This window comes from Azospirillum sp. A23, assembly GCF_042938965.1.
In the GTDB taxonomy this organism is placed as follows: Bacteria; Pseudomonadota; Alphaproteobacteria; order Azospirillales; family Azospirillaceae; genus Azospirillum; species Azospirillum melinis.
Genome location: NZ_CP170667.1, coordinates 1290992 through 1348371, shown reverse-complemented (window position 1 = coordinate 1348371; position 57380 = coordinate 1290992). Strand labels below are relative to the sequence as shown.

Genomic DNA, 57380 nt, shown 5'->3' with positions numbered 1-57380 from the left:
TGTCAGGGAGCCGGCCGGCGCGCTCCGGCAGCATGATGGCGGGAAGACGGGAGTGCATTCGGGTCCATGTCGCAGAACATTCTTTTGAGCCTGACGGCGCTGGTGGCCCTGGTGCCTGCCGCCCTCTACCCCTACCGGCGCATCGCGGGGCAGGGCGTGGAGGGGCGCGGCTGGGCTTTCTGGGGCGCGTTGTTGCTTGCCGCCGCCGGACCCGGCATGTGGGCGATTCTCCAGGTTGCCGGCCAATGGCAGACCGGATTCTCGACGGCGCTGTGGGTAACGACGGCCGCCTGCATGGCGCTGTTCATCGGATTGAGCCTGTTCCATGCCACCGCCTGGAGGCTGGCGCCGCTGCTGCTGCCCTATCTGCTGGTGGTCTGCCTGCTGGCGACCCTGACCGAGGATGCGCCGGCGCCGATCCTGCGCGGCAATGCGCCGGGCGTGTGGATCGACCTGCACATCGCCGTGTCGGTTTTCACCTATGCCCTGCTGACGCTCAGCGCCGTGTCGTCCTTCGCCGCGGTGATCCAGACCCGGGCACTGAAGTCCAAGCGACCGACCCCGCTCAGCCGCTTCCTGCCGCCGGTGGCGGAGAGCGAGCGGCTGCAACTGCGCCTGCTGATCGCGTCCGAAGTGGTGCTGGGTGCCGGGCTCGCCACCGGCATGGCCGTGCTCTATTTCGAGCAGGGGCTGCTGTTCCGCACCGACCATAAGAGCCTGCTGTCGCTCGCGACCTTCATCGTGATTGGAATCCTGCTGCTTGCCGAATACCGGACCGGGGTGCGTGGACGGACGGCGGCGCGCACCATGCTGATCGTCTACCTGCTGGCGACGCTTGCCTATCCCGGCGTCAAGTTCGTCTCGAACGTGCTGATCGGGCAGTGGACCTGGAGCTGAGCCGGAAATCGGCGCAAGCCGGTGCAAGATCATGGGTTTAGGACGGGGCTTGAGCGCGGCGGCCGGGCTTCGCCCTTGCGCACGACTGTCGCCACGTGATAACTTGCCCAAATTGACGGCACTTTGTTGATTTGCCCATCAATCGGGCAGGTGAGAATGACCATACAAATCGGACCCATCACGCTCGCCGGACCGGTGATCCTGGCGCCCATGTCGGGTGTCTCCGACCTGCCGTTCCGCCGTCTGGTGAAGCGCGCGGGCTGCGGCCTCGTCGTGTCTGAGATGATCGCCAGCCAGGCGATGATCCGCGAGAACCGGCAGACTCTGCGCATGGTGGAAACCGAGCCGGAAGAGTTTCCGATGGCGGTCCAGCTCGCCGGTTGCGAGCCCGAGGTGATGGCCGAGGCGGCGAAGCTGAACGAGGACCGCGGCGCCGCGGTCGTCGACATCAATTTCGGCTGCCCGGTCAAGAAGGTGGTGAACGGCCATGCCGGCTCCTCCCTGATGCGGGACGAGGCACTGGCCGGCCGCATCCTGGAGGCGGTGGTGAAGGCCGTCGGCATTCCGGTGACGCTGAAGATGCGGCTGGGCTGGGACGAGACCAACCGGAACGCCCCCAATCTCGCCCGCATCGCCGAGCAGTGCGGCATCAGGATGGTGACGGTCCATGGCCGCACCCGCATGCAGTTCTACACCGGCACCGCAGACTGGACCTACGTCCGCCATGTGAAGGAGGCGGTGAAGATCCCCATCGTCGTCAACGGCGATATCGCCAGCTTCGAGGCGGTGGACCGTGCGCTCGCCGAATCCGGCGCCGACGGCGTGATGATCGGGCGCGGCAGCTACGGGCGCCCCTGGTTCCCGTCTCAGGTCATGCAGTATCTGCGCACCGGCGAGAAGCTGCCCGACCCGACGCTGCCCGAGCAGATGGACACGCTGCTGGAGCATTTCGACAGCATGCTGAGCCATTACGGCACGGACGGCGGCATCAAGGTCGCCCGCAAGCATGTCTCCTGGTACTCGACCGGCCTGCGCGGCTCCAACGAGTTCCGGCAGGAGGTCAACCAGCTGGATGACCCGAACGCGGTGCGCGACCGCATCCGTGCCTTCTATGAACCGGCAATCGAAAGGATGGCCGCCTGATGGATCCCGTACCGATGACCGCTCCGGGCCAGCGTGGCCGCAACCGGTCGGGTGCCGCCAGAGCGCCGCGGCTGGACTCGCTGGTGGTGCTGAACAGCCTGCCCGATCCGGTGCTGGTGGTGGACGGCAACGGCGACATCCGTTTCGTCAATCTGGAAGGGCAGGAGTTCTTCGACCTGTCCGCCAACGCCATGGAAGGCATGCCGCTGCCCGACCTGCTGCCGCCGGACAGCCCGGTGATGGGCCTGATCGAACAGGTGCGCCGGGGCAGCCGCCGGGTGTCGCAGGACGGTGTCATCATCGACACACCCCGCATCGGCCCGCACCATGTGACGGTGCAGGTGGCGACCATGGGCGACCCGCCCGACCATGTGGTGCTGACCATCCATGAGCGGTCCCTCGCCCGCAAGATCGACCATTCGCTGACTCACCGCCACGCTGCGCGCTCCGTCACCGCCATGGCGGCGATGCTGGCGCACGAGGTGAAGAACCCGCTGTCCGGTATTCGCGGCGCCGCCCAGCTGCTGGAGGAGAATGCCAGCGACCAGGATCGGGTGCTGACCCGCCTGATCTGCGACGAGGCCGACCGCATCGTCGCACTGGTCAACCGGATGGAGGTGTTCTCCGACGAACGGCCGCTGGAGCGCGCCGCGGTGAACATCCACACCGTTCTGGAACATGTGCGGAAAGTGGCCCAGAGCGGCTTTGCCCGAAAAATACGCTTTGTCGAGCGGTACGACCCGTCACTGCCTCCTGTTTACGGCAATCGCGACCAACTTGTGCAGGTTTTCCTGAATCTGGTTAAAAATGCGGCGGAGGCTGCACCGGAATCGGGCGGCGAGATCACGCTGACGACCTCCTACCAGCACGGTGTGCGCATGGCGCTGCCCGGCGGGGACGTGCGCCGGCACCTGCCCCTGCTGGTGACGGTTCAGGATAACGGCGACGGCATTCCGGAAGACCTGCAGTCCAACCTGTTCGATCCGTTCGTGACCAGCAAAGTGAACGGGACTGGCCTTGGTCTTGCATTGGTGGCGAAACTGATAGGCGACCATGGCGGAACCATCGAGTTCGACAGCCAGCCTCGCCGGACCGTCTTCAAGGTGTCGCTGCCGATGTACGATGATTCGAAATACGATCAACCGAAGCTTTCCGGGGACTCGAAGATTTCTGACGCTGGCTTGCAGTCCAAGGGCGGCCGGGGGACTCGTTGATGAGCGCAGCGACCATTCTCATCGCGGATGACGACCGCGCCATCCGCACCGTCCTGACGCAGGCCCTGGCCCGGTTGGGGCACGAGGTCCGCACCACCGGCAACGCCGCGACGCTGTGGCGCTGGGTGGCGGACGGGCAGGGGGATCTGGTCATCACCGACGTGGTGATGCCGGACGAAAACGGCCTGGACCTGATCCCGCGCATCAAGAAGCTGCGGCCCGAAATGCGCGTCATCGTGATGAGCGCGCAGAACACGCTGATCACTGCGGTGAAGGCGGCGGAGCGTGGGGCCTTCGAATATCTGCCCAAGCCGTTCGACCTGAAGGAACTGGTTTCCGTCGTCGAACGCGCGCTGAACACCAACACCCCGCCGGCCGCAATGCCGGGGGGCGACATGGAGGGCGAGGAACAGCTGCCGCTGATCGGCCGCTCGCCCGCCATGCAGGAAATCTACCGGGTGCTGGCCCGCCTGATGGGCACCGACCTGACGGTGATGATCACCGGCGAGTCCGGGACCGGCAAGGAACTGGTGGCCCGCGCGCTGCACGATTACGGCAAGCGGCGCAACGGCGCCTTCGTCGCCATCAACATGGCCGCCATCCCGCGCGAACTGATCGAATCCGAACTGTTCGGCCACGAGAAGGGCGCTTTCACCGGTGCCACCAACCGGTCGACCGGCCGGTTCGAGCAGGCGCAGGGCGGCACGCTGTTCCTGGACGAGATCGGCGACATGCCGCTCGACGCCCAAACCCGGCTCCTGCGCGTGTTGCAGGAAGGCGAATACACCACCGTCGGCGGGCGCACCGCAATCAAGACCGACGTGCGCATCATCGCAGCGACCCACCGCGACCTGCGCACCCTGATCCGCCAGGGCCTGTTCCGCGAGGATCTGTTTTACCGCCTCTGCGTGGTGCCGATCCGCCTGCCGCCGCTGCGGGAGCGGACGGAAGACATCCCGCTGCTGGTCCGCCATTTCCTGAATCTCGGCATCAGCCAGGGACTTCCGGCCAAGAGCATCGACCAAGCGGCGATGGACCGGCTGAAGCGCTATCGCTGGCCCGGCAACGTCCGTGAACTGGAAAACCTCGTCCGCCGTCTGGCTGCGCTCTATTCGCAGGAGGTCATCGGGCTGGACGTGGTCGAGGCGGAACTCGCCGACGCCACCCCGGCCGCCCAACCGGTCGAGGAACCGCAGAGCGAGGGCCTGTCCTCGGCCGTCGAGCGCCACCTGAAGGACTATTTCGCCGCCCACAAGGACGGCATGCCGTCCAACGGCCTGTATGACCGGGTGCTGCGTGAAATCGAACGGCCGCTGATTTCGCTCAGCCTGTCGGCGACCCGCGGCAACCAGATCAAGGCGGCACAGCTGCTCGGTCTGAACCGCAACACGTTGCGCAAGAAGATCCGCGACCTCGATATCCAGGTGATGCGCGGCATCAAATAGGTCGCATCCGGCAGTGCGTGTGGGAGGCCCGCCATAGCGGCCGATCCGTGCCAAAATTGTGACACAGCCCGGTCAAGGGCGGCGGGCAAACCGCCGCCCATTGGCCACTTAACGCCTTCTGCACCTCGTCTGACACCTTCCGGCGTAGACTGTGCTGTCCGAAAGGCAGATTCGTTGAGGCTTGGCAGGGCCGCAACAGAGGTGTATCTTTCCGGCAACAGATTAGCGCCGGATCATGCCACCGAATTCCGACATTGCAGCAGCCGGCCAAAGGCCGGTCTGGCAGAAGATTCTCCAATGGTCCAGGCGGGTCGGCCTGGGCAAGCGGCTGGCCTTTGCCCTGTCGCTGGCGGCCTTGGCCGCCGGGTTCGCCACCTATGCGGCGATGACGGAAAGTGCGCCGTTCGGTCAGGCCAACCCGCGGACCGTCACGCTTCTGCTGACGCTCGACCTTGCGATCCTGCTGACGCTGGGCGTGCTGATCGCCCGGCGCATCGTCGCCATCCTGATCGGGCGGCGGCGCGGGCTGGCGGGGTCGCGGCTGCACACCCGTCTGGTTCTGGTGTTCAGCGTGCTGGCGGTGGCGCCGGCCATCATCATGACCGTCTTTTCCACCCTGTTCTTCTACGTCGGGGTGCAGAGCTGGTTCAGCGACCGCGTCCGCACGGCGGTGAATGAATCCCTGGTCGTCGCCAGCGCTTATCTGCACGAACACCAGCAGAACATCCGCGCCGACGCCCTGGCGATGGCCAACGACCTGTCGCAGGAGGCGCGCTTCTCCAGCGACCCCGAGCGGTTCGAGCAGGTCGTCGCCACCCAGGCGATGCTGCGCGCGCTGTCGGAGGCGATCGTCTTCAACGGCACCACCGGCGCCATTGTCGCGCGGGCCGGCTACACCTTCACCCTGGAATTCGAACCGATCCCGGAAGACAAGATCCAGCAGGCCCGCACCGGCGAGGTCGCGCTGATCGTCAAGGAATCCGACGACCGCGTCCGCGCCCTGGTCAGTCTGGACCGGGTGTCCGACACCTTCCTCTATGTCGGCCGCATGGTGGAGCCGCGGGTGCTCCAGCACATGGCCTCGGCCGAGGGAGCGGTGAAGGAATACACCGCGTTGGAGAACCAGCGCGGCAGCCTGCAGGTCACCTTCACGCTGATCTTCCTGGTGGTGGCGATGCTGCTGCTGTTGGCGGCGGTGTGGGCCGGGCTGAATTTCGCCACCCGGCTGGTCCGCCCGATCAGCGCCTTGATCGGCGCCGCCGAGCGGGTGCGCGCCGGCGACCTGACCGTCCGCGTGTCGGAACCGCCGGGCGAGGACGAGTTCGTCCTGCTGTCGCGCGCGTTCAACCGCATGACCACCGAGATCGAGGGGCAGCGGCGGGAGCTGCTGTCGACCAACCGGCTGCTCGACGAGCGCCGCCGCTTCACCGAGACGGTGCTGTCCGGCGTGTCGGCCGGCGTGCTGGGTGTCGATGCCGACGGCGTCATCAACCTGCCGAACCTGTCCGCCGCCCGCCTGCTGGGCGAGGAGGATCCGGAGCGGATGATCGGCATGTCGCTGGTCGAGCTGCTGCCGGATATCGGCGACCTGCTGGAAAACGCGCCGAAGAAGCCCGGCCGCGTGGTGCAGGACCAGATCCAGATCCGGCGTCCGGGCAAGACGACGCTGACCCTGCTGGTTCGCATCGCAGCGGAGATGCGCGACGGCACCGTGCGCGGCTATGTCGTCACTTTCGACGACATCACCGAACTGGTGTCGGCGCAGCGCAAGGCGGCCTGGGCCGACGTGGCGCGCCGCATCGCGCACGAGATCAAGAACCCGCTGACGCCGATTCAGCTGTCGGCCGAACGGCTGCGCCGCAAATATCTGAAGGAGATCTCCAGCGACACGGAGGTCTTCACCATGTGCACCGACACCATCGTCCGACAGGTCGACGACATCCGCCGCATGGTGGACGAATTCTCCGCCTTCGCGCGGATGCCGCAGCCGGTGATGAAGCCGGTCAACATCAACGATCTGGTCCGGCAGGCTGTGTTCCTGCAATCGAGCGCCCATTCCGGCAAGATCCGTTTCGACACGCGGCTGCCGTCCGGGCCGTTGACGGTGGCCTGCGACAGCCGGCAGATCTCCCAGGCGCTGACCAACCTGCTCCAGAACGCCGCCGACGCCATCGAGGGGCGCACGCCGCCGGCCGACGGCGCGGATCTGCCGCCTGGAGAGGTGGCTATTGCAGTCGAGGATGACGGCGAGAAGGTCGTCGTCACCGTACAGGACAACGGCAAGGGCCTGCCCGGCGGCGAGCAGCGCGACCGGCTGACCGAACCCTATGTGACGACGCGGGCCAAGGGCACCGGGCTGGGGCTCGCCATCGTCAAGAAGATCATGGAGGACCATGGCGGCGTGCTGACCCTCGAGGACCGCGAAGGCGGACCCGGGGCGCGCGTGACCCTGGTCATTCCACACCCGGTTACGGTCGCGAACGACGCGGGCGGCCGTGACGACAGGCCGGCGGAGACCGGCGGAGAGATGAGGCACGAAGCCCATGGCGCATGACATTCTGATCGTCGATGACGAAGCCGATATCCGGATGCTGATTGCCGGCATCCTGAACGACGAAGGCATCAAGACGCGCGAAGCCGCCGACGCCGATCAGGCCTTCGCCCAGGTGGCGGCGCGCCGGCCGAGCCTCGTCGTGCTCGACATCTGGCTCCAGGGCAGCCGGCTGGACGGTCTGCAAATCCTGGAACAGCTGATGCGGGATCATGCCAACCTGCCGGTCATCATGATCTCCGGCCACGGCAACATCGAAACCGCAGTCCAGGCGATCAAGGTTGGCGCCTACGACTTCATCGAGAAGCCGTTCAAGGCCGACCGCCTGCTGCTGATGGTGGATCGTGCCATCGAGGCCGCGCGGCTGAAGCGCGAGAATCAGGAGCTGAAGCTGCGCGCCGGCGGCGATGCGGAGCTGATCGGCAAGTCTTCGGCGGTCAATCAGGTTCGCCAGTCCATCGACAAGGTGGCGCCCACCGGCAGCCGCGTCCTGATTTCCGGCCCGCCCGGTGCCGGCAAGGAGGTGGTCGCCCGGCTGATCCATGCCCGCTCCCGCCGGGCCGGCGGTCCCTTCGTCGGGCTGAACTGCGCCACCATGCGGCCGGAACGGCTGGAGATGGAGCTGTTCGGCACCGAAGCCGGCGTCGATGGTCCCGGCCGTAAGATCGGCACCTTCGAACAGGCCCATGGCGGCACGCTGCTGCTGGACGAGGTCGCCGACATGCCGCTGGAGACCCAGGGCAAGATCGTCCGCGCCCTTCAGGAGCAGGTGTTCGAGCGCGTCGGCGGCGGACAGCGGGTCGAGGTGGACGTGCGCGTCATCGCCACCTCCAACCGCGACCTTCAGGCGGAGATCGAGCAGGGGCGCTTCCGCCAGGATCTGTTCTACCGCCTGTCGGTGGTGCCGATCCGCGTGCCGTCGCTGGCCGAGCGGCGTGAGGACATCCCGGTGCTGGCCCGCCATTTCATGCAGCGGTCCGCCGAAGCGTCCGGCCTGCCGACCCGCGAGTTCGGCGAGGACGCCATGGCCGCCCTCCAGGCCTATGACTGGCCGGGCAACGTGCGCCAGTTGCGCAATGTCGTGGACTGGCTGCTGATCATGGCCCATGGCGACCCCAAGGAGCCGATCCGCGCCGACACCCTGCCGCCGGAGATCGGCGCCATCACGCCGACGGTCCTGAAATGGGACAAGGGCGGCGAGATCATGGGCCTGCCTCTGCGCGAAGCCCGCGAGGTGTTCGAGCGCGAATATCTGCTGGCCCAGGTCACCCGCTTCGGCGGCAACATCTCCCGCACCGCGTCCTTTGTCGGCATGGAACGCTCCGCCCTTCACCGCAAGCTGAAGTCGCTGGGCGTCCATGGCAGCGAGAAGGGGAAGATGTTCCTCGAGTGATCGGTGCAATCGCTCGACCGCAATCACTTCTCAGTCCGTCCCTCATTCCCGCGAAGGCGGGAATCCAGCGTTTGCACGGAAGTGGCTGTGGGTCAGCCTGGATCCCCGCCTTCGCGGGGATGACCTCCGCGTGAGGGAGTCGGCTTCGTGCCGATCATGTTCACGCCTGCCGGAGTATCTCCTTGTCCTCCCCCATCACCCTGCCGCGCGCCGTCATCTATGACTGGGACAACACCCTGGTCAGCAACTGGGACACGGTTCGCGAGGCGCTGAACCATGCGCTGGTGTCCTTCGGCCTTGCCCCCTGGAGTGCCGAGGAGGCGCGCGAGCGGATCAAGGCATCGCTGCGCGACAGCTTCCCGCGCATTTTCGGCGAGCGCTGGACCGAGGCGCGCGACCTGTTCTACGCCTATTTCGCCGCCCACCATCTGGACGGGCTGACGCCGTTGCCGGGTGCCGAGACGCTGCTGCGCCATTTCCACGAGCGGGGTGTCTATCAGGCCGTCGTCTCCAACAAGAACGGCAAGTTCCTGAGGGCGGAGGCCGACGCGCTGGGCTGGACCCGGTATTTTGGCAAGCTGGTCGGCGCCCAGGATGCCGAGTTCGACAAGCCGCACATCGCCCCCGTGCGGATGGCGCTGGAGCCGGCGGGGATCGCGACGGTTGAGGATGTCTGGTTTCTCGGCGATGCCGACATCGATATGGAATGCGCCCATGGCGCCGGTCTCGTTCCGGTGCTAATAGGGCTGGGCGAGGGGAGTGGCTTCGACCGCTTCCCGCCCGCCCATCGCCACACCGACTGTACGGCGCTTCACCGCGTCCTGTATGGCTTGGTGGACGGCAATGGTGATACCATATCCCTGCAAACGGCTGTCGAGACGGTACCAACGCGGACCACACCTACACCGTGAAACGGGGAGCGGACCGCCTAGCAAAGGGGTCCCAAGAACATTGAAGAAGGGGGCATGAAAAATGTCTGAAAAAAGCCAGAACGTGCAGGACGTGTTTCTCAATCACGTCCGAAAGAACAAGACTCCCGTAACCGTCTTTCTCGTGAACGGCGTGAAACTCCAGGGCATTATTACTTGGTTCGACAACTTCTCGGTACTTCTGCGGCGCGACGCGCATTCCCAGCTCGTCTACAAGCACGCAATCTCGACGGTCATGCCGGCCCATCCCATTCAACTTTTCGAGCCGCCCAAGGAAGGTGAAAGCGTCTGATCCCTTGACCAATGGTAACGGCGCGGCCCCTGAAGGCGCCGCGCGGGCCATCGTGGTCCACCCCGTCCTCCGCAGTGAGGCGGACGGGGACATGCGCCCTCCCGAATCGCGGCTTGAGGAGGCGATCGGTCTTGCCCAGGCCATTCAGCTGGATGTCGTCCATGCCGAATGCGCCAAGGTGAACCGCCCGCAACCGTCGACCCTGCTCGGCTCCGGCACGGTTGAGCATCTGGCACAGGTGGTGGAAGAGGCCGAGGCTTCGCTCGTCATCCTCGACCACGCCCTGTCGCCGGTCCAGCAGCGCAACCTCGAACGGTCGCTGAAGGCGAAGGTCATCGACCGCACCGGCTTGATCCTGGAGATCTTCGGCGCCCGCGCCCGGACGCGCGAAGGCATGCTCCAGGTCGAGTTGGCGTCCCTGACCTACCAGAAATCCCGTCTGGTGCGGTCCTGGACGCACTTGGAACGGCAGCGCGGCGGCTTCGGCTTCCTCGGCGGTCCCGGTGAATCGCAGCTTGAGCTTGACCGCCGCCTGATCGGCGACCGGATCATCAAGATCAAGAAGGAACTGGAGGAGGTGCGGCGGACCCGCGGCCTTCACCGCAAGGCACGTGCGAAGGTGCCTTATCCCGTGGTGGCTCTGGTCGGCTACACCAACGCCGGCAAATCGACGCTGTTCAACCGGCTGGCGAATGCCGACGTCTTCGCCCAGAACCTGCTGTTCGCCACGCTCGATCCCACCATGCGGCAGGTGACCCTGCCGTCTGGGCGCAAGGTGATTTTGTCGGACACTGTCGGCTTCATCTCCGACCTGCCGCACGGCCTCGTCGCCGCCTTCCGCGCCACGCTGGAGGAGGTGGACGCCGCCGACATCATCCTGCATGTCCGCGACATCGCCCACATCGACAGCGACGCCCAGAAGGCCGATGTCCATGAGGTGCTGTCCGACATGGGCATCGACCCGGAGGCGGACGACCGGGTGATCGAGGTGCTGAACAAGATCGACGCGCTGGACGAGGAAAGCCGCGCGGCGATCCTGGCCCAGACCGGTCGCAATCCGCGTGCGGTGGCGGTCTCCGCTCTGTCCGGCGAGGGGATCGACAACCTCGACCGCCTGCTGGACCAGCGGATGAACGTCAACCGCCAGGTCGTCGACCTCTCAGTCGGTCTTGACGACGGTGCTGCGCTCGCCTGGCTCTACGCCAGAGGCGAGGTGCTGGACCGGCGCGACGACGAGGAACATGCGCATCTGCATGTCTCCATCGACCCCGTCGATCTCGCCCGGTTCGAAAAGCGGTTCCAGTCCGACAATCAGGCCGAACCGCAACCTTAGGCGGTGCAGCTGAGGGTCATGGCTAAACGGAAAGGGGTGTGGACAGGACTATGACCTGTTGCACCCCACTCCGGTCTTAAGACGAATGCGGCGTGGTTATTTGCCCGTTGGGGTCCGATGATGGGAAAGGAGCGGTCGCGCTCCCCCTTGAGGAGGACTGCCAATGCGGTTGCAAACCGATCCGTCGTGCTTCTCGATTACGGCATTTCTCGCCGATCAGGTAGCTCTCGTCGCCCGTCAGGAGAATTTGCCGCCGGGTGCGGCCCTGCTGCGCCTACAGGAGCTTTCGCGCACGCCGGAAGGCCGTGCCACCCTGATGCATCTGATCGAGGCCGCCGGCGAGCGGGAACCGAACGCCGATGAGGCCGCGAAGATTTCGGCGATCTGCCGTGAACTGACCGCCTGGGGCTATGGCGGCTTCACCGGTGGCCCCCGCCATGAGTCTCGTCACGATCAGCGCGCCGCGGCATGACGGTGATTTGACACATGCTTGAGGGATGACGGCGCCTGCGATGGCAGGTCATAATGAGCCGTTCGCCATCGCCGCGGTCCCGAATTGCTCCGTTTCCCTTCCCGAACCATCCTGACCGGTGCCGGCCGTCTGATGCCGGCGCTGCCGCTGTTGCTGGCATTCGTCCAGCCACTGGCGGCGGCGGAGCCACTGCGACCGGGAATGCCGCTGCCGCCCGGCTATGTGGAAGAACCGGAAACCCCACCCGAAGACCCGCTTCCTCCGCCGCCGAAGCCGCTGTCGGTGGCGCCCGACGAACCGCAGGTCGTCGCCCCCGATGCTGCGGGTCTGCTGAAGGAATGCAAGCAGCAGACCTTCACTGACTGCTTCCGCCTGTGGCAACCCCCGCCGCCTCCACCGCCGCCGCCGGAGCCTGAAAAGGACACCGCTGCAGCGCCTCCGCCTCCACCACCACCCGATCCCAAGGCGCCACGCCAACCGGCGCAGGGCGGTCCTGTGCCGCCGCCGCCACCCGATGCGGCCAAGGAAGCCGCCGCGGCAGCAGCCGACCGCGCCACCTTCGATGCGCTGTCGAAAGCGCTGAAGGACAGTGGGCTGGACGGCAAGGTTCTGCTGACCGACCCGAAGGGCGGCGATCCCCTGTTGAAGCTGGACAGCGTGCCTGGCAGCAAGCCGGCGGCGAAGCGCTGACCCTCTCTGAACTCAAGCCGCAAAAGGGCCAACCGACCATGACGGGTTTCCCGCTTCCCGACATCGACCGCGTCGCGGATCTGATCCGCTCCGTCGCCCGGACGGAGATCATGCCCTATTTCCAGAAGCTCGACGCCGCCGGTATCCGGCAGAAGACCGGCCCGACCGATCTCGTCACGCTTGCCGACGAGGCGGCGGAGCGGGCCTTGACCCCGGCGCTGTCGACGCTGCTGCCGGGCAGCCGCGTCGTCGGGGAGGAGGCCGCATCGGAGGACGAGCGCGTGCTCGACCGCATCCATGGCGACGATCCGGTCTGGATCATCGACCCGGTGGACGGCACGATCAACTTCGCCCAGGGACGGCCGATGTTCGCGGTGATCGTCGCGCTTGCCTGCAAGGGGGAGACGGTCGCCGGCTGGATCCACGATCCGGTCGACGGTCGGATGGCGACGGCGGTGAAGGGGCAGGGGGCCTGGCTCGACGGTCGCCTCGTCCATGTCGCACCGGCCGTGCCGTTGCCGCAGATGGTCGGAGCGCTGTCCACGCGCTTTTGCAGCGCAGAGATGGGGCGCCAACTGGAAGAGCGCAGCGTCGGGCTGGCGGACCGCGTGTGTCTGTCGAGCGCCGCCCAGGAGTATCTGCGCCTGCTGGAGGGGCGGGCGCATTACTCGCTCTATCACCGGCTGATGCCGTGGGACCATGCGGCCGGCGTCCTGCTGCATGCCGAGGCCGGCGGCTATTCGGCGCTGATCGACGGGACACCCTACCGGCCGGGGCTGCTGAACGGCAGCCTTCTGCTGGCGCCCGACCGCGAAAGCTGGCAGGCGCTGCACGGACAGCTGTTCGGCTGAGGGCGTGTTGGGTGCAGGAGGGCGACAGCCCTCCCGCGCCCCTTCAATGCGCCAGCAGCGCCGGCAGGGCCAGCCCGTCCAGCACCGTGCGGGTCGCCCCGCCCAGCACCAGTTCACGCAGGCGGGAGTGGCCGTAGGCGCCCATCACCAGCAGGTCGGCGCCCTGGTCGGTGCAGCAGGACAGGATCATGTCGCCGACCTCGCCGCCGGATGCGATGACCGACTGCGGACGGGCGGCGATGCCGTGGCGGTGCAGCCAATCGACCAGGGTGGCGGCTTCTCTGCTCTGTTGCCCGAGCGGTTCCACGGTCAGCACGGTGACGGACTCCGCCGCCTCCAGGAAGGGCATGGCGGCACGGACCGCGCGCGTGGATTCGCGTGTGTTCTTCCAGGCGATCAGCACATGGCGGCCGATGGGCGCCGCAGCCGGTTGTTTCGGCGGCAGGACCAGGACCGGTGTGGCGGTCTCCAGCGGCAAACGGTCGGGGATGTGGTGCAGCGACACCCGTTCACCAGCCCGCACTGCCGCGGATTGCGCGACGACGATCAGGTCGGCATAAGCGGCGCGCTCGGCCAGCAGATCGACATGGTCGCCCTCTTCGATGGTCCAGTCGTAGGGCAACCCGTCGAGCGACTTGCGGACCTCCTGCTCGATCCGCTCGGCATTCTCGTGGGCGATTGCAGTCGCCTCCGCCATGAAGCCATAGGAGGCGGCGCGGCCGGTGGCGCCCGCCGGCATCGACACCGGGGTGGCGATGTAGAGCGCCTGGATATGGGCGGAGAAACGCTTGGCCAAGGCCGCGGCCACCGCCAGACGGCTGGCGTGGGCGTCGTCGTTGGCCATGTGCAGCAGGATGGTCTTGATCGGCATGCCCTCGCGTCTCCCAACATTATGATCGGTCCACCATCAGCCGGCGGAGCGGTTTCCCTCTAGGTAACGCTCCGCCGGGGTCGATGGCAATGTCGGTGGATGGCAGGGACCGTGGGAGACCGTTACTTCACCACCACCGCATACTGGTCGACCGGCGCCACCGCCTTGATCAGACCGCGGGCCTTCAGGAACTCGGCGAAGCGGGTGTAGCGCTCGGCATCCAGCGCGGCTGGGCTGTGGGAGAAGCGCGGCAGCGTGTCGGCCCAGGCGCGGCGGTTCAGCTCGTCGTTCAGTTCGGGCCGGCCCTTGACGAAGGCAGCCTGCGATTCTTCCGGATGGTTCAGGATATAGAGCGTCGCCCGTTCCACCGCCGCCAGGAAGCGCTTGAAGCGCGGATCGTTCGCCTTGTCCTTGCGGGCGACCAGAATCAGTTCGTCATAGGGCGGAACGCCCTCTTCCTCGGGATAGAAGGCGCGGCCGGGGTGCTTCTCGATCTCCATCTGGTTCAGTTCGAAGTTGCGGAAGGCGCCGACCACCGCATCGACCTGGCCCGACAGCAGCGATGGCGAGAGGGAGAAGTTGACGTTCACCAGCTCGACGTCCTTCAGGCTCAGCCCCTGCTTCTCCAGCATGGCGCCCAGCAGCGCGTCCTCGAAGCCGGCGATGGAATAGCCGACCTTGCGGCCCTTCAGATCCTTCAGCGTCTTCACCGGCCCGTCGCGCAGCACGACGACGGAGTTCAGCGGCGTGGACACCAGCGTGCCGATGCGGACCAGCGGCAGTTCCTCCGCCACCTGCAGGATCAGCTGCGGCTGGTAGGAGACGGCGATGTCGGCGCCGCCGGCCGCCACCAGCTTCGGCGGATCGTTGGGGTCGGCCGGGGCGGTCAGGGTGACCTCAAGCCCGGCATCCTTGAAGAAGCCCTTCTCCTGCGCCACCACCAGCGGGGCGTGGTCGGGGTTGATGAACCAGTCCAGCATCACGGACAGCTTGTCCTGGGCCAGCGCGGGAAGCGAGGTCATCAGGCCGGCGGCGATCAGGCCGGCGGTGAAAAGATGCTTCATCGGGTGTCTCTCCCCCTTCAAGGGTTGGCGTCTTCGGCAGGTTGGGTATCGGGTTGCCAGGGCAGGGCGCGGCGGGCCAGCGCATCGACGGCGGCGTACAGCGTCACCGCGAACAGCCCCAGCACAAGCACGGCGGCGAACAGAAGGTCGATCTGCATGCGGGCATTGGCGTGCAGCATCAGGTAGCCAAGGCCGGAAGACGACCCCACCCATTCGCCGATCACCGCCCCGATGGGCGCCACCGCGGCGGCCACGCGCACGCCGGACCAGAAGGCGGGCAGGGCGGCCGGCAGGCGGATGCTCCACAGGATCGCGGCGGGCGAGGCGCCCATGGTGCGGGCAAGGTCGAGCCAGCCGGGATCGGTGCGCCGCAGCCCGTCGAACAGCGCGGTCGTCACCGGGAAATAGATGACCAGCACCGCCATGGCGATCTTGGACGCCATGCCATAGCCGAGCCACAGCACCAGCAGCGGCGCCAGTGCGAAGACGGGGATGGCCTGACTGACCAGAAGCAGCGGCATCAGCCAGCGCCGCGCCGTGCGGAACCGCGCGAGCAGCAAAGCGCTGACCCCGCCCAGCGCCACGCCGGCCACCAGCCCGATCAGGATTTCGGCCAGCGTGGTCAGGCCATGGGCCAACAGCAGTGGGGCCTGCCGCTGCATGGCGTCCGCCACCGCCAGCGGACCGGGCAGCAGGTAGCGCGGCAGCCCGGTGGCCCATACCAGCGCCTGCCAGCCGGCGACCAGCACCAGCAGGGTGATCGCGCCGCGCAGCAGCGCCTTCATTCCGCCAGCCTCCGCAACAGTTCGGCCTGATGCGCCAGCAGGTCCGGATCGTCGACCCGGCGCGGCACCGGGCCGGAGGGCTCCAGCGCCGGTCCCATGACGGCCGGCCGGCCGGTCATCACATGCAGTCGGTCGCCGATGCGCAGCGCCTCCAGCGGGTCGTGGGTGACCATCAGGACGGTGCGGCCGGCCAGCGTCTCCGCCGCCGTCTTCTGCAAGCGCAGCCGGGTGATGGCGTCGAGCGCGGAGAAGGGCTCGTCCATCAGGACCAGCGGCTTGTCCTCCATCAGGGTGCGGGCCAGCGCCACGCGCTGCTTCTGTCCGCCGGACAGAGCGGCGGGACGGTCGCGCTCGCGCCCCGCCAAGCCGACGCGGTCCAGCAGCGCGCGGGCCTGCTCCACCCGCGCCGGATCGGGACGGCGGTGGCGCAGCCGGTCGCCGAGCAGGACATTGTCGAGGACGGTCAGCCAGGGCAGCAGCAGGTCCTGCTGCGCCATGTAGGCGATCCGGCCGGCCAGCGGCTGCCGGTCGCCGGTGACCACCTCGGTCGGCGGCTCCGGCTCGGCCAAACCGGCGAGGATGCGCAGGAGCGTGGTCTTGCCGACGCCGCTCGGCCCCAGCAGGCAGGTGGTCCGCCCGGCCGGCAGTTCCAGCGTCAGGTCGGAGAACAGCAGCGTGCCGCCATAGGTCAGCCGCGCACGCGAGATGGTCACCGAAAGCGGCGTCATCGCAGGCACGCGGGCATGCATCGTGGAGTGGCGGAGATGGAGAGGGTGCGGTCCCGCATCACTGATCCCTACGCCGGCATGAACCGGATCAGGTTCCAGGGGTCGTCCCGCAACAGGACCTCTCAGCCGCCCATCGGCTCCCCCCAGTGAAGGCGGCGACTATAGGCGCGGACGATCCGTGACCGCAAGCATTGCCGGATGCCGCTTCCGGCATGCGGAAGCGGGCGGCTTGACCGCACCGCCGCGGCGCCTAGTTTCTGACGGGCATCGAGGAGTGCCCGTCCTGACCACGCCCTTCCGCACACCGCTGTTCATCGGCGGGGAAATCTACCGCGGCTCCACCTATGGACCGAAGCATCCGCTGGCGATTCCACGCGTGTCGACCGCCATCGACCTCAGCCGCGCCATGGGCTGGCTGCCGGACGAGGTCTATCTCGACACCCATGTCGCGAGCGAACGCGAACTGGCGCGCTTCCACACATCCGACTACATCGCCGCGCTGAAGCGGGCGGAGGCCGAGCAACGGGTCGACGAGGCGACCGCCACCCGCCACAATTTGGGCAAGCTGGAAAATCCCGTCTTCGCCGAAATGTACCGGCGGCCGGCCCACAGCAGCGGATCGGCGTTGCAGGCGGCCAGGATTCTCGGCGACCGGCCCGCCGGTCTGGTCTATGCGCCAGCGGCCGGGACGCATCATGCGCGGCGCGACCGGGCCAGCGGCTTCTGCTATTTCAACGCGCCGGTTCTCGGCATTCTGGAACTGATCGACCATGGGCTGGAGCGGGTCCTCTATGTCGATCTCGACGCCCATCATGGCGATGGGGTGGAGGAGGCCTTCGCCGACGACGACCGGGTACTGACCCTGTCCATCCATGAGGATGGGCGTTGGCCCTACACCGGCAAGGCGGAGGACCGCGCCGGCGGCATGGCCCGCAACCTGCCGGTCCCGCCGGGCTTCAACGACAGCGAGATGGAGCATGTGATGGAGGCGGCGGTCCTGCCGCTGGCCCGTGCCTTTCGTCCGCAGGCGATGGTGATCCAGACCGGCGCCGATGCCTTGGCCGAGGATCCGTTGAGCCGGCTGGAGCTGTCCAACCGCGCGCTGTGGGATGCCGTGGCGGCGCTGCTTCCGCTGGCGCCGCGGGTGCTGGTGGTCGGAGGCGGCGGCTATAACCCCTGGTCGGTTGGGCGTTGCTGGGCCGGGATCTGGGCGGTGATGAACGGCATCGATCCCGCCGTGCGGCCGACGGCGGAGGCGGAGGCGGTGCTGCGTGCCCTGACCTGGAACCGCGCCGCCGGCCGCAATCCGCCGGACCATTGGTTCACCACGCTGGGCGACGAGCGGCGTCCCGGGCCGGTGCGGGACGCGGTGAAGCGGGTGGCGGAGACTGCCATGTCCTGAAGGATGGCGCTGTCCTGACCCGCAGCCGACCGACTCATTCCGACGAATTCCGAACCAACCTGTGACGATTCGTTGACGGGGTCGGATTGTTCGTTGATTCTCTCTTCCACTGTGCCGGTGCAGCTTCCGCGTCGGGTGATGCGGGCTTCGGCGGGATTTGCGGGCAGGATTTGCGGTAGGAGGACGGGCGGGCGGATGTCGAACACGACGCTGTTCCTGATCGCCATCGTCATCATCATGCTGGCTGCCGTCCCGGTCGCCATGATGCTGAAGGATTTCCTGCCGAACATCATGGAAAAGAGCAGCGGCCTGGATCAGGTCGAGAACCGCATCTATGTCCTGCATGCCGAGGCGCAGGAGCTGCAAAACCGGGTGAACCATCTGGTCCAGCGCCGGAACAGCCAGTCTTCCGACCGCAACCGGCTGGAAAGCGATATCCGCAAGGTGGAAAAGCAGGTCCGGGACCTCTCGGACCAGCCGCCGATGTTCGTGCATGAGGTCGGCGACCCGCAGGCCGGACTGATGAAATTCGTCGCGACGGTGACGCAGGAGAAGGCGTCTGCCGCTGCCCGCGCCGCCGGTGAGCGGGCGCAGGTCAATCCCATCTGGCGGTGCACGAACGTGGCCGAGGTCTGGGCGTCCAGCTTCGATGAGGCCAAGCAGATGTGCGATGTGGCCTTCCCGTTCAAAATGGGTTTCCAGAAGACGTTCATGCGCGGCGATGCGCGGGCCGGGGGCAAGGCCGCCGGCAAGGGCGTGCCGACGCCGCCCGCCACCGCCCGGGCGAAGGCGGGTGCCGCCACATGATGATCAACTTCATCATCGTCCTGGCCATCGTCGCCATCGGTGCCTGGCTCGGCAACATCCTGATGAGTGTCGAGCAGCGGGTGTCGCAGGCGCGCCAGCGCGTCCGCGGCGTCCGCAACAACCTCGACAAGCTGGATGCCACCATCCACCGCCTGCATCGGGAGGAGGAGACCCTCCATGCCGAGATCGACGAACTGACCCGGGAGATGGTGGAACTGCGCAAGAAGCAGACGGAGGTGCAGCAACGCCTGACCGAAGCGCAGTCGAAGCGTCGTCCGCAGATCCTGATCCTGACCGACCGGCGCAATCCCGGCGACAAGGAATGGCTGGTCACCGTGGTGAACCAGCAGATCGGCGAGATCGATGCCGCCCACCCTCTGGCCGTCGAATGGGCACGGGGGCGCCAGTATCTCGTCTGGGCGGAGTCGGACCGCGAGGCCGGCGAACGTGCCAACCGCCGCTTCAGCGCCCGGCCCGGCTATCAGGTGCGGTCGGTGGCCCCGGTGAAGGAAGATCTCTACAGCGCCAGCCCGGCCCAAAGCGCAGCGTAGAAGAGCGCCCCGTAGATATCGAAAAGCCCCTCTTCCGCCGGGGAAGAAGGGCTTTTCGTGAAGGTCCGTCTCAGCGCTTTCCCAGGCTTCAGCGCGCCTTGGCGGTGGCCGGGGTCTGGCGGAAGGCGTCGTGCAGGTAGGGCGACAGCGACTGGCGCATGTTGCGCAGCCATTCGTGGATGATGATCAGCGAACGGGAGGCGACCGGCGGGGTCATGCCCAGCTTCACCAGATCCTCGCGGGTCATCGTCGCCACCTGATCCAGCCGGTGGCCGGTCAGGCGCGCCCAGGCCGGGGCGGTGCAGGGCTGCATGGAGATGACCTGCAGGCCCTCGCGCTCCACCATCTCCGCCTTGCGGCGGGCATACTGGCTGTCCTCCAGCTGGGAGAACGGGCCGGAGAAGCCGTTTTCCACCAGGACGCGCTTGGCCTTCGGGGCGATGGTCGCCACCCGCTCCAGCGTCGTCATGCCGGTGGACAGCGAGGCGAGGTCGACGGTCACCGGCACCATGAAGGTCAGCCGTTCGCCTTCGCCGACGTAATAGTCGAAGCCCGACACTTCGGCCCAGTTGAAGAACCACTGCGAGATGTTGCCGCCGAAGTCGTACAGGCGGCCGCCGCGCTGCAATTCCGGCCCGATCAGGTCCCAGAACTCGTAGAAGCCGTCACCCGAGCCCATCATGTTCATGAAGTCCTGGGTGATGCGGCGGTGTTCGACCACGTCCGGGCCGAACAGGCGGGCGAGACGCTCGTTCACCTCGTACTCGACGACCTTCAGCTGCAGGCCTTCCAGCATGGCGGTCGCCATCAGGTGATGGGACAGCAGCGTCTTGCCGACGCCGCCGCGGTCATTGAGGACGAAGATCGTGCCCAGCATGCGATCGCCTTTCCAGTATGCGTTTGTTGAGTCGTCTTGGGTCATCGTGGCAGGCATCGGTGGGAATACAGGAGAGCCGGTGCCCCGCGCAACCGCCGTGGACGTCCGATGGGAAGCCGGCTGCGGTTCCGGCCTGGTCATTGCGGGTTCGGGAGGCGTTTCATCCTCCCCGGTTCCGGTGTCGTCCTCTGCCGGCCGATCTTCGGCAACGGCGGTCGCCGGTGCGAGCAGGTCCAGGGCAGGGGAGGCGGGTTGTGAAGATTCCTCCACGGCTTCCGGGGCCGGTTCGCTCTCTTCGGGCGCGGGCTCTTGCATCAGCGGCTCTTCCGCGACGGCGTTCGCCTGGGCATCCTCGCCATCAAGCTCGCCATCAAGCCCGGTCGTCTCGGTCAGCAGTTCCACATCGGAGTCGGCAGCCTCCGTCACGGGTTTGACAACGGAGTCGCGCCCGTCGTCCTTCTCGCCGTCCTTCTCGGGGCCGCCCTCATTCGCATCTTCGGCCTCTTCCTTCAGGCCGGCGGACAGGGCTGCTTCATGGACGGCTGCCAGGGTCTCGGCAGGAAGGACAGCGGCGCCATGGTCACCGGCGACCTCGCTTCGCCCTTCGTTTCCGACGAGGAAGAAGGCGGAGCGCAGGGTAACGGGCGAGATCGGCTGGTTGTCGCGGGCAGTCACCCCCAGTTTGGCCAGCAGATCGGAGATCTCGGCCCAGGACAGGCCGCGCTCGCGCATCAGCCCGATATCGGCATAGCTTTCGCGCACCGCCTGCATGGCGCTGCGGTTGCCAGCCGGGCGATCGGCAAGGAGCCGTTCAAGTTCCGAGCGGTCGATCGACACCGTATGGGATTCCGGCAAGATGAAATGGCGACGGGGAAGCGCCTGGATGTTGGATCGCAAGGAATCCATTCCCCTGGGGCCGAAAAAATAGTACAAGCGGCCATCACGCGCAAACGGTTTCCAAACGACATCAACGGCGCTAAACAGTGTTGCCCGATCTGGAACCCATCCGTGACGCCGGGCAACTTCGCCGACGCTCCGGCAAATGGCGCCATGACGTTGGCTTTTGGAACCGCCTGTCGGTTGCGCGGGTTGCCATAAGGGTGGACACGGCCGTTTTCGACGGGTCGGACGTCTTCATCGGGCTGGGCTTGGAACCGGGGTAAGGCCAGGATGCCTCACGATTTTGGTTCGTCACGCGACCGGCGATCCGCACCCGTGCCGGGGGCGGGCATCGGCTTTCACGAGTTGCGGCAGGCGTGCGAAATCTCCGCATTGCGCGAGGATCTGGAGCGTCTGGCCCACGAGGCCGGCGCCCTGCGTGATGGTGTGGAGCAGGCCGTGGAGACGGTGCGCGACCGTTTTGCCGCACTGACCGCCGAGGAAATGGCCGACCCGATGGTGCTGGCGCCGTTGCTGCAATTGGCGGTCACCACCCTGCTGGAAATTCGCGAGCAGGCCCGGCAGTTGAACACCCAGACCGGCCCGCTGTCGGATGACGAGCGTCCGTCCTGGCTGGGAGCCGCCGACGCTCCCCGCCTGCGACAGCCTGCCGCAATGGCCTGGGGAGTGCCGGATGATCAAGGCATGTCCGACGGCTGGGGCGGCGACGATGCGCGGGAGCGGAGCGACGAACCGCTTCAGGCCGACAGCGCGCCGCCACGTCCGGCCGATTTGTCGGCCCGACCGTCCCAGCCGGCTCTGGCCCCGCCGGCTTCGCAGGCTTCTCCATCTCCCGGCCCCCTGGCACCCGCCCTGTCGCAGGTTGCGGCGGTAAATCCATCCAGTCCAGCCCCTCGGTCGTCGGCTCCGGCACCTGCCCGAACCGCCGAAGGGCAGGCGTCATGGCTTGCCAGCGAACCGGCGCCACCACCGCCGCCATCCCGCGCGGCAACGGTTCGGGCTACTGCCAGCGCTGGCCCAAGACCCAAGGGTGGTATCGACTGGCTGGGGCCGGCCGGACGCTGACATCGGCAAAAACAGCATTTGGACAGGCGTCAAAAACGCTGCGACTCGCGGCGCCCGCACCCCTTTTGCGCCCGACGCAAAAGGTCAGATTCTGAACGATTGAGCTTGCAAATTCGGGGGAGTTCTAGTACAAACGGCGTATCGGTAAATGAAATTTTACCAAGATTCGCCGCATACCGCGCAACAGTTGCAACGTCCGAGGTCGGTCGCATGCTCCGGATCGACGCCATCGCCAAGCAGCATCTGCCCCATCGCACCCGTACGCCAGGGCAGCCGTTGCGCGTCATTCTGGTGGAGCATGATCCCGGCATCGCCGACGCCCTGTCGGTGGTGATGGCGGATCTGGGGCACACCGTCTGCGGCATTGCCCGGACAGAGTGTGAGGCGGTCGATCTGGCGCTGCGTGAACGTCCGGATCTGGCAATGACCGATGCGCATCTCGGCGGTGGAGACGGCATCGCGGTGGCGCGCCGTCTGAACCTGGACCACGGACTGCGGTCCATCTTCCTGTCGGGCAACAGCGACCATGGCACCATGGCGCGCATCACCGAAACCTATCCGCTGGGCGTTGTGCACAGGCCCTTTTCGCATGCACAGCTGAAGATCGCCCTGGATCTGGCGGCGCGTCGCCTGCGCTGATCCCAGCGCCGATTGACGGGTTTCCAGCACTAAGCCGAAGGATTCGGTTTTCCCGCGCCTGTTCCTCTGCTATATTTGTTCATGGAGTGTTCTTGTTTGGAGCGGCAGGGCGAGTGCGCCGGTCCGAACATCACCGGAGCATTTCCGACGGCGGTTGACCGGCGTCGGTCCCTCGTGCTTCGTTGCGCGGGACCGGGGGGATGGTCGCCATTGAACAGCCGGCCCTGCGAATGGGAACCCTCGGCATCTGGGTGCCTCCGCCGGGCATCCTGACGGGTCGGCATGGATGCTGGGACACTCGCGCTTAGGAGCAACGAGCGATGAATGTTTGGACGTTTACGGGACGCCTGGGCGCGGACGGCGAATTGCGCACGACCCAGAGCGGCGAGAAGGTGCTGGGTTTCCGCGTCGCCAACGATGTCGGTTTTGGCGAGCGCAAGACGACTCAATGGGTCGATTGCTCGATCTGGGGCCGTCGCGCCGAGTCGCTCGCTCAGCACCTGACCAAGGGCAAGAGTGTCGTCGTTTCGGGCGAAGTGACCCTGCGCGAGTATGAGAAGCGTGACGGCACCCGCGGCGCCGGCCTGTCGGTGCGCGTGGCCGAAATCGACTTCACCGGCGGCGCCCGTGAAGAGGGTGGCGGCGGCAGCTTCGGCGGCGGCGGTGGCGGCTACGAATCGCGTGGCGGCGGAAGCAGCGGCGGCTATGGTGGTGGCAGCGGTGGTGGTGGCAACTACGGCGGCGGCTCTTCGGGCGGCAACCGTGGCGGCGGTGGCGCTCCGCCCCGTCACGAGGATCTCGACGACGAGATCCCGTTCTGACGCAATCTGCCGAAGTGGTGCGTTCCATCGGCCGGATGCCAGTCATCCGGCCGATTTCTTTTTCAGCGTCCGGTAAATCAGCCCGCCAGCATCGCGCGCAGGCGCGGGGCCATATGGTCCAGAAAGGCTCGGACACGGCGTGGCGCACGGTCGCGGCCGGTATAGACGGCGTGGATTTCCTCGGTATCGACCAGCGTGTCGTCCAGCACCGCGACCAGCCGTCCCTCACGCAAATCGTCGCGGACGTGGTATTCGGCCAGCCGCGCCAGCCCCAGTCCCAGCAGCGCCATATGGCGAACCGTCTCGCCATTGTTGGCCAGGATGCGGGTCGGCACCTCGCGATCCACCAGCCGTCCGCCGGACTTCAGCGGCCAGACCGCGGCGGCACGGCGGAAATTGAAGCCCAGACAGTCATGGGCCTCCAGATCCGCGGCGGTCATCGGAACGCCTTTGCGGTCCAGATAAGCGGGGGAGGCGACGATCCTCCGCCTGACGACGCCCAACCGCTGGGCCAGCAGCGCCGAATCGCTCAAGGGCCCGGCGCGGAAGGCGACATCGACACGGGCGGCATAGAGGTCCACCACCTCGTCGGTCATCGTCACGTCCATCGTGATGCCGGGATGGTCACGCAGGAACTCAGGCAGCAGCGGCAGCAGGCAATGCTGGCCGAACGGCACCGAGGCGTTGGCGCGGATCAGGCCGGTCGGCGCGCGGGCGCCGCCGGCAATCTCCGCATCCAGCGCGTCCAACTCTCCCAGCAGCGCCTGTGCCCGTTCCCTATACAGTTCTCCCTCGGCGGTCAGGCGCAGCTTCCTGGTGGAGCGTTCGACCAGCCGCACTCCCAGCCGTTCCTCCAGCCGACCGACCAGCTTCGCCGTGGATGACGGTGTCATACCGACATCGCGCCCGGCGGCGCTGAAGCTGCCCTGTGCAGCAACCCGCAGGAAAACCCGCATTTCCCAGGCGCGCGGATCGCTCATTCCGGCATCTCCGTCCTCACCTTTTCCCTGAATGACAAAATCATGCGAACTGGGCTGGTATTCCCGTTCCTGACCTTATGGCGCACATCGTCTTCCCAGCACAGTCCTTCTTGGAATGGAGACCTTGGAAATGCCACTTGCACTGCTGTCGCTGGCGATCAGCGCCTATGCGATCGGGACGACGGAGTTCGTGATCGTCGGCCTGCTCCCAACCGTGGCGAGCGATCTGGACGTCAGCCTGCCGCTGGCCGGCATGGTGGTCAGCGTCTATGCGCTGGGCGTCACGTTCGGCGCGCCGATTCTGACCGCGCTGACCGGCCGGGTGCCGCGCAAGCCGCTGCTGCTCGGACTGATGGGCGTGTTCGTCGCCGGCAACCTGCTGGCCGGCATCAGCCCCAATTACGAGACGCTGCTGGTGGCGCGGGTGCTGAGCGCCTTCGCCCACGGCGTCTTCTTCTCGGTCGGTTCGACCATCGCCGCCGATCTGGTGCCGGAGGACCGGCGCGCCTCGGCCATCGCCATGATGTTCTCCGGCCTGACCATCGCCATCGTCACCGGCGTGCCGCTGGGCACCTGGATCGGCCAGACCTTCGGCTGGCGCGCCACCTTCCTGGCGGTGTCGGCGCTTGGCGTCATCGGCGGGCTGGGTGTCGCGGCGCTGGTGCCGGCAAGGCTCAGCCGGCCGCCGGCCGCCGGGCTGGGCACGCAGCTTGGTGTCCTGGCGAAGCCGCGGCTTCTGCTGGCCTTCGCCATCACCGCGCTCGGCTATGGCGGCACCTTCGTCGCCTTCACCTTCCTGGCGCCGATCCTTGAGACGATCACCGGCTTCTCGAACTCGACCGTCAGCCTCGTGCTGGTTCTGTACGGTGCCGCCATCGCGGTCGGCAATGTCGTCGGCGGCCGGCTCGCCAACCGCCGGCCGGCTCGGGCGCTGGCCTGGCTGTTCGCCTTGCAGGCTCTGGTTCTGATCGTCTTCACCTTCACCGCGGACGCCAAGGTTCCGGCGCTGATCACGCTGGCCGGCATGGGGGCGCTGGCCTTCGCCAATGTCCCGGGCCTTCAGCTTTATGTCGTCCAGCTGGCGCAGCGTCACGCGCCGGAAGCGGTCGATGTGGCGTCGGCGCTGAACATCGCCGCCTTCAACCTGGGCATCGCGGCGGGCGCCTTCTTCGGTGGGCAGGTTGTTTCCTCCCCGCTCGGTCTCGGCGCCACGCCGTGGGTCGGTGGCCTGTTCGTTCTGGGCGGTCTCGTCCTGACGCTGGCGAGCGGTGCGCTCGACAGGCGGGAGACCGACCGCCGGACGACTGTTCCGGCGGCCTGCTGAACCGGCCTGTCAAACCGGGTCCGCCTCCAACGTCAGCGTGTCGAGCAGGAAGCTGCCGTCTTCGGTGATGTCGAAATGGGTGCGGACCTCCGCCGCCGCACTGCGCTGGAGCGAGCGGATGGCCTGGGCATGGAGGTCCGGGGTGCGGGTGCGGGCGGTCCACACCGGGAACTCCATGCGCAGGCGACGCGGCGTCAGGGACCGGACAGCGAAGCCCGCCCGTGCCAATGCCGCCATCCATTCAGCCGCCGTATAGTTGCGGACATGCGACGGGTCGCGCAGCACCTCGACCACCTGCAGGTGGGTGTCCAGCACGGCGGCGGCCGGTGCGATGCAGTCGATGAAGACCGCAATCCCGCCCGGTGCCAGCACCCGCCGCGCTTCCCGCAGTCCGGCCTCGAAATCACGCCAATGATGGGCGGTGAAGCGGCAGAGCACGACGTCGAACCGGCCATCCTCGAACGGCAGCCGTTCGGCAGGCGCCTGCCGGGTGGCGATGTTGGACAGGCCGCGCTCCGCGGCGGTGCGGGCGACCACCTCCAGCATCTCCGGCGTCAGGTCGACGGCCACGACCTCCGCCACATGGGGAGCAGCGCGGTAGCTGACATGGCCGCCGCCGCAGCCCAGATCCAAAACCCGTGCGTTCGACCGGCCACGCAGGACCAGTTCGATCTGGTCCAGGTCGGCACCGCCGGCATGGACAGCACTGGACACATAGGCATCGGCGCGCGGGCCGTAATTCTCGGCGACGACGCCATGGTGAGTCCGGGTCATGGAGGGCTTCCTTGCAGTTGGCTGGCTGATGTGGCGAGCGTCGCGCCTTTCATAACCGGGTACAAGGCAGGTGGTTATCCTGGTATAAGCACTGCCACCATGATCCGCACACCCGCCTCCACCGGTCAGGCCCCCGTCGATCCAACGGCCGACCGCCGCCGCCTGCTAGCCTCCTTCCTGCGGCGCCACCGTGAACGGATCGCTCCGGCAGAGGCCGGTGTTCGAACCGGCTCCGCCCGCCGGAGAACGCCCGGCCTGAGGCGGGAGGAACTGGCGCAGCTCTGTGGCATCAGTCCGACCTGGTACACGTGGCTGGAGCAGGGCCGCGACGTTTCGGTTTCTCCCGCGGCATTGGCGCGCCTGTCGAATGCGCTGCACCTGACCCCGGCTGAGCGGGCCTATCTGTTCGAACTGACCCGCAAGCGCGACCCGGACATGCCGGCAGCGGGGCAGGCGGACAGCCCCCCGCCGTCGCTGCTGGCGGCGCTGGCGGCGATGACCGCGCCAGCCTATCTCCTCGACCGCTGCTGGAGCGCCGTCGGCTGGAATCCCCGGGCGGAGCGGCTTTTTTCCGGCTGGCTGGCTGGCGCCGAAACCAATCTGCTGCGCTATGTCTTCCTCGACCCGTCGGCCCGCGATTTCATCCAGGATTGGGAGAATCGAGGCCGCCGGCTGCTGGCGGAGTTTCGTGCCGAAACGGCCCGGCACCCGGACGACCCGACACTTCGGCAATTGGTCGACGAACTGCGGCAGGCCAGCCCGCTTTTCGCCCGGTTGTGGGAGGACCAGAGTGTTCTGGAGCGCGAAGGCGGCCTGCGCCGATTCAATCATCCGCTGGATGGCGCTCTGATGTTGGAGCAGGTGACCCTGCGTCCGGGTGACCGGTCCGCTTTCACTTTGGTCATGCTGGTCGAGCCTTCTGCGAACGAGGTCGCGGAGACCCAAGAGTAAGGCTGCCGATCCGACTGCCCTTTGCCGTTTGGCACCTGATCACCGGCAGCCGGGGAGCACGGTTCGTAATTTTCCATCGCAAGCCATTGCAGAAAAATGCAACTGCGTGTTTTTCATACCCTGTGGTTGTGATACTTTGAGGCTGTTTTCGTTCAGCTTGAGCGATCCTAAAAGCGTCATCCGAATAACACGCGTCGAGCTGAAAACGAACGCAACAAAAATCAGGGGAAGGCCTATGGCGCGCTTTATTGCGGGTGGTTCAACCGGGGTTAACACCGACAATATCTATATCGCCGATCTTCTGTATGCGCAGATATCCGGTGCAAACAGCACCTATATTTCGGCAAGCTACGGTGGCGGTGCAGTTACCGAGTTTTATGGAAATTTTGCATACAATTCGACGGGCACCAATGTGGTGGGCGGAACGATTTCCGCCATACGCTCGCTGTCGAATGGCAGGCCGACCTACACCGTCGAAAACCTGTCGGTTCCCGCGACCACCTTCCTCGCGTGGCTGTCCAGTGGCGAAAGCAGCAGCGCACGGTCCTCGATCCTGTCAGGTTCGGACACGATGTTCGGGTCGGATTTCAACGATACGATTCGGGGGTATACCGGAAACGATACGATTCTGGGTGGCGGCGGATCGGACCTTCTGGATGGCGGCTACGGGAACAACGTTATCGACGGTGGTGACGGCATCGATACCGTCCAACGTGATAGGAGCACGTATTGGAATACCGTTTTCAGCTATGGCGGGTCCGTCTATGTCTATGACTCGAACGGTTACGACCAGCTGATCGGGGTCGAATACATCCGCTTCGAGGATCGTACGGTTGCAACCTCAAGCGTTGCTGCACTGGATCCGCTATCTTATCTGGCAGCGAATCCTGATCTGGCCGCCGCGTTCGGCGGAAACACCGCGCCGGTGTTGAGCCATTATCTGAGCGCCGGCATCCGCGAACGCCGGTCGACGACCTTCGATGCCGCGAGCTATCTTGCGGCTAATCCCGATCTGGCCGCCGCGTTCGGTGCGAACACTGTTGCCGCCACCCAGCATTATATCAATGCCGGACGTGTGGAAGGACGCAGCACCAGCTTCAATGCAATGAGCTACATCGCCGCCAATCCCGATCTCATCCAGGCATTAGGAACGAACACGACCGCTGCAGCGCTTCACTATGCCACCGCAGGACGGCTTGAAGGCAGGTCGACCACGTTCAATGCCTCCGCTTATCTTGCGCGGTATTCGGACCTTCGCGGGATGTACGGCACCAGCGAACTGGGGGCTGCGACGCATTATGTGACATCCGGGTATCGCGAGGGACGGTCTGCCGCCCCGCTGACGACATCCACCAGCCGTTCCGCGCAGTTCCTGGCATCCGAACAGGCTTCGGCTTCACTCGCCACCGCTCTTTAACGAAAGAATGGCTCGGGACACCCGAAAGGCAAGTGCTCCCAAGTCATCTGCCTCCGGTCTCGACGCCCCGGTACAGTGCCGATCTCGGAAGGGGTCGGCACTGGCCCGGCTGACAAAAACGCGAAAACCCGCCGAAGGGCGGGTTGGAGGTTTGCTGTATCAGCAATTGGAAAATTGGCTGGGGCGGCAGGATTCGAACCTGCGGATGGCGGTACCAAAAACCGCTGCCTTACCACTTGGCGACGCCCCAACCGGCGCGGCGATCTCTCGTATCGCCGGAAGGAGCGGCACCATAATCGGAAGACCGGCCGAACGCAACAGGCTGTTTTCAGAAAATTTTTGCTATCGATCAGCCCTCCGCGAGGCTGCTCAGCGGCCCTCCCGGCGCCATGCCATCAGCAACCCACCCAGCACCAGGGCCAGCACCGCACCAACCGGCAGCAGCGGTACGTCGGTCACGCCGGTCACCGTATAGTCACCGTTTGCGCGCAGGCCGATCCAGCCGGATCCGGTCTGGCTGCGGTCAGGCTGGGTGCGGCGCACATCGATGCCGGGATTCGGGCCGCTGTCGGTGTCGGTCACCCAATGGATGCCGCCGCCGGTCGCCTCGGCCACCGGCTGCATGCGGTCGCCGGTAGACCTCACGTCAGCCAGTTCCGGCGTGTTCACGGCACCCACCACCGCCAGCGTCGTCCGCTCCCCATCGGAGATGCGGTAGATGCCGGGGGCCGCGGCGGTCACGGTGGCGATGGCCCGGCCGGTGCGGTCGTCGGTCAGTTGGAGCGTGCTGGTCCGGTCGGACGGATCGGTGATGGTGACGGAGCGCGGGTCGGGCGTCAGGGACCGACGTTCGACCGTGATGCGGTTGCCGTCCACATGGGCGCGCAGGTCGTTTTCCTCCAGCTCCGGCTCCTTCATCAGCCAGTGGGCGAGGCGGCGCAGAAGCTCCGCCTGCGGACCGCCGCCTTCGAAGCCGCGGCTCCAAAGCCAGATCTGGTCGGAGGCGAGCTGCGCCACCCGGCCCTTGCCGACGCGGTCGAGCACCAGAAGTGGGCGATTGCCGGCACCCTGCATCACCACGGTGCCGCTGTTGGGCGTCACATCCACCTGATGGAACCAACGGCCCCAGCTCGGTGCCGCGTCCAGCCGATCGCCGGGCAGTCCGGCAGTCACCGGATGGCGGCGGCCGACATCGGTCACGGTCGGCAGGAACGGGCTGTCCACCGTCTGGCCGCTGGGCGCCGCTGGCAGGATCGACCCCAGCGGCGTGCGGTACAGCGACAGCGGCCCGGCATAGCCCTGGCCGGAGGTTTCCAGCAGGGCGCCACCCTTGCGGACATAATCGGCGATATTCTCCAAATACATCTGCGGCAGTACGCCTCGGCGGCGGTAACGGTCGAAGATGATCAGGTCGAACTCGTCCAGCTTCACCTCGAACAGCTCGCGGATCGGGAAGGCGATCAACGACAGCTCACGGATCGGCGTGCCGTCCTGCTTCTCCGGCGGGCGCAGGATGGTGAAATGGACAAGGTCCACCGCCGGATCGGCCTTCAGCAGGTTGCGCCACGTGCGCTCGCCGGCATGGGGTTCGCCGGAAACCAGCAGAACGCGCAGCCGGTCGCGCACGCCGTTCACCACCACCGCCGCGCGGTTGTTGGCGAGGGTCAGCTCCTGCTTCGCCGGCTCGACCTCCAGTTCCAGAACATTCTGGCCGCCATGGGTGATCGGCAGGTCGACGCGAACGTCGCGGCCGACCGGCACGCGGATGGTGCTGGGGGCACCGCCGTCCTGGCGCAGGGTCACCGCGGCGTCGTCGGACTGGCGGCCGGGCATGTCGTCGACGCGGATGGTCAACTCGACCGGCTTGCCGACAAGGCCGTAGTTCGGCGCCTGCACGATGGCGATGCGGCGGTCGCCCTCGTCGCGGTCGCCGGTCAGCAGCGTGTGGATCGGGCCGATGTCGGCCAGCTTGCCCGGCACCTGCGGAACGTCATGCACCTGACCGTCGGTGATGAAGACGGCGCCGGCCATGCGGCGGCGCGGCACATCGGCCATCGCGCGGTTCAGCGCATCGAACAGATGGGTTTCGTTGATGGTGCCGCCGGTCTCGCCGCCCTCGGCGCTGCGGACGACGCGCACCTCCAGATCGTTGAAGCGCTTCAGCCGCTCGGTCAGCTGGTCCGCCGCCCGTTCCGTGCGGGCACGGCGGTCGCCGATGGCCTGGCTCGGCGAATCGTCGATTACCACGACGGCCACGTCCTTGATCGGATCGCGCTTCTCCTGGACCAGCGAGGGGTTGATCAGCGCCAGCGCCAGAACCGCCACCGCCAGCAAGCGCAGCCATGTTCCGCGAGCCCGGCGCACTGCCGCGATCAGCACCACCAGCAGGGCGAAGCCGATGAGTGCGCCCAGCACCGGCCAGGGCAGCAGGGGCGCCAGCGCCACGGAGACTCCGGAGAGCAGATCGACGGGCATCACTGGCCGAGCCTTTCCAGGATGGCGGGCACATGGACCTGATCGGCCTTGTAGTTGCCGGTCAGCGCATACATCACGAGGTTGACGCCGAAGCGATAGGCGATCTCTCGCTGACGCTCGCCGCCGGGGATCACCGCGAACATCGGCTGGCCGTTGCGGCCGACCGCCCAGGCCGACGCCCAGTCGTTGCCGCCGATGACGACCGAGGACACGCCGTCATTCGCCGGCCCCTCCCGTGCTTCGATCCACAGCTGCCCGCCGGCATAGCGTCCGGGGAAGTCGGTCAGCAGGTAGAAGGACTTGCGCAGCACATGGTCCTGCGGAACCGGGGCGAGCGGCGGGATGTCCAGGCCCTGCACCAGCCGTTGCAGAGCGGCCGGACCGCCTCCCGGCGCCTGATCGCGGGTGTCGAACAGGATGGTGCCGCCGCTGCGCATATACTCGTTCACCCGCTGGCGCGCCTGATCGGACAGGGCTTTCTGCCGATCCGACACCGGCCAGTAGAGCAGGGGATAGAAGGCCAGCTCGTCCTGTTCGGGATCGACGCCGACCGCTCCGGCCGCTTCGACGGCGGTGCGCAGGCCGAGGACACTGACCAGCCCCTCAAGCCCGGCGCGGGCGGTGTCGTCGACGCTGCTGTCGCCGGTCTGGACATAAGCCAGGTAGGTCTCCGCCGTCACCTTGACCGCCTTGTCCTGATCGAGCGCGCGGGCGGGCTGCGGAGCCGACGACAGGGCGAGGGCAAGCAGCAGGCCGGCCGCCGCCCCGCCGGCACTGCGCCGCAGGCTGGGCGGGCGCAGCAGGCCGCGCAAGGCCAGTGCGATCAGCAGGTCGATGGACAGCAGGGCCAGGGCCGCCGCCAGCAGCGACGGCTTTAGCGGAACCTCGCCGCGGCCGCCATAGCCGTCGCGGCCCACGCCGGCCGGCATCGGCGGCAGCGGGTCGATGGCGGTGACGGCGGCGGACAGGTTCAGCGCACGCCGGGCATCGTCGGTGCCGTAGAATCCCGGCGGATGGCGCGGTCCGATCACATCGGCGGCAGCATTGCCGGGGATGGGGAAGGCGGTGGGCGGCGGAGGAACCAGCCGGCCGGTGCCGTCCAGCACCTCGACCGGATCGAGCGAGGCGGTAGACGCCATTCCCGTCACGCCGCCGCTGAGCGCGACCAGCCGGCGCAGCATGTCGACGAACAGGCCTGACAGTGGCAGGTTCGACCAGTCCGGGCTGGCGGTGGTGTGGACCAGCACGATCCAGCCGTCGCCGCGCTTCTGCGAGGTGACCAGCGGCGTGCCGTCGGCCAGCCTCGCCCAGGTGCGGTCGGCCAGATCCAGGGCGGGCTCGGCGAGCACCTGCCGGTTCACCTGGACATCGGGCGGGATGGTCAGCCCCTCGAAAGGCGATTTCGGCGGGAAGGGCTGGAGCTTTGCCGGTTCCGACCAGGACAATGCGCCGCCAAGCGCGCGGTCGCCGATGCGCAGCCGCTCAGGCACCAGCGTGTCGGCATGTTGGGCCAGACGCGGGCCGGCGAAGCGGACCAGTACGCCGCCCTTCTTCACCCAATCCTCGATGTCCTGAACCTCGGTCCCGGTCAGGGCGCCGATGTCGGACAGGATCAGCACAGCCAGATCGCGCTTCAGCAGATCCAGCGTCTCGCCGCGACGCACCTCGTTGTAGGGCGACAGCGCGCGTTCGAGATAATAGAGATCGGAGAGCAGCGGCTGGCTTTCCCCCTCCGCCCGGCCGGACGCGAGACCGACGGGGCGGCGGCGCCAGCGCTCGTCCAGCAGGACGGTGGCACCGGCGGTGGTGTCGCCTTCGACCCTTAGGCTTGCAGCGTCGTTGCGCAGCTCTGTCGGCACGTCCAGCCGCACCTCCCGAACCTTCTGGCCCGGCTCGAAGGTGACGGTCTGGCGGGTCAGCAGCCGGCCGTCGGCAGCGGCGAGGCGGACGGTCACCGGCTCCGGCTTCGACGGGTCGGCGCGGACGACACGGGCGGTCAGCGCCGTGCCCTCGCTGGAGGGCGGCAGCAGCAAATGAGGCGGATGCTCGGCGGAATCGTCGAGGACATCGGCGGAGCCCAGCCGCTGCAATCCGGCGGCGAGGGCGGCGGCCTGGCGGTCGCCGACGCCGTCGCTGAGCCACACCGCATGGATCGAGCCGCGCCCGTTGGCCTGCGTCGCCACCGCCTTCAAGGCCTCCAGCGCCGCGGCACGGTCGGTCGGCCAGGGCAGGGGAACCATCGCCTGGGCCAGACGGCGGGCCTCGGGTGCCGGCAGGACGGCGCTTGCATGGATCGGTTGCCCGTCAGCGGCCGGGGCGGTGGGCAGCAGGATCACCGGCCGCTGCTGGCGGTCGGCCTGGGCGATCAGCTCGTCCATCGTGCGCTTGCGGGTCGGCCAGTCGCGCCCGGCCGCCCAGCCATTGTCGACCACCAGCAGCAACGGCCCGCCGCCGGGCAGTGCCGCCCGCGGGTTCAGCAATGGACCGGCCAGGGCCAGGATGATCAGCGCCGCCACGATCAGCCGCAGCAGCAGCAGCCACCACGGCGTCCGGGCCGGCGTCTCCTCCCGCGCGATCAGGTCGCGCAGCAGGCGGATGGCGGGAAACTGGATCGCACGCGGGGCCGGCGGCGTGACGCGCAGCAGCCACCAGAGGACCGGCAGGGCTGCCAGTGCGGTCAAGACCCAGGGGGCGGCGAAGGCGATCGGTCCGAGACCCAGCATTGGCGCGTCTTCACGAGGGGGAGGGGCGAGAAGGGGTAGGCCGGCGCGTCACACCGCCTCCATCGCCATCGCACCCCAGAGGGTGAGCAGCGCGGATTGCGGCGAACGGTCGGTGCGATGAACGGCGAAACTCCAGCCGGCGGTGCGGGCAAGCGCCGCCAGCCCGTCCTGCTGCGCCTTCAGACGCTCGCGGTAGGCTTCGCGAACGGCCTCGACACGGGGGACCAGCAGATTTTGTTCGCCCTCCAGGCCGTGGAAATCGACACGGCCGTCATAGGGCAGCGTTTCTTCGGCCGGATCGAGGATCTGGACCAGATGGCCGCGCAGGCCCCGCCCGGTGAGGCCGGCAACGATAGCGTGGATTTCCGGCAGGGGGGACAGCAGGTCGCCGAACAGAACCGTCTGCGCATGGCGGGGCAGCGGTTCCACACGCGGCAGCGGATCGGGTGCGGCAGCGGCACGCGGGTCGGTCATCAGACGGGCGATGCGGTCGATGGCGGTCTTGCCATGGTCGGGCCGCACGCCGCTGTTCAGCAGGGCGACCCGCTCGCCGCCGCGGGCCAGCAGCACGGCGGTGGCGAGCGTCAGCAGATCCGCCCGCTCCCGCTTGGTCGGCAGCCCGGCGGCGGAACGGAAATCCATGGAGGCGGAGCGGTCGCGCCACAGCCAGACGCTCTGCGCCGCCTCCCATTCATTCTCGCGGACATAGACCGGCTGGGTCTTGGCCGACTGGCGCCAGTCGATCATCGACGGGGCGTCGCCCGGCTGGTAGCGGCGGAACTGCCAGAAGGTCTCGCCCAGCCCGACGCGGCGGCGCCCATGCACCCCCTGGGCGACGGTCGCCGCCACCCGTTCCGCCGCGACCAGAAGCGGGGGCAGGGCGGATGCCAGCTCCTCCGCGCGATGCCGCGCCAGCAGGGTGTTCGACAGCTGACCCGGCGGCTGGCCTTTTTGCGGGGAGTTTGGGCTGCGCGGCATTGCGGCTCCGCTTCGAGGGGTCAGGCCAGAGGCGCGCAGAGGCGGTCGATGACGTCGTCCAGCGTCACCCCATCGGCCCGCGCGGCGAAGTTCAGCGCCATGCGGTGTTTCAGGATCGGCTTGGCCAGCGCAACGACATCGTCCAGTGACGGCGACAGGCGGCCGTCCAGCACCGCACGGGCGCGGGCGGCGAGCATCAGCGACTGGCTGGCGCGCGGGCCGGGACCCCAGGCGACATGCTGGCGCACCTCCATCAGCTCCGACGTCTCAGGCCGGCCGCGGCGGACGAGGTCGAGGATCCCGTCCACCACCCCTTCGCCGACCGGCACGCGGCGGACGAGGCGCTGTGCAGTCTGAAGATCGGCGGCGGACAGCACCGTCACCGCGCGCTCGTCGGTGGCCCCGGTGGTGGCGATCATCATCCGCCGTTCCGCCTCGCGGTCGGGATAATCGACGTCGATCTGCATCAGGAAGCGGTCGAGCTGGGCTTCCGGCAGCGGATAGGTGCCTTCCTGCTCCAGCGGATTCTGGGTCGCCAGCACGTGGAAGGGCTGGGGCAGGGGGTGGTACTGGCCGGCGACCGACACCCGGTGCTCCTGCATCGCCTGGAGCAGGGCCGACTGGGTGCGCGGGCTGGCGCGGTTGATCTCGTCGGCCATCAGCAGTTGGCTGAACACCGGACCGGGCAGGAAGCGGAAGGACCGGCGTCCGTTGTCGCCCTCCTCCAGCACTTCGGAGCCCAGGATGTCGGCGGGCATCAGGTCGGGCGTGCACTGGATTCGCTTTTCGGCGAGGCCCAGCACGGTGCCCAGCGTTTCCACCAGCCGCGTCTTGGCAAGGCCGGGAACGCCGATCAGCAGGACATGGCCGCCAGCCAGCAGCGTGACCAGCGTGCGGTCGATCACCTCCTGCTGGCCGAAGATCACGCGGCCGATGCGGTCGCGGACTGAGGCAAGGCGGTCGCCCAGCGCCTCGATCTCTTCCATCAGCCGTTGCGGGTCCTCCGGCACGGGAGGCTGCCCCCTCAGGATGTCCTGTGCGCTCAAGGTCTGCTGCTCCCCGATGATGGGCCGATCGGTGTCATGGTCGCTGGATTCCGCGACGCGAAACACGGGATCCGCATGGTTGGCCCTGTTCCGGCACCTTGTCGACACCCATTTTCCGAATCCCGCCGCCGGATGTGCCGCCGGACGGGTGGTGGCGCCAGGACCATTGGAGTGGACCTAGCGGCCGAGTGTGGCGAAAATGCGCATGTCCGGGGACAAAGCGGTTCCCAATCCTATGAAGGTCGGTAACGCGATGGCGAATGACAAGCGCTCAGATGGACAAACCGTTCCGGAGACGCCGCCGGATCTGCCGTCCGACTTGCCGGTGGCGCTGGGACGGACACCCACGCTGGAGCAGTACGACATCCGCATTGCGCGCGACGGCACCTGGTTCCACAATGGCGATCCCATCCGCCGGATCGAATTGGCGAAGCTGTTCTCCACCGTCCTGAAGCGCGACGACGACGACGATTACTGGCTGATCACGCCTGTCGAGCGCGGCCGGATCGTCGTGGACGACGCCCCTTTCGTCGCGGTGGAGATGACCGTGGCGGGCAGCGGGGCCGATCAGGTCCTGTCGTTCCGTACCAACCTCGATCATTGGGTGGAGGCCGGCCCCGAACATCCGATCCGCGTCGCCGTTAACCCTGAAACCGGGGAGCCGGCACCCTACATCGAAATCAGAAGCCGGCTTGAGGCGCTGATCCTGCGGCCCGTGTTCTACGACATGGTGGAGCGCAGCGAGACGCGCCAAACCGAAACCGGCGAGTCCGAGGTGGGTCTATGGAGCAACAAGGTCTTCTTCACGCTGGGCAGGCTGCCTGGCGACTGAGCCTGGAGGAAGTCCGCCGGCGCTTGCCGGCGATGAGCACCGATGCGGCGGTGGAGAGTGTCGTCCGGTCGAACCGGACGGCGCCGAAGCACGCCGCCAAGATCCGGGGCGACCACGACCTCAATCCGGAAATGGGGCCGCCCTCCACCCTGCGCGAGGCGGCGGTGCTGGTCCCGCTGGTCGACCGGCCGGAGGAGTTGACCGTCATCTTCACCCAGCGCACCGCGACGCTGAGCGCCCATGCCGGCCAGATCAGCTTCCCCGGCGGCCGGATGGAGCCGGAGGACGGCACGCCGGAGGAAACCGCGCTGCGCGAAACGGCGGAGGAGATCGGGCTGGAGCGCGGCCGGATCGAGATCGTCGGCCGGCTGGATACCTATGTCACGCGCACCGGATTCCGGGTGACGCCGGTGGTGGGGGTGGTGACGCCGCCCTTCATCCTGACGCCCGACCCGACCGAGGTGGCGGAGGTGTTCGAGGTGCCGCTGTCCTTCATCCTCGACCCGTCGAACCCGCAACGCCACAGCCGCGAGTTCCTGGGCAAGCCGCGCTGGTTCTACGCCTTCCCCTACCCGCAGCGTTACATCTGGGGGGCGACCGCCGGCATGCTGGTGAACCTGCGCGACGTGCTGGGTGCCGCCGCCCGCGAAACGGGGAAGGGGGCGGACTGACGGTGCCAGAACCGACGGTCCCGAACCCGACGGCGGTGGAATGGGGACCGGGAATCGGATAGCGTCGCGCGCCATGACCGTTGCCGCACGCCTGTCGCCCCAACCCTGGATGACCGCCCCCGAAAGCCTCGCGCTGTTCGCTGCCCTGGCATCGGGCGGCGCCGACGCGCGATTCGTCGGGGGCTGCGTGCGCGATGCGTGGCTCGGCCGGCCGGTGAAGGACATCGACATCGCCACCCATGCGCCGCCCGAGCGGGTCATGGAACTGCTGGAGGCGGCGGGGATCCGCGTCATCCCGACCGGCCTCGCGCATGGCACCGTCACCGCGCTGTGCGGCGGCAAGCCCTATGAGATCACCACGCTGCGGCGCGACGTGGAGACTTTCGGCCGCCATGCCCGTGTCGAATTCACCGACGACTGGATCGAGGACGCCGCTCGCCGCGACCTCACCATGAACGCGCTGAGCTGCACGCCCGATGGGGCGATGTTCGACCCGTTCGGCGGTCTGGCCGACCTCGCCGCCGGACATGTGCGCTTCGTCGGCGAAGCCCGCCGGCGGATCGAGGAGGATGTGCTGCGCCTGTTGCGCTTCTTCCGCTTCCATGCCCATTACGGCCGCGGCGAGCCGGATGCCGAGGCGATGGCCGCCTGTCGCGACTTGGCGCCGCGCCTGCCGACCTTGTCGGGCGAGCGGGTGCGGGGGGAACTGTTCCGCCTGCTGACCGCTCCCTGCGCCGCCTCGATCTGGCGGTTGATGATGGGGCAGGGGATCATGGTCCATCTGCTGCCGGAGGCGATGGACACCGACCGGCTGGATCGGTTGATCGCGGTGGAACGCGATCTCGGCCTGACGCCCGACCCCACCCGCCGGCTGGCCGCCGTGCTGGACAGCGACCGGCCGGGCGCGCTCAGGGCTGCCGACGCTCTGCGCCTGTCCAACCACGAACGGGACCGCCTGCTGGCCCTGGTCGAGCCGCCGGTCGCGGTGGCGCCGTCGGACGACCGCAAGGCCCTGCGTCAGGCGCTGTATCGCGTCGGCGACGCGGAACTGTTCGGTGACCTGCTGCTGATCGCCGCCGCAATCCATGACGGTCCGCTGGATCTGGGCGCGTTGCGCAAGGCCCTGTCGGTGGCCGACGACCTGCCGGGCTTGAAACTGCCGATCGCCGGTCGCGACCTGCTGGAGCTTGGCATTCCGCGCGGCCCGCTGGTCGGCGGAACGCTGAAGCGTGTCGAGGCCTGGTGGATCGCCGGGGATTTCCAGCCGGACCGCGACGCCTGCCTCGAAATGGCGCGTCGCCTTCTCGATCAGGCATCCGGCCGTTCGGCGTAACGGCGGCAATGCTCCAGATAGGCCGCTTCGTGACCGACGATCAGGTCGACAATGCTGGACCACAGCCAGGACGGAGCATCAAGGCTCTTGGTCCGGTTGCGCGCCAATTCGCCGCGCCATGACTTGCGCGTCGCCTCGTCCATCTGACGGGCATGCGCCTTGCCGACCACGGCGGCCAGATAGAAGGCGACGCGGGTCGCTTCCTCGCGCGTCAGATGATCGAAGTCGAGCTTGATGTCCTGCGGCAGCAGCTCGCGCAGGAAGACGGCGCGGTCGAGCAGGCGGGCAGGGCGCATGCGGTCGCCGAGATAGGGTGAAAGATTCTGTGCGCCGGTCACCACGCGTTCCGCATTGTCGCGCGGCATGCCGTTCTTGGCTGCACGCGGTGCTGCGGCCTGGACCGCCTCCTTGATGTCGATCAGGCTGAGGCCGCCCTCGTCGTAATGGCCCTCGCCGACGCCGAGAAGCACCGCGATCCGCAGCCGGCCGAGCGAACTGCAACCCTTCACCCAATAGGCCGCATCCAGAAGCTCGATCCGGTCGTTGTCGTCGCGGGAGTGTAGGGCGGTCACCAGGCGGCGGACCTGATCCTTGGCGAACAGATCCTCGACGGCGGCGCGCTCCTCGTCGGTCAGCGGCCAGAACCGCTTGCCGAGCGGGATGGTCGGCCGGATGTCCTTGATGCGGTCCTTGGCAAGATGCTTCCAGGTGCGGCCGATGGCCTGACGCATGCCGACGCGGACGACCGACGGCCTCTTCCTCACCGTATCGCCGCCCAGTTCGCCGTCGAGGGTCATCATGTAGCCCTCGATCATCCGCTCCAGCATCAGCGCCGTGGTGACGCCGGGCAGGTCGGAACCGCGCGCCGCGGTGGCGAGCGACAGGCCGAGCCTGATCAGGTCATGGGCGGGGTTGCCGACAACCGTCTGATCGACATCGCGAATCTGAATGCCGATCCGGCCCTTGGCATTGGCGACCGGCCCGAGGTTGCCAACATGGCAGTCGCCGCAGATCCAGACCGGCGGACCGTCTGGGACCTTGCCGCTGGACTTCTCCAGCCATTCGTAGAATTTCACGGTGCTGCCGCGCACATAGGCGTGAGCGGATTCGGCCATCTTGAGATTTCGGCGCTGGGACAGGACCGCTTGGCGCTGATCGGGCGGGGTGGGCTGGTTAATCGACGACATCATCCATCCGGATCCGAAGTTGCGAGGCCGGAAATGGGCAACGCATCGGTCATCCGCCATGCCGCAACCGGTCAACCCACAACGACCCAGCCATGCATGCTTACGGGGCATGTTCTTGGGAACCGCCGGCGATCAAGCTGATTTCTTCTCAACTTCCTCGGACTGTCAGAAGGGGCAGTGTGCTTCTGCACGACTTCGAGATGATTTGCATAAGTTTTTTCGGAACTATCGGCTTAACCAAGTAGCCATTGGCACCGATCTTCAACGATGCCATGACAATGTTCTGCTCGGAATGGGCAGTAAGCATTACAATCGGGGTTTCCTTTTTCCCAGGCAAAGGCACGTATCCGTCCCTTACAGCTTTCGTAAATTGGAGCCCGCTCATTCCTTTCATCACCACATCGCAGATAACCACGTTGATCTGGTTGGAGAACAGGCACGCCAATGCAGTCTCCCCGCTGTATTCCTGATAAACCTCTGATATCCCATGGGCATTCAGGATTTTTCTTACCAGATCCGCAGTGAATTTGTTGTCGTCGACAACCAAAACGGAAAGCAGTTTGTGATCGATCAGCTTGGACAGCTCTTCCATTTTGACCTGCGTGGGGGATTGGGAAAATGCCGAGAGAGCAGGTCGTTGGATATGAAGTTCAGACACTCACAGACAATTGGGAAATACTCTTATATACCACGAGTGTTCCCATCGATGAATTTTGAATATTTTCCAGGTTTGGCTTATAGGCGCTTCACGGAAACCGCAGCCAAACACAGGAACTTTGCAGACACCTGTCTGGCAGGTTGCGCTTCGGAATAGAAGCTACCGGTCGGCACACCAAAAACACATAAGTTAGGTTATGGAAAATAATACCGCCACTGTCCGCTTCGGCCTTGCGAATTCGAAAGCAAGAATCGGATAGCCCGAACCGGACCGGTTTCGCGACTTTCGGGCCATTCACCGCATGGGAGAATGGCAATGAAACAGCTGGACGGAAAGATTGCAATCGTCACGGGCGCCAGTTCCGGGATCGGGCGCGAGGCGGCGCTGCTGTTCGCGGAACACGGCGCAAAACTCGTTCTGGTGGCCCGGCGGCGTGACGAACTGGAACAGCTGGCGGACGAGATTCGGAGCATTGGCGGCGATGCCGTCGCCGTGGCCGGCACTGTCGCGGATGCCGACGTCGCACGCTCTGCGGTCGAAACCGCCATCCGCCGGTTCGGCGGACTGGACGTCGCTTTCAACAATGCGGGCACCACCGGCGCGCAGGTTCCGCTTCCCGATATGACGGCGGAGATGTGGCACGAGGTGATCGATACCAACCTGACCAGCGCCTTCCATGCCGCCAAGCACCAGATTCCGGCGATGCTCTCCCGCGGCGGCGGATCGCTGATCTTCACCTCGACCTTCGTCGGCCATACCGTCGGCTTTCCCGGAATGGCCGCCTATGCGGCCAGCAAGGCCGGATTGATCGGCCTGATGCGGGTGATCGCGGCGGAATACGGACCGCAGGGCATCCGCGCCAACGCCTTGCTGCCGGGCGGCACAGATACGCCGATGGGACGGGCCGTGTCGAGCACGCCGGAGGCGCTGGCCTTCGTCCAGGGGCTTCACGCCCTGAAACGCCTTGCGACGCCACGGGAGATCGCACAGTCGGCGCTCTATCTGGCGTCGGACACGTCCAGTTTCACCACCGGAACCGCGCTGCTGGTGGACGGCGGCGTTTCGATCACTCGGACGTGATCAACCACACATGAACGGGCAGGGCCGCACGCCATTCACCGTCGTCCGGCCCTGCCCTGTTCCTCCGGCCCTACTCCGCCGCCTGCGGCCGCAGCGGCTGGACCACATCGCCCTTGAGATTCATCGCCTTGGCCAACGCATCGATGCGGCGCTGCACCGCTTCGCCGGACGGGACGCTGCCGTCGTCGGGCAGGGTCAGCACGATGCGGCCATCGCCGACCTTCAGGCTCGTGCGCTCCAGCAAGGCCGTGGCGCCGCCCGACAGCGTATGGGCAAGGCGCAGAGCCAGACCCAGCACCAGCGCCTTCATGCCCTGCCCTTCGCTCACCAGCGTCCGCACCGGTGCGGTCAGCGGCACGTCGATGGTGCCGGCATAGCGGGCATGGGCGGCAAGCGCGAGGAAGGCACGCTCGTCGTGGTCCAGCGCCGGGAACGGATAACGCAGCACGCGCAGGAAGGCATGTTCCGCCCGGTAGTCGGGATGGTCGGCCCAGCCGACGTCGCTCAACAGGCAGGCGGCATGGCGCAGCCGGATGGCGTTGTCGTCCTCGCCGGCGAAAAGCCCGGCGGTCCAGGACATCAGCAAGGCCGGATCGCCCATCCGCACGAAGCGTCGCGCCCAATCGGCGGCCGACGCCATCAGCGGATCCTCGCGCTGCCCCTCCGGCGAGAGCAGAGAATAGAGATGCCCCTCGCGCAGGCCGTAGGCGGAGAAGACCAGCTTCGACGGCTGGGCGATGCGCAGCAGCCGTTCCAGCACCAGCCCGGCCAGAGGCAGCGTGTCGAGCCGTCGGCGCGATCCCGCCATCTTCTCCAGCGACGAACGGCTCTGCCGGCCGATCAGGCCGGTAAACTCCCGCGCGTCGGCGGACTGGATGGTGTAATGGTGGATGATGTGCAGCGGGTGGCCGGACTGTTCCATATGCAGCTTGGCAATGGCGCGCCAGCTGCCGCCGACCGGGTAGAAGGGCCGCCCCTTCATCGCCGGCAGCCAGGGCAGCGATTCCAGATGCTGGTCGATCAGCTTGGCCGGGCCGCCCTTGGTCGAGCCGACCTCCATCAGCCGCAGCGGGCCGAGCGGCAGAGTCACCTGCCTGCCGATCACGCCGCGGTCGAGCGGGACCAGTTCCAGACTGCCGCCACCGAGATCGCCGACGAGACCGTCCGCGCCGGGGGTGCCCGACAGCACGCCCATGGCCGACAGCCGCGCCTCCTCCTCGCCACTGATGACGCGGACGGTCAGGCCGGCCCGGCGTCGGATGGCATCGACGAAGGCGGCGCCGTCTCGGGCATCGCGCACGGCGGCGGTGGCGATCACGTCGAGCCGGCCGACGCGCATACCCTGGGCCAGCGTCGCGAATCGTTCCAACGCCGCCAGCCCCTGGGCGACGCCGTCGGGGTTCAGCACGCCGGCCTTCTCCACGCCGCGCCCGAGACCGCACAGCACCTTCTCGTTGAACAGGGCAAGCGGCGAGCGGGTCAGCCCATCGTAGACGACGAGACGGATGGAGTTCGACCCGATGTCGATCACACCCACCCGGTCTCCAACGCGCTCCCCGGCGGTCGCAACGCCTGAAGCGCTGCCGACCGCCTGCCCCAGCTCGCCGAAATTGGCGGCGGCGCGTTTCTCAATGTTCATACTCTCGCTCCCGTCACCCGCCCTCAGGACACCGTATGCAGCATCAGCCGCGGCGGCGTGCGCTTATTGCTGAGCGCGCTGCCCCGGCCGGACAGGCTGGGGTTGGTCATGAAGTAATTATGGGCACTGAACGCATCGGGGCCAGCCTTGATGCGATGGTACACGCCATCGGGCCCCAGCTTCCAGGTGCTTGCATCGTCCTTCATGTTGGCGACCATGATCTGGTCGAGCACCTGTTCGTGCACCGTCGGATTCTCGATGGGCACCAGCGTCTCGATGCGGCGGTCCAGATTGCGGGTCATCCAGTCGGCGGAGGAGATGAAGATCTTGGCCTGATTGCTCGGCATGGGGTGGCCGTTGCCGAAGCAGATGACGCGGCCATGTTCCAGGAAGCGGCCGACGATGCTGCGCACCCGGATGTTCTCAGACAGTCCCTTCACCCCCGGACGCAGACAGCAGATGCCGCGGATGATCATGTCGATCTGAACGCCGGCCTGCGAGGCCTTGTACAGCTTGTCGATGATGACCGGATCGACCAGGGAGTTCAGCTTCACCCAGATCGACGCCGGACGGCCGGCGACGGCATGGGCGATTTCCGCCTCGATCAGGTCCGACAGGCGCTGGCGCAGCGTGATCGGCGCGATGGCGATCTTCTCCAGCACCTTCGGCGTGGCGTATCCGGTCATGAAGTTGAACATGACCGCGGCGTCGTGGCACAGCGCCGGATCGCAGGTGAAGAAGGACAGGTCGGTGTAGACCTTCGCGGTGATCGGGTGGTAGTTGCCGGTGCCGAAATGGACGTAGCTGCGCAGCGCCTTCTTCTCTCGCCGCACCACCAGCGACACCTTGGCGTGGGTCTTCAGATCGACGAAGCCGTAGACCACCTGGGCGCCGGCGCGTTCCAGATCGCGCGCCCAGCGGATGTTCGCCTCCTCGTCGAAGCGGGCCTTCAGCTCGACCAGAGCCGTGACCGACTTGCCGGCCTCTGCCGCCTCGATCAGCGCGGCGACGATCGGGCTGTCCTTGCTGGTGCGGTAGAGCGTCTGCTTGATGGCGACCACCTGCGGGTCGCGCGCCGCCTGCCGGATGAACTGCACCACCACGTCGAACGACTCGTACGGGTGGTGGACGACGATGTCCTTGTGGCGGATCGCCGCGAAGCAGTCGCCGCCGAAATCGCGGATCCGTTCCGGGAAACGGGCGTTGAAGGGGCGGAAGACCAGATCGGGCCGCTCGTCGACGATCAGCAGCTTGGTGTCGGTCAGGCCGATCAGCCCGTCGAGGATGAAGACATCGTCCGACGCGACGTTAAGCTCATGCCGCAGGAACTCACGCAGGTCGGCGGCCATGCCGCTGTCGGTGGCGAGCCGGATGACGCTGCCGCGGCGGCGGCGCTTCAGCGCGCTTTCGAAGGTGCGGACCAGATCTTCCGCCTCTTCCTCGATTTCGATTTCGCTGTCGCGCAGCACGCGGAAGACGCCGTGCGCCTTGACCTGGAACGGAGGGAACAGGCGGTCGATGAACTGCATCACCACCTTTTCCAGCTGGATGAAGCGGATGTCCGAACCCGGCAGGCGCAGGAACCGCTCAAGCTGCGTCGGCAGCGGCACCAGCGCATCGATGTGCCGGCCCTTGACCGGGTCATGCAGTTGGAGCGCCAGCGAGAATCCCAGATTCGGCAGGAAGGGGAAGGGGTGGGCCGGATCGACGGCGATGGGCGTCAGGATCGGGAAGATATCGTCCAGGAACTTGGCTTCCAGCCAGTCCAGTTCGCCTTCGCTGAGGTCGGCCGGATCGACGACCGAGATGCCGGCGCCACGCAGTTCACCCTTCAGCGAACGCCACGTGGCCTGCTGGCTCTCCATCAGGGCGGCGATGCGCTGCTTCACCGCGACCAGCTGCTGGGCCGGCGTCAGATTCTCAGGGCTGGGCGTCTTCACGCCGGCGGCCACCTGCCCTTTCAGGCCGGCGACGCGGACCATGTAGAATTCATCGAGGTTGCTGGCGGAGATCGACAGGAAGCGCAGCCGTTCCAGAAGCGGGTGATTCGGGTTGGCCGCTTCGTCCAGGACGCGCTGGTTGAAGGCCAGCCATGAAAGCTCCCGATTGATGAAGCGTTCCGGGGCGTTTGGCTCGATACCGACCGAATCGAGTTCCTGGAGATGCGTCACGTCGACCTCTGAAATCGTGAAATCCCGAACGCCGGCGCTTGGCTTTGAACCATGCCGACGACGGTTATATGGTGGGCAGACAGAGTATCCCATATGCGTTACGGTTTCAGGACTCCCATTTGGTTAAACACTGCGACCTCTTCCCACCTCGCCGATCCCGCCGCCTGCCCCCTCGCCCCTCCCCTGCCGGCCGATTTCCGCCATGAAGACGCTGTTCCTGCTGCGCCATGCCAAATCCTCCTGGGACGATCCGTCGCTGGGCGACCATGACCGCCCGTTGAACGCCCGCGGAGAGAAGGCGGCCACCCTGGTCGGCGCCTATCTGGCCAAGCATCACGCGCACATCGACCTCGTGCTCTGTTCGACCGCCGTGCGGGCCGTGGAAACGCGCAAGCGGGTGATGACGGCGATGGGTACGCCCTATCCGCCGGTGGAGCATGAACGCGGCCTGTATCTGTGCGGCGCCCATACACTGCTGGAAAGGCTGCGCGACGCTCCCGATTCCGCGACCGGCCTGATGCTGGTGGCGCACAATCCCGACCTTCACGAATTGGCGAACGCCCTGACCGGCAGCGGCGACCATGGCCTCCGCCACGATCTGGCCGACAAGTTCCCGACCGGCGCCTGCGCCGTTCTGGTCTTCGAGACGCTGCATTGGGCCGACCTGGAGATGGGCGCCGGCCGGCTGGCGGATTTTGTGCAGCCGCGTAAACTCTCTTAACCTGCGGCGGCGGTTGGAGTATCCACGGATCCACCTGATACGCTCCAGGCCAGTTCGGCCGCAAGGCCGTGCCCCGGCCGGATTCGGGAGGAAGCCGCCCCTTGACCCCCGTCAGCCCACCCACGGCACCGCCCAGCAGCCCGCAGCCCGGACCCGACGCGCAGCCGGCGGCATCGACGTTCCGCGAGGTGGAGTTGAAGCTGCATGCGGCGACGGCGGATCTGGCGCGGGTGGCTGCGCTGCCGGGGCTGCTGGCGATTGCCGACGGCCCGGCGGCGACACAAAGGCTGCGAACCGCCTATTTCGACACGCCCGACTTCAAGCTCGCCGCCAACGGGGTGGCGTTGCGCGTGCGGCAGGAGGGCGACCGCTTCGTTCAGACCCTGAAGACCGTCAACAGCGCCAGCCCCGGCGATTCGGCCGCCGTTGCCGTGCGGCGGGAATGGGAGTGGGTCGTCGCCGGCGAGGCGGTCGATGTCGGCGTGCTGACGGATCCCAGCGTCGCCGGGCTGGTGCCGTCGGCGGCGCTCGATGCGCTGGACTGCCTGTTCATCACCGATTTCCGGCGCACCACCCTGCTGCTGCGCCCCGATCCGCTGACCGCGGTCGAGCTGGCCGTCGATGACGGAGGCGTCTATGCCGGTGGCAACTCCCTGCCGATCAGCGAAGTGGAGCTGGAGCTGAAGGCCGGCAAGGTCGCCAGCCTGTTCGATCTGGCGCTGATGCTTCAGGCCGCCATCCCCATGCGCATCGGCACCGAAAGCAAGGCGGAGGCAGGTCTGCGGATGGTCACCGGCAGGGCGCCGGGACCGGTGGAGGCCGAACCGCTCGGCCTGTCGCCGCTGACCACGGTCGCCGAGGCCTATCGCCATATCCTGCGTCAGGCACTGCGCCAGTTCCTGGCCAACGAGTCCTGCGCGCTGGCCGGCGGCGACGTGGAGGGGCTGCACCGCATGCGCGTGGCGCTTCGCCGGCTGCGCACCGCCCATCGCCTCTTCGCTCCGCTGATCGCCGCGCCGGAAGCCGACCGGCTGATCGAGGAAAGCCGGGGGCTCGCCAAGCGGCTGGGACCGGCGCGCGGCTGGGACGTGCTGATGTCCGGCGTCCTCGTTCCTCTCCTTGCCGACCCGAAGGCAGCCCCGGGCATCGACCGGACGGCATTGGAGCGGCTGGAGTCGCTGGCCCGCTCCGCCGGGGCCGGTCCGGCACGAGAAGCGATGGCGGCGATTCTGGCGCCCGGCTGCACCACCACGGTCCTCGGCCTCGCCGCGTGGCTGGAGCATGGCCGCTGGATGTCGGAGGCGGACAGCGACCGGCGGGCCGTGCTGTCGGCGCCGGTCACCACGCTTGCCGGCGGCTGGCTGACGGCGCGCATGGCGAAGCTCGGCAAGCCGGCGAAGCCGCCGGAGGATGCCAAGGGGCGCGACAAGCTGCGCCGGCGGATGCGCACGCTGCGGTATACAGCCGATTTCTTCCGGGGACTTTATCCGGAGGCGGCCACCCTGCCCTTCTTCGCGGCGCTGGAACAGTTGCAGGCGGCACTGGACGCCGATCAGGACGCCGTCACCAGCGCCCGTATGCTCGCATCGCTGACCGGCGCCGACCCGAAGACGGTCGGCGCGGTGGCCGCCTGGATCGAGCGCCAATCCGAAAAGCGGCGCAAGGCGCTGCCCGAGCTGTGGAAGCGGTTCCGGGCCGTTCCGCCCTTCTGGTCATGACCGACCCGCGCGGGGCGCCGGTGGCAATGCCGCGCTTGGCGCATATATCATCAGCCGACCGGCGGCGGGGGCCATTTCCTCTGGGCCATTTCCTCTGCCGGCCGATTTTCGTCATGCGTCGCGGCGCCTTGCCGCTTTCCATCCGGAAAAGCTTCGGGTAAAAGAACACTCCATGAACAAGTACATCAGCGTCCGCGGCGCGCGGGAACATAACCTGAAGAACGTCGATGTGGATCTGCCGCGCGACGAGCTGATCGTCATCACCGGCCTGTCGGGATCGGGCAAGTCGTCGCTCGCCTTCGACACGATCTATGCCGAGGGGCAGCGGCGCTATGTGGAGAGTCTGTCGGCCTACGCGCGCCAGTTCCTTGAGCTGATGCAGAAGCCGGACGTCGATTCCATCGAGGGTCTGTCGCCGGCCATCTCCATCGAACAGAAGACGACCTCCAAGAATCCGCGCTCCACCGTCGGCACGGTGACGGAGATCTACGACTACATGCGCCTGCTCTGGGCGCGCGTCGGCATCCCCTATTCGCCGGCCACCGGCCTGCCCATCGAAAGCCAGACGGTCAGCCAGATGGTCGACCGCATCATGGCAATGCCGGAGGGCACCCGCCTGCTGCTGCTGGCACCCTTCGTCCGTGGGCGGAAGGGCGAGTACAAGAAGGAAATCCAGGACCTGCGCAAGCGCGGCTTCCAGCGCGTGCGGGTCGACGGCACCATGTACGAGATCGACGAGGTGCCGGCGCTCAACAAGAAGTTGAAGCACGACATCGAGGTGGTGGTCGACCGCATCGTGGTCCGCGAGGGGCTGGGCAACCGTCTGGCCGATTCGCTGGAGACCGCGCTGGGGCTGGCCGACGGCATCGTCTGGGTCGAGAATGCCGAGACCAACGAGCAGACCGTCTTCTCGCAGAAATTCGCCTGCCCGGTCAGCGGCTTCACCATTCCGGAGATTGAGCCGCGGCTGTTCTCCTTCAACAACCCGTTCGGCGCCTGCCCGGCCTGCGACGGCTTGGGCAGCAAGATCTATTTCGACCCGATGCTGGTGGTCCCGGACGAGCGGCTGCCGCTGTCGAAGGGCGCCATCGCGCCGTGGGCGGGTTCGACCTCCAAATATTACGACCAGACGCTCGAGAGCATCTGCGAGCATTTCGATGCGTCGATGACGACGCCCTGGCAGGATCTGCCGGAGAAGGTGCGCAAGACCATCCTCTTCGGCTCGGACGGGTCTGCCATCACCATGACCTACGACGACGGCCTGCGGCGCTACCAGACCAACAAGGCGTTCGAGGGCATCGTCAACAATCTGGAGCGGCGTTTCCGGGAAACCGACAGCGCCTGGACGCGCGACGAGCTGTCGAAGTACCAGTCCTCCCAGCCCTGCGAGGTCTGCAAGGGCGCCCGCCTGAAACCGGAGGCGCTTGCGGTCAAGATCCGCGGCCGCAACATCTCCGAGGCGGCAGAGCTGTCCATCGCCGGCGCCGGTGCATGGTTCAGCGAACTGAACGAGCATCTCCGCCCGAAGGACCGCGAGATCGCCTACCGCATCCTCAAGGAGATCAACGAGCGCCTCGGTTTCCTCAACGCCGTCGGCCTCGAATACCTGACGCTCAGTCGCGGATCCGGTACGCTCTCGGGCGGCGAGAGCCAGCGGATCAGGCTCGCCTCGCAGATCGGCTCCGGCCTGACCGGCGTGCTGTATGTGCTGGACGAGCCGTCGATCGGACTGCACCAGCGCGACAACGACCGGCTGCTGGAAACCCTGAAGCGCCTGCGCGACATCGGCAACACCGTCGTCGTCGTCGAGCATGACGAGGATGCGATCCGCAGCGCCGACTATCTGATCGATATGGGTCCCGGCGCCGGCCAGCATGGCGGTTCGGTCATCGCGCAGGGGACGCCGGAGGAGGTTCAGAAGAACCCCGACAGCATCACCGCCCAGTATCTGAACGGCACCCGCTTCGTTCCCGTGCCCGACACCCGCCGGCCCGGCCATCCCGGCCAGTTCCTGGAGGTGCAGGGCGCACGCGCCAACAATCTGCAGAATGTCTCGACCAGGATCCCGCTGGGCACCTTCACCTGCGTGACCGGTGTGTCGGGCGGCGGCAAGTCCACGCTGATCATCGAGACGCTGTACAAGGCGGTCGCGCGCAAGCTGATGGGTGCCCGCGAGCATCCGGCCGAACATGACGCGGTTCTGGGCCTGGAGCATCTGGACAAGGTCATCGACATCGACCAGTCGCCGATCGGCCGCACCCCGCGCTCCAACCCGGCGACCTACACCGGCGCCTTCACGCCGATGCGCGACTGGTTCGCCGGCCTGCCGGAGGCGAAGGCGCGCGGTTACGGTCCGGGCCGCTTCTCCTTCAATGTCAAGGGCGGGCGCTGCGAGGCCTGCCAGGGCGACGGCGTCATCAAGATCGAGATGCACTTCCTGCCCGACGTCTATGTCACCTGCGACGTCTGCCACGGCAAGCGCTACAACCGCGAGACGCTGGAAGTCACCTACCGCGACAAGACCATCGCCGACGTGCTGGACATGACGGTCGAGGAGGGCAAGGAGTTCTTCAAGGCGGTTCCCGGCATCCGCGACAAGCTGGACACGCTGGAACGCGTCGGCCTCGGCTACATCCACATCGGACAGGCGGCGACCACCCTGTCGGGCGGCGAGGCACAGCGCGTCAAGCTGTCCAAGGAACTGAGCCGCCGCGCCACCGGCCGCACGCTATACATCCTCGACGAACCGACCACCGGCCTGCATTTCGCCGACGTCGAAAAGCTGATGGAGGTGCTGCACGCGCTGGTCGACCAGGGCAACACGGTTCTGGTGATCGAACACAATCTGGAGGTCATCAAGACTGCCGACTGGATCATCGACCTGGGGCCGGAGGGCGGCACCGGCGGCGGCGAGATCGTCGCCGAAGGCACGCCGGAGGATGTCGCCAAGGTGGAATGCAGCTACACCGGCCGCTATCTCGCCCCCTACCTAAAGGCGAAGCCGGTGGTGCGGAAATCGGCAACCCGAAAGAGGGCGTGAACAAACGCAAGCTGCGCTTTGTTCTTCCAGGCAGAATTCGCACTGCATGGGAGACGAGAGGCATGAGCAAGACGCTTCTGACCGGTATGGGGGCCGCCCTTGGTGCGGCCCTGCTGCTGGCGGCCTGCGGGTCCGACAAATCCACCACCAGCACGACGACCACGACGACCACCACCCCCAGCTACGGTTCGACCACCGTGACGCCGGCCCCGACCGGTTCCACCACCGTCGAACGCAGCACGACGACGAAGAGCGAGTGAGCCACTGCTTGGTTGACGCCCCAGGCTCAATGCTCTGCTTGGATCGATGTTCTGACTGACTCTTGATCGACTTGCAGCCGGCCTTCTCCGCGAAGGCCGGCTGATCTGTGTCTGGCGGCGACCGTTTGAGGACTGTCGTTTTGGGAGCAGAAAGCCTAGATTGCGCGCCAATCGTCCGCAGTCTTCTGTTTGGAAATAGCCTCTATGACCGACTCCCTTCGCCCCGTCCATGTCATCGGCGGCGGTCTCGCCGGCTCGGAAGCCGCGTGGCAGCTCGCCTCCCGCGGTGTGCCCGTCGTGCTGCACGAGATGCGGCCGGTCCGCAAGACCGAGGCCCATGATACCGACAAGCTGGCGGAATTGGTCTGTTCCAACTCCTTCCGGTCGGACGATGCCGAATACAATGCGGTCGGGCTGCTGCATGAGGAGATGCGGCGCTGCGGCTCGCTGATCTTGCGCTGCGCCGACGCGCACAAGGTGCCGGCCGGCGGCGCGCTCGCCATGGACCGCGACGGTTTCGCCGATGCGGTGACGGAGGCGGTCACCACCCATCCGCTGATCACCATCCAGCGCGAGGAGGTCGCCGGCCTGCCGCCGGAGGAGTGGGACAGCGTCATCGTCGCCACCGGCCCCCTCACCTCCCCCGCCCTGGCCGAGGCGGTGCGCGTCCAGACCGGCGAGGAGTCGCTGGCCTTCTTCGACGCCATCGCCCCCATCGTCTATCTGGAGAGCGTCGACCTGTCGAAGGCGTGGTTCCAGTCGCGCTACGACAAGCCCGGTCCCGGCGGCACCGGCAAGGACTACATCAACTGCGCCTTCGAGAAGGACGAGTACCGCGCCTTCATCGCCGCTCTGATCGAGGGCGAGAAGCTCAACTTCAAGGAGTGGGAGAAGAGCACCCCCTACTTCGAAGGCTGCCTGCCGATCGAGGTTATGGCGGAACGCGGCGTCGACACTCTGCGCTACGGTCCGATGAAGCCGGTCGGCCTGACCAATCCGCACAAGCCGGAACGCCGCCCCTATGCGGTGGTCCAACTGCGCCAGGACAACGCGCTGGGCACGCTGTACAACCTCGTCGGCTTCCAGACCAAGCTGCGCCATGCCGAACAGGCCCGCATCTTCCGCATGATCCCCGGCCTGGAGAATGCCGAGTTCGCCCGGCTGGGCGGTATGCATCGCAACACCTTCCTGAACAGCCCGCGCATCCTGGACGGCGCCCTGCGGCTGAAGTCGCTGCCCCGCCTGCGCTTCGCCGGTCAGGTCACGGGTTGCGAAGGCTATGTGGAGAGCGCGGCCGTCGGCCTGCTCGCCGGCCGTTTCGCCGCCGCGGAGCGTCTGGGGCAGGAGATCAGTGCGCCCCCGGTGACCACGGCGCTCGGTGCCATCCTCGGCCACATCACCGGCGGGGCGGAGGCGGAAACCTACCAGCCGATGAACGTCAATTTCGGCCTGTTCCCGCCGGTGGATGACAAGATCCGCGGCCGCGAGCGCAAGCTGGCCTACACCCGCCGGGCGATGGCCGATCTTGACGGCTGGCTGAAGGGCTGAGCGACGGGTATCCAGCGGCGGGTATCTGCGGGTTTCCGTGCAGCGCGGGCGTCAGTAGCGCCCGCGCATCGCCGCCCAGCCCAGCCGAAGCTGACGGAACGGATTGGCCAACAGGACGCGCGGAGCGAACACGTCGTTGCCCTCGCGCGCGATCACGCCCAGATGCAGGTCGGCCAGCGTCGCCGGCAGCAGCGCCGGGATCGCCGCCTTCGTCATGTCGCGGCGCAGGGCGCGGGCGTCGGCGAGATGTTTGCGCGCCACATCGGCGATCTCGCCAACCACCGGCCGCAATTGAGGCGTAGAGCGTCCGGCGAACAGCTCCTCGCTGTTGGCGCCGTGGCGCTGCATCAGGTCGTCCGGCAGGCGCAGACGGTGCTGACGAGCCAGGAACGGAACCGCCCGCAGGATACCGGACAAGGCATAGGCGATGCCGACATGACGCGCGGCCGCCATCGCCGCCGCGTCCCGCACCCCCAGAATCTCCAGAGCCAGTTGGACCAGCGGCGCCCCGGTGACCTCGGCATAGTTGACGAGACAGGTCAGGTCGGCCGGCGGCGTGTCGTCCAGATCGGCTTCCCGAGCATCGATCAGACGGTCGAACAGGGACCGGCTCAACGCCAGCCCGCGCGCCGCCTGCGCCAGAGGCTCCATCACCTCATGCCGGGGTACGGGTCCATCCTCATAGACGGCTTCGATGCCGTCGCGCCAGAATTGAAGTCTCATCTGGCCAAGGATCGGTTCACTGACCACCTCGCGCGTTTTCGCGATCTCAAGGTTGAAAGCATAGAGCGCGAACGTTGCCTCGCGCCTGTCGGCGGGGGTGAACAGACCTGCCAGAAAGTGGTCGTTGTCATATTTCCGAACCTCCCGTCCGCAATAGGACAGGTCGGTCGCAGCCTTCACCATGGGATGCCCGATTGGAAAAAGAGGGGAGGAGCGATGGAAGGACGGGCCAAAGCCTGTTGCTACGCCTATATGAAGCACACACGGTCGCACCGCCAGCCCCGACGCGCAGCAGGCAGGGATCCCATGACGGATTTCAACATCGCCCCGACGAAACCCCGCAAGACCGGTCCGGTCGCACGCAAGGACGAATCGGGAGAGAATTTTCCCGTCGCGTCCCGCCTGATACCGAAGCATCTGCGTCCGCATGTGATCGCCTTCTACCGCTTCGTGCGTCTGGCCGACGACATCGCCGACGATGCGGATCTCGAACCGGAGACCAAGCTGGCCTATCTGGAGGCGCTGGAACGGGCGCTGACCTCGGGCCAGGCCAAGCATGCCTATCTGAAGCCGGCCACCGATCTGCGGGAGAGCCTGCAGAAGACCGGCGTCAGCGACCGCCATGCCCGCCAGATCCTGCGCGCCTTCCGCCGCGATTCGGTCGGCGCCCGCTGCCATAGCTGGAGCGACCTGCTTCTCTACTGCCGCTTCTCGGCCAATCCGGTGGGCCGCTACCTGCTGGAGCTGCATGGCGAGGGTGTGGCCGCCGGACCGGCGTCCGACGCGCTTTGCTCCGCCTTGCAGGTGTTGAACCATCTCCAGGACGCGCGGGAGGACTGGACGCAGCTCGGACGCTGCTACATCCCGCTGGCCTGGTTCGACGAGGCCGGAATCAGCGTCGAGCGCCTTGTGGAGGTCGAGAGCGACGCCCGCATGCGCGCCATCTTCGATCAGGCGCTCGAACATACCGACCGCCTGCTGGAACGCGCCGCCGCCCTGCCCGGCCTGATCCAGCATCGCGGCTTGCGGATGGAGGCGGCGGTGATCCTCAGCCTCGCCGAATCGCTGTCGCGGCGCCTGAAGTCCCGCGACCCGATGAAGACCCGGGTGACGCTGGGTGCGCATCACAAGCTGGCCGCCGTGGCGCGGGGGCTGGCGCGGAGCTTCTCCGCCGCATAAACTCCTGGGCCACACGTCGCGACGTGCACCGTCAGGCACGTCACGACGTGCAATGCCCAGGATGTTACAGATGACCCCTCCGCCGCTGGAGACGGCCCCGCTGGAACCGGTATCCACGACGTCGCCGGACAAAACCGCGCCGGACAGGACGGCACCCGATACGGCGACCTCCGTCACCGCCAAGTCCGGCAGCACCTTCTATTGGCCGATGCGTCTGCTGCCCGCCTCCAAGCGCGCGGCGATGTTCGCCATCTATGCCTTCTGCCGCCGGATCGACGACATTGCCGACGAACCGGGCGAGCCCGCCGACAAGCGGGCTGCCCTCGACGTCTGGCGCCGCGACATCCGCGACCTTTATGTCGGCGGTGCCCCCGGCGGCCCGCTGACCGCTGCGCTGAAAGGCGCCATCGAGCGCTACGGACTGCCACGGGCGGAGTTTGAGGCGCTGATCGACGGCATGGCGATGGATGTCGCCGGCGAGGAGGCCGGCGGCATGCAGGCACCAGATCTCGACACCTTGCGGCTCTATTGCCGTCGCGTCGCCGGTGCCGTCGGCATGCTGGCGATCCGTGTCTTCGATCGTGCCGACCCGGCCACGGAGCGCTTCGCCCTGGCGCTGGGCGAGGCCCTGCAACTGACCAACATCCTGCGCGATCTGGCTGAGGATGCGGAATTGCGCCGGCTGTATCTGCCGCGCGAGCTGCTGCGGACCGCCGGCATCGACGCCACCGACCCGGACGAGGTGTTGGCCAACCCCGCCCTGCCCAAAGCCTGTGAGGCGTTGGCCGATCTTGCGGAAGCCCGCTTCGCCGAAGCACGTTCCGCCATCGCCGGGCAGGCGCGCGGATCGCTGTGGGCGGCGACCGCCATGATGGTGCTGTACCACCGCCTGCTGAAGCGCCTCCGCGCCGCCGGCTGGCGCGACCTGAAGGCCCGCGTCCGTGTCGGCCGGCGGGAAAGCGCCTGGGTGGCGGTGCGCTGCATGCTCGGCATCCCTCCGGCCGGCTGATGAGCGGCACCGGAACCGTCCATGTCATCGGCGCCGGGCTCGCCGGGCTGGCTGCCGCCGTCAGGCTGGTGGAGGCGGGGCAGCGTGTCGCGCTCTACGATCAGGCTCCGCAGGCCGGCGGCCGCTGCCGAAGCTTCCATGACGCGACGCTCGGCCGGCTGATCGACAACGGCAACCATATGGTGCTCAGCGGCAACCGGGCACTGCTCGACTATGCCCGACGGACCGGCGGAGCCGATGCGCTGGAGGAGCTGCGGCCGGCGGTCTTTCCCTTCCTCGATCTGCGCGACGGTGCTGCCTGGACCCTCCGTCCCGGTGGGCTATGGCTGTTCGACCCGGCCCGGCGGGTGCCGGGCAGCCGGCCGCTCGACTATCTCGCCGCCCTGCGCTGCCTGACGGCCAGTCGGAAGCACTCCGTCGCCGACCGCCTCCCCCCCGGTGGAGCGCTGTTCGAGCCCCTCTGGCGCCCTCTGGCGGTGTCCGCGCTGAACGGGCCGATGGAGCGCATCTCGGCCCGCCTGTTCGGCGCGGTGCTGCGCGAGACGCTGCTGTGCGGCGAGGCAGCCTGCCGGCCGGTGCTGGCGCCATACGGCCTGTCCGCCGCCTTCGTCGAACCGGCCCTGGCACGGCTGCGGGCAGCCGGTGCGGCGCTGCATCTCGGCGCCCGGGTCGATGGGTTGACCTTCGATCAGGACCGCGTGACCGGATTTGCCGCCGCCGGCAGCGCCTTGACGCTCGGCCCGCTCGACAGCGTGATCGTCGCTGCGCCGGCCTGGGTGGCGGAACGGCTGGTGCCGGGGCTGACCGTGCCGCCACCGGGGCCGGCCATCGTCAATCTGCATTTCCAGCTCGACGGGCCGGTGCGGCTGCCGGGCGGCCTGCCCTTTGTCGGGCTGGTCGGCGGAACCGCGGAATGGCTGTTCGCCCGCGACGACCTGCTGTCGGTCACCGTCAGCGACGCGGATGCGCTGGCCGATCTTCCGGCCGAGGAGATCGCCGGCCGCCTGTGGGCGGAGATCGCCCCCCACCTGCTCCCGGCACCGCGACTCGGGGGCCCGATTCCGCCCGTCCGCGTGGTGAAGGAGCGGCGGGCGACCCCCGACCAGTCTCCCGAATCGGTGAGGCGCCGGCCGGGGACGCGCACGCGCTGGAGCAACCTGACGCTGGCCGGCGACTGGACGGAAACGGGACTTCCCGCCACCTTGGAGGCCGCCGTGCGCTCG

At 67.2% G+C, this 57380-nt stretch carries 49 protein-coding genes, 1 tRNA gene and 1 riboswitch (1 of these 51 cut by a window edge); of the genes, 33 read left to right on the top strand and 17 right to left on the bottom strand.

The features are described 5' to 3' along the window. The first annotated feature begins 66 nt into the window (after positions 1-66). The 12 genes from ABNQ40_RS23685 (at position 67) to ABNQ40_RS23630 (ending at position 13210) form a co-directional block, all read left to right on the top strand. The gene (locus ABNQ40_RS23685; RefSeq protein WP_109049898.1) at positions 67-897 is read left to right on the top strand and encodes an inner membrane protein YpjD; all 831 of its coding nucleotides are present in this window, start codon (positions 67-69) and stop codon (positions 895-897) included. A gap of 156 nt (positions 898-1053) precedes the next feature. Continuing rightward, a complete protein-coding gene (gene dusB, locus ABNQ40_RS23680) occupies positions 1054-2040 on the top strand; it encodes a tRNA dihydrouridine synthase DusB (RefSeq protein ID WP_109049897.1) in 987 nt (328 codons plus the stop codon). Further along, positions 2040-3254, top strand: coding sequence for a nitrogen regulation protein NR(II) (locus ABNQ40_RS23675; protein WP_247879786.1), 1215 nt, complete (start codon positions 2040-2042; stop codon positions 3252-3254). The genes dusB and ABNQ40_RS23675 overlap by 1 nt, the downstream gene beginning before the upstream one ends. Continuing rightward, entirely contained in the window at positions 3254-4699 is a 1446-nt protein-coding gene (gene ntrC, locus ABNQ40_RS23670; protein WP_109049896.1) for a nitrogen regulation protein NR(I), read from the top strand. The genes ABNQ40_RS23675 and ntrC overlap by 1 nt, the downstream gene beginning before the upstream one ends. Positions 4700-4934: 235 nt before the next feature. Further along, complete coding sequence (locus tag ABNQ40_RS23665; RefSeq protein ID WP_109049895.1) at positions 4935-7253, top strand: PAS domain-containing sensor histidine kinase; 2319 nt, start codon at positions 4935-4937, stop codon at positions 7251-7253. Beyond that, positions 7243-8643 (top strand): sigma-54 dependent transcriptional regulator, encoded by a 1401-nt coding sequence (locus ABNQ40_RS23660; RefSeq protein ID WP_098739871.1) that lies wholly within the window; start codon positions 7243-7245, stop codon positions 8641-8643. Before ABNQ40_RS23665 ends, ABNQ40_RS23660 begins: the two co-directional genes overlap by 11 nt. A 182-nt stretch (positions 8644-8825) precedes the next feature. Then, positions 8826-9554 carry an HAD family hydrolase gene (locus ABNQ40_RS23655; protein ID WP_109049894.1) on the top strand — a complete coding sequence of 243 codons (729 nt, stop codon included), beginning with the start codon at positions 8826-8828 and terminating at the stop codon, positions 9552-9554. Positions 9555-9615: 61 nt separating this feature from the next. Further along, positions 9616-9864, top strand: a complete 249-nt coding sequence (hfq, locus tag ABNQ40_RS23650; RefSeq protein ID WP_012974114.1) for an RNA chaperone Hfq — start codon at positions 9616-9618, stop codon at positions 9862-9864. A 52-nt stretch (positions 9865-9916) separates the two neighbouring features. Next, positions 9917-11197, top strand: coding sequence for a GTPase HflX (gene hflX / locus ABNQ40_RS23645; protein WP_109490934.1), 1281 nt, complete (start codon positions 9917-9919; stop codon positions 11195-11197). A 163-nt stretch (positions 11198-11360) separates the two neighbouring features. Further along, complete coding sequence (locus ABNQ40_RS23640; RefSeq protein ID WP_109049893.1) at positions 11361-11669, top strand: hypothetical protein; 309 nt, start codon at positions 11361-11363, stop codon at positions 11667-11669. Between the two features lie 84 nt (positions 11670-11753). Then, positions 11754-12359 carry a hypothetical protein gene (locus ABNQ40_RS23635; protein ID WP_109049892.1) on the top strand — a complete coding sequence of 202 codons (606 nt, stop codon included), beginning with the start codon at positions 11754-11756 and terminating at the stop codon, positions 12357-12359. A gap of 38 nt (positions 12360-12397) precedes the next feature. Then, positions 12398-13210 (top strand): inositol monophosphatase family protein, encoded by an 813-nt coding sequence (locus ABNQ40_RS23630; RefSeq protein WP_109049891.1) that lies wholly within the window; start codon positions 12398-12400, stop codon positions 13208-13210. A gap of 43 nt (positions 13211-13253) precedes the next feature. Here ABNQ40_RS23630 and ABNQ40_RS23625 read toward each other — a convergent pair whose 3' ends face one another. The 4 genes from ABNQ40_RS23625 to ABNQ40_RS23610 form a co-directional block, all read right to left on the bottom strand. Next, on the bottom strand, positions 13254-14081 hold the full coding sequence (locus ABNQ40_RS23625; protein WP_109049890.1) for a universal stress protein: 828 nt from the start codon (positions 14079-14081) through the stop codon (positions 13254-13256). 122 nt (positions 14082-14203) lie between these two features. Beyond that, on the bottom strand, positions 14204-15145 hold the full coding sequence (locus ABNQ40_RS23620; protein ID WP_109049889.1) for an ABC transporter substrate-binding protein: 942 nt from the start codon (positions 15143-15145) through the stop codon (positions 14204-14206). A gap of 17 nt (positions 15146-15162) precedes the next feature. Beyond that, positions 15163-15930: an ABC transporter permease gene (locus ABNQ40_RS23615; protein ID WP_109049888.1), complete on the bottom strand. Its 768-nt coding sequence runs from the start codon at positions 15928-15930 to the stop codon at positions 15163-15165. Next, a complete protein-coding gene (locus tag ABNQ40_RS23610; protein ID WP_391349065.1) occupies positions 15927-16658 on the bottom strand; it encodes an ABC transporter ATP-binding protein in 732 nt (243 codons plus the stop codon). The genes ABNQ40_RS23615 and ABNQ40_RS23610 overlap by 4 nt, the downstream gene beginning before the upstream one ends. A gap of 47 nt (positions 16659-16705) precedes the next feature. Beyond that, a riboswitch (TPP riboswitch) is annotated at positions 16706-16812 on the bottom strand. Positions 16813-16932: 120 nt separating this feature from the next. On the opposite strand from ABNQ40_RS23610, the gene ABNQ40_RS23605 reads away from it, so the two are divergent. The 3 genes from ABNQ40_RS23605 (at position 16933) to ABNQ40_RS23595 (ending at position 19418) form a co-directional block, all read left to right on the top strand. Continuing rightward, the gene (locus tag ABNQ40_RS23605; protein WP_199235332.1) at positions 16933-18060 is read left to right on the top strand and encodes an acetoin utilization protein AcuC; all 1128 of its coding nucleotides are present in this window, start codon (positions 16933-16935) and stop codon (positions 18058-18060) included. Between the two features lie 195 nt (positions 18061-18255). Continuing rightward, complete coding sequence (locus tag ABNQ40_RS23600) at positions 18256-18867, top strand: hypothetical protein (protein ID WP_109050063.1); 612 nt, start codon at positions 18256-18258, stop codon at positions 18865-18867. Next, positions 18864-19418 (top strand): hypothetical protein, encoded by a 555-nt coding sequence (locus tag ABNQ40_RS23595; RefSeq protein WP_109050064.1) that lies wholly within the window; start codon positions 18864-18866, stop codon positions 19416-19418. Before ABNQ40_RS23600 ends, ABNQ40_RS23595 begins: the two co-directional genes overlap by 4 nt. Before the next feature lie 88 nt (positions 19419-19506). Here the strand turns inward: ABNQ40_RS23595 and ABNQ40_RS23590 are convergent, their stop codons facing one another. Continuing rightward, positions 19507-21132, bottom strand: coding sequence for a hypothetical protein (locus ABNQ40_RS23590; protein WP_109490949.1), 1626 nt, complete (start codon positions 21130-21132; stop codon positions 19507-19509). A 333-nt stretch (positions 21133-21465) separates the two neighbouring features. On the opposite strand from ABNQ40_RS23590, the gene ABNQ40_RS23585 reads away from it, so the two are divergent. The 3 genes from ABNQ40_RS23585 to ABNQ40_RS23575 all read left to right on the top strand — a co-directional run bounded on the left by ABNQ40_RS23585 (position 21466) and on the right by ABNQ40_RS23575 (position 23720). Beyond that, positions 21466-22260: a hypothetical protein gene (locus ABNQ40_RS23585; protein WP_247879810.1), complete on the top strand. Its 795-nt coding sequence runs from the start codon at positions 21466-21468 to the stop codon at positions 22258-22260. A 210-nt stretch (positions 22261-22470) separates the two neighbouring features. Further along, complete coding sequence (locus ABNQ40_RS23580) at positions 22471-22899, top strand: response regulator (RefSeq protein ID WP_109050065.1); 429 nt, start codon at positions 22471-22473, stop codon at positions 22897-22899. Positions 22900-23219: 320 nt separating this feature from the next. Next, on the top strand, positions 23220-23720 hold the full coding sequence (locus ABNQ40_RS23575; protein WP_109050066.1) for a single-stranded DNA-binding protein: 501 nt from the start codon (positions 23220-23222) through the stop codon (positions 23718-23720). Positions 23721-23797: 77 nt separating this feature from the next. On the opposite strand, the gene ABNQ40_RS23570 is transcribed toward ABNQ40_RS23575, so the two are convergent. Then, positions 23798-24700, bottom strand: a complete 903-nt coding sequence (locus ABNQ40_RS23570) for a LysR family transcriptional regulator (protein WP_109050067.1) — start codon at positions 24698-24700, stop codon at positions 23798-23800. Between the two features lie 130 nt (positions 24701-24830). On the opposite strand from ABNQ40_RS23570, the gene ABNQ40_RS23565 reads away from it, so the two are divergent. Beyond that, positions 24831-26024 (top strand): MFS transporter, encoded by a 1194-nt coding sequence (locus ABNQ40_RS23565; protein ID WP_109050068.1) that lies wholly within the window; start codon positions 24831-24833, stop codon positions 26022-26024. Positions 26025-26033: 9 nt separating this feature from the next. Here ABNQ40_RS23565 and ABNQ40_RS23560 read toward each other — a convergent pair whose 3' ends face one another. Beyond that, a complete protein-coding gene (locus ABNQ40_RS23560) occupies positions 26034-26798 on the bottom strand; it encodes a class I SAM-dependent methyltransferase (protein WP_109050069.1) in 765 nt (254 codons plus the stop codon). A gap of 99 nt (positions 26799-26897) precedes the next feature. On the opposite strand from ABNQ40_RS23560, the gene ABNQ40_RS23555 reads away from it, so the two are divergent. Then, complete coding sequence (locus tag ABNQ40_RS23555; protein WP_109050070.1) at positions 26898-27749, top strand: helix-turn-helix transcriptional regulator; 852 nt, start codon at positions 26898-26900, stop codon at positions 27747-27749. A gap of 235 nt (positions 27750-27984) precedes the next feature. Continuing rightward, entirely contained in the window at positions 27985-29166 is a 1182-nt protein-coding gene (locus ABNQ40_RS23550; protein ID WP_146255496.1) for a hypothetical protein, read from the top strand. A gap of 175 nt (positions 29167-29341) precedes the next feature. On the opposite strand, the gene ABNQ40_RS23545 is transcribed toward ABNQ40_RS23550, so the two are convergent. From ABNQ40_RS23545 to ABNQ40_RS23525, 5 genes are all read right to left on the bottom strand, one after another. Continuing rightward, a tRNA-Gln gene (locus ABNQ40_RS23545) sits at positions 29342-29416 on the bottom strand. A gap of 119 nt (positions 29417-29535) precedes the next feature. Next, positions 29536-31641, bottom strand: a complete 2106-nt coding sequence (locus ABNQ40_RS23540; RefSeq protein WP_391349063.1) for a hypothetical protein — start codon at positions 31639-31641, stop codon at positions 29536-29538. Continuing rightward, positions 31641-34364 (bottom strand): DUF4159 domain-containing protein, encoded by a 2724-nt coding sequence (locus tag ABNQ40_RS23535; RefSeq protein ID WP_109050073.1) that lies wholly within the window; start codon positions 34362-34364, stop codon positions 31641-31643. The genes ABNQ40_RS23540 and ABNQ40_RS23535 overlap by 1 nt, the downstream gene beginning before the upstream one ends. A 48-nt stretch (positions 34365-34412) precedes the next feature. Beyond that, positions 34413-35342 (bottom strand): DUF58 domain-containing protein, encoded by a 930-nt coding sequence (locus ABNQ40_RS23530; protein WP_109050074.1) that lies wholly within the window; start codon positions 35340-35342, stop codon positions 34413-34415. Positions 35343-35362: 20 nt separating this feature from the next. Beyond that, positions 35363-36388, bottom strand: coding sequence for an AAA family ATPase (locus tag ABNQ40_RS23525; RefSeq protein ID WP_377809398.1), 1026 nt, complete (start codon positions 36386-36388; stop codon positions 35363-35365). A gap of 253 nt (positions 36389-36641) precedes the next feature. Here ABNQ40_RS23525 and ABNQ40_RS23520 point away from each other — a divergent pair, with 253 nt between their 5' ends. The 3 genes from ABNQ40_RS23520 to ABNQ40_RS23510 all read left to right on the top strand — a co-directional run bounded on the left by ABNQ40_RS23520 (position 36642) and on the right by ABNQ40_RS23510 (position 39224). After that, entirely contained in the window at positions 36642-37220 is a 579-nt protein-coding gene (locus ABNQ40_RS23520) for a DUF1285 domain-containing protein (protein WP_109490952.1), read from the top strand. A 32-nt stretch (positions 37221-37252) separates the two neighbouring features. Further along, on the top strand, positions 37253-37891 hold the full coding sequence (locus ABNQ40_RS23515) for a CoA pyrophosphatase (RefSeq protein ID WP_109050075.1): 639 nt from the start codon (positions 37253-37255) through the stop codon (positions 37889-37891). Positions 37892-37964: 73 nt separating this feature from the next. Next, complete coding sequence (locus ABNQ40_RS23510) at positions 37965-39224, top strand: CCA tRNA nucleotidyltransferase (protein ID WP_109050076.1); 1260 nt, start codon at positions 37965-37967, stop codon at positions 39222-39224. Here ABNQ40_RS23510 and ABNQ40_RS23505 read toward each other — a convergent pair. Beyond that, entirely contained in the window at positions 39200-40411 is a 1212-nt protein-coding gene (locus ABNQ40_RS23505; RefSeq protein ID WP_199235537.1) for a DUF2252 family protein, read from the bottom strand. The genes ABNQ40_RS23510 and ABNQ40_RS23505 overlap by 25 nt on opposite strands. A 148-nt stretch (positions 40412-40559) precedes the next feature. Then, positions 40560-41003, bottom strand: a complete 444-nt coding sequence (locus ABNQ40_RS23500; RefSeq protein WP_109050078.1) for a response regulator — start codon at positions 41001-41003, stop codon at positions 40560-40562. Positions 41004-41384: 381 nt separating this feature from the next. Between ABNQ40_RS23500 and ABNQ40_RS23495 the strand changes: the two genes are divergently transcribed. Further along, complete coding sequence (locus ABNQ40_RS23495) at positions 41385-42149, top strand: SDR family oxidoreductase (protein WP_109050079.1); 765 nt, start codon at positions 41385-41387, stop codon at positions 42147-42149. A gap of 70 nt (positions 42150-42219) precedes the next feature. Here ABNQ40_RS23495 and ABNQ40_RS23490 read toward each other — a convergent pair whose 3' ends face one another. Next, a complete protein-coding gene (locus tag ABNQ40_RS23490) occupies positions 42220-43788 on the bottom strand; it encodes a Ppx/GppA family phosphatase (RefSeq protein WP_109050080.1) in 1569 nt (522 codons plus the stop codon). Positions 43789-43811: 23 nt separating this feature from the next. Further along, a complete protein-coding gene (locus ABNQ40_RS23485; RefSeq protein ID WP_109050081.1) occupies positions 43812-45959 on the bottom strand; it encodes an RNA degradosome polyphosphate kinase in 2148 nt (715 codons plus the stop codon). Positions 45960-46161: 202 nt separating this feature from the next. On the opposite strand from ABNQ40_RS23485, the gene ABNQ40_RS23480 reads away from it, so the two are divergent. The 5 genes from ABNQ40_RS23480 to trmFO all read left to right on the top strand — a co-directional run bounded on the left by ABNQ40_RS23480 (position 46162) and on the right by trmFO (position 53246). Continuing rightward, positions 46162-46680, top strand: a complete 519-nt coding sequence (locus ABNQ40_RS23480; RefSeq protein WP_109050082.1) for a histidine phosphatase family protein — start codon at positions 46162-46164, stop codon at positions 46678-46680. Between the two features lie 101 nt (positions 46681-46781). Beyond that, complete coding sequence (locus tag ABNQ40_RS23475; RefSeq protein WP_109050083.1) at positions 46782-48398, top strand: CYTH and CHAD domain-containing protein; 1617 nt, start codon at positions 46782-46784, stop codon at positions 48396-48398. 172 nt (positions 48399-48570) lie between these two features. Continuing rightward, entirely contained in the window at positions 48571-51438 is a 2868-nt protein-coding gene (gene uvrA, locus ABNQ40_RS23470; protein ID WP_109050084.1) for an excinuclease ABC subunit UvrA, read from the top strand. Between the two features lie 62 nt (positions 51439-51500). Continuing rightward, a complete protein-coding gene (locus tag ABNQ40_RS23465; protein WP_098739838.1) occupies positions 51501-51698 on the top strand; it encodes a hypothetical protein in 198 nt (65 codons plus the stop codon). Positions 51699-51902: 204 nt separating this feature from the next. After that, positions 51903-53246 (top strand): methylenetetrahydrofolate--tRNA-(uracil(54)-C(5))-methyltransferase (FADH(2)-oxidizing) TrmFO, encoded by a 1344-nt coding sequence (gene trmFO / locus ABNQ40_RS23460; protein WP_109050085.1) that lies wholly within the window; start codon positions 51903-51905, stop codon positions 53244-53246. 51 nt (positions 53247-53297) lie between these two features. On the opposite strand, the gene ABNQ40_RS23455 is transcribed toward trmFO, so the two are convergent. Further along, a complete protein-coding gene (locus ABNQ40_RS23455; RefSeq protein WP_109050086.1) occupies positions 53298-54152 on the bottom strand; it encodes a phytoene/squalene synthase family protein in 855 nt (284 codons plus the stop codon). A gap of 123 nt (positions 54153-54275) precedes the next feature. On the opposite strand from ABNQ40_RS23455, the gene ABNQ40_RS23450 reads away from it, so the two are divergent. The 3 genes from ABNQ40_RS23450 to hpnE all read left to right on the top strand — a co-directional run. Continuing rightward, positions 54276-55148, top strand: a complete 873-nt coding sequence (locus ABNQ40_RS23450; protein ID WP_109050087.1) for a squalene/phytoene synthase family protein — start codon at positions 54276-54278, stop codon at positions 55146-55148. Between the two features lie 70 nt (positions 55149-55218). Beyond that, positions 55219-56157: a presqualene diphosphate synthase HpnD gene (gene hpnD, locus ABNQ40_RS23445; protein WP_247879811.1), complete on the top strand. Its 939-nt coding sequence runs from the start codon at positions 55219-55221 to the stop codon at positions 56155-56157. Further along, positions 56157-57380, top strand: partial view of a hydroxysqualene dehydroxylase HpnE gene (gene hpnE / locus ABNQ40_RS23440; protein WP_391349058.1) — the 5' portion only. It continues 165 nt past the right edge of the window; the window shows 1224 of its 1389 coding nt (coding positions 1-1224); the start codon lies at positions 56157-56159; its stop codon lies off the right edge, out of view. Before hpnD ends, hpnE begins: the two co-directional genes overlap by 1 nt.

Excerpts from the sequence above, each read along its gene's own strand:
- uvrA (WP_109050084.1), top strand. The coding sequence starts at position 48,571 with ATGAACAAGTACATCAGCGTCCGCGGCGCGCGGGAACATAACCTGAAG.
- ABNQ40_RS23540 (WP_391349063.1), bottom strand. The coding sequence starts at position 31,641 with ATGCCCGTCGATCTGCTCTCCGGAGTCTCCGTGGCGCTGGCGCCCCTG.
- ABNQ40_RS23575 (WP_109050066.1), top strand. The coding sequence starts at position 23,220 with ATGAATGTTTGGACGTTTACGGGACGCCTGGGCGCGGACGGCGAATTG.
- ABNQ40_RS23495 (WP_109050079.1), top strand. The coding sequence starts at position 41,385 with ATGAAACAGCTGGACGGAAAGATTGCAATCGTCACGGGCGCCAGTTCC.
- ABNQ40_RS23515 (WP_109050075.1), top strand. The coding sequence starts at position 37,253 with ATGAGCACCGATGCGGCGGTGGAGAGTGTCGTCCGGTCGAACCGGACG.
- ABNQ40_RS23480 (WP_109050082.1), top strand. The coding sequence starts at position 46,162 with ATGAAGACGCTGTTCCTGCTGCGCCATGCCAAATCCTCCTGGGACGAT.
- ABNQ40_RS23490 (WP_109050080.1), bottom strand. The coding sequence starts at position 43,788 with ATGAACATTGAGAAACGCGCCGCCGCCAATTTCGGCGAGCTGGGGCAG.
- ABNQ40_RS23685 (WP_109049898.1), top strand. The coding sequence starts at position 67 with ATGTCGCAGAACATTCTTTTGAGCCTGACGGCGCTGGTGGCCCTGGTG.
- ABNQ40_RS23570 (WP_109050067.1), bottom strand. The coding sequence starts at position 24,700 with ATGAGCGATCCGCGCGCCTGGGAAATGCGGGTTTTCCTGCGGGTTGCT.
- ABNQ40_RS23640 (WP_109049893.1), top strand. The coding sequence starts at position 11,361 with ATGCGGTTGCAAACCGATCCGTCGTGCTTCTCGATTACGGCATTTCTC.
- trmFO (WP_109050085.1), top strand. The coding sequence starts at position 51,903 with ATGACCGACTCCCTTCGCCCCGTCCATGTCATCGGCGGCGGTCTCGCC.
- ABNQ40_RS23630 (WP_109049891.1), top strand. The coding sequence starts at position 12,398 with ATGACGGGTTTCCCGCTTCCCGACATCGACCGCGTCGCGGATCTGATC.
- ABNQ40_RS23675 (WP_247879786.1), top strand. The coding sequence starts at position 2,040 with ATGGATCCCGTACCGATGACCGCTCCGGGCCAGCGTGGCCGCAACCGG.
- ABNQ40_RS23610 (WP_391349065.1), bottom strand. The coding sequence starts at position 16,658 with ATGACGCCGCTTTCGGTGACCATCTCGCGTGCGCGGCTGACCTATGGC.
- hfq (WP_012974114.1), top strand. The coding sequence starts at position 9,616 with ATGTCTGAAAAAAGCCAGAACGTGCAGGACGTGTTTCTCAATCACGTC.
- ABNQ40_RS23450 (WP_109050087.1), top strand. The coding sequence starts at position 54,276 with ATGACGGATTTCAACATCGCCCCGACGAAACCCCGCAAGACCGGTCCG.
- ABNQ40_RS23555 (WP_109050070.1), top strand. The coding sequence starts at position 26,898 with ATGATCCGCACACCCGCCTCCACCGGTCAGGCCCCCGTCGATCCAACG.
- ABNQ40_RS23585 (WP_247879810.1), top strand. The coding sequence starts at position 21,466 with ATGCCTCACGATTTTGGTTCGTCACGCGACCGGCGATCCGCACCCGTG.
- ABNQ40_RS23595 (WP_109050064.1), top strand. The coding sequence starts at position 18,864 with ATGATGATCAACTTCATCATCGTCCTGGCCATCGTCGCCATCGGTGCC.
- ABNQ40_RS23625 (WP_109049890.1), bottom strand. The coding sequence starts at position 14,081 with ATGCCGATCAAGACCATCCTGCTGCACATGGCCAACGACGACGCCCAC.
- ABNQ40_RS23600 (WP_109050063.1), top strand. The coding sequence starts at position 18,256 with ATGTCGAACACGACGCTGTTCCTGATCGCCATCGTCATCATCATGCTG.
- ABNQ40_RS23535 (WP_109050073.1), bottom strand. The coding sequence starts at position 34,364 with ATGCTGGGTCTCGGACCGATCGCCTTCGCCGCCCCCTGGGTCTTGACC.
- ABNQ40_RS23615 (WP_109049888.1), bottom strand. The coding sequence starts at position 15,930 with ATGAAGGCGCTGCTGCGCGGCGCGATCACCCTGCTGGTGCTGGTCGCC.
- ABNQ40_RS23465 (WP_098739838.1), top strand. The coding sequence starts at position 51,501 with ATGAGCAAGACGCTTCTGACCGGTATGGGGGCCGCCCTTGGTGCGGCC.
- ntrC (WP_109049896.1), top strand. The coding sequence starts at position 3,254 with ATGAGCGCAGCGACCATTCTCATCGCGGATGACGACCGCGCCATCCGC.
- ABNQ40_RS23500 (WP_109050078.1), bottom strand. The coding sequence starts at position 41,003 with ATGGAAGAGCTGTCCAAGCTGATCGATCACAAACTGCTTTCCGTTTTG.
- hpnD (WP_247879811.1), top strand. The coding sequence starts at position 55,219 with ATGACCCCTCCGCCGCTGGAGACGGCCCCGCTGGAACCGGTATCCACG.
- ABNQ40_RS23580 (WP_109050065.1), top strand. The coding sequence starts at position 22,471 with ATGCTCCGGATCGACGCCATCGCCAAGCAGCATCTGCCCCATCGCACC.
- ABNQ40_RS23620 (WP_109049889.1), bottom strand. The coding sequence starts at position 15,145 with ATGAAGCATCTTTTCACCGCCGGCCTGATCGCCGCCGGCCTGATGACC.
- ABNQ40_RS23550 (WP_146255496.1), top strand. The coding sequence starts at position 27,985 with ATGGCGCGCTTTATTGCGGGTGGTTCAACCGGGGTTAACACCGACAAT.
- ABNQ40_RS23530 (WP_109050074.1), bottom strand. The coding sequence starts at position 35,342 with ATGCCGCGCAGCCCAAACTCCCCGCAAAAAGGCCAGCCGCCGGGTCAG.
- ABNQ40_RS23520 (WP_109490952.1), top strand. The coding sequence starts at position 36,642 with ATGGCGAATGACAAGCGCTCAGATGGACAAACCGTTCCGGAGACGCCG.
- ABNQ40_RS23505 (WP_199235537.1), bottom strand. The coding sequence starts at position 40,411 with ATGTCGTCGATTAACCAGCCCACCCCGCCCGATCAGCGCCAAGCGGTC.
- ABNQ40_RS23665 (WP_109049895.1), top strand. The coding sequence starts at position 4,935 with ATGCCACCGAATTCCGACATTGCAGCAGCCGGCCAAAGGCCGGTCTGG.
- ABNQ40_RS23565 (WP_109050068.1), top strand. The coding sequence starts at position 24,831 with ATGCCACTTGCACTGCTGTCGCTGGCGATCAGCGCCTATGCGATCGGG.
- dusB (WP_109049897.1), top strand. The coding sequence starts at position 1,054 with ATGACCATACAAATCGGACCCATCACGCTCGCCGGACCGGTGATCCTG.
- ABNQ40_RS23455 (WP_109050086.1), bottom strand. The coding sequence starts at position 54,152 with ATGGTGAAGGCTGCGACCGACCTGTCCTATTGCGGACGGGAGGTTCGG.
- ABNQ40_RS23660 (WP_098739871.1), top strand. The coding sequence starts at position 7,243 with ATGGCGCATGACATTCTGATCGTCGATGACGAAGCCGATATCCGGATG.
- ABNQ40_RS23560 (WP_109050069.1), bottom strand. The coding sequence starts at position 26,798 with ATGACCCGGACTCACCATGGCGTCGTCGCCGAGAATTACGGCCCGCGC.
- ABNQ40_RS23510 (WP_109050076.1), top strand. The coding sequence starts at position 37,965 with ATGACCGTTGCCGCACGCCTGTCGCCCCAACCCTGGATGACCGCCCCC.